Here is a 57671-nt window from a genome sequence, read left to right on the forward strand (position 1 = left end):
AGCACCACCCTCGCCGTCAGGCGTTATTTGTGGATTAACCTGATTAAAAGATTGCGGATAAACTGGTATGCCGTCGGCTGGCCATTGAGCCTGGCCGCTGGCATTTATCCGTTGCGCGTAAATGTTAGGAGGGCCATTTCTCGGATCTTCCCAAGCGATGATTGCCCCTCCTTGCGCATCACTGACAATATTAGCACGAGTCTGATCTCCATTTGCAGTACAAATGGGAAGTCCTCCAAAAGTCCATTGCGGTTGTCCATTCGAATTGATTTTTTGCGCATATAGGTTTCCGGAAGAATTACGCACGTCATACCAAACAGTTATTATTCCGCCATTGCCATCAGTTATAGATTCCAGTTGTCTTGCATTACCGTCAGTGAAATTGCCTAAAATAGTTCCTTCGGCCGCCCAGAGGGCGTTACCATTGTTATCTAATCGTTGGGCACGTATTTCACTTATTCCATCCTGCTGATATTCCCATGTTACAATTGCACCATTGTTTCCGTCGCTCACAATGTTTAGTAAAATTTTGTGATACTCGTCGTTGTTCGTTACCCTTGCACCATTGCTTTGCCACTGACTTACACCGCTTTCATTGATCCGTTGCATATAAACTTCACTAACTTCACCGAAAGCTCTTTCGCCACTCCATGCAATGATCGATCCACCGCTCCCATCACTTATGATCTTTACTTTATTAGCATAAGCGCATGGGTTACAAATATTTTGGCCATCGTTTTGCCACTGCATTTCACCGTTATCGTTAATCTTCTGGACATAGACATGTAATCCATCTCGGTTATCTGACCATGCGATGATAGCATTTCCATTTCCATCACTTGTCGATCCCATTTCCATAATGCTGGCGATCATTTCACCGTTACCCTGCATCGGGCGGACTATATGTCCTTCATTTTCATCCCACTTTGGCGAACCAGCTGTGGTAATGCGTTGTGCATAGATATTCGGGCCGAATGTCCGCCAATCTTCCCAGACAAGGAATGTTCCACCAGTATTATCTGTGTGAAGGGTAAAGTCCTCTATCGCGTTTGTCCCCTGGCGGATTAAATTTCCTTGTGTCGGATCTGTACTCCATTGTGCAAATCCAGTCAAACTGGCTAAAATAAGTCCGAGTATTTGTAATGTTATTTTCATAGTGCGAAAAGTGTTTATTTAAAAATGATCTAATATCACTTGCTATCAGATAGTTAAGGCATAAGTCAATGCTTTTTTACTTATGTCCTAAACGTCAACAATTTACGGGAGTTTGAAAAGATGCCTTTAACGAACGAAATTGGATATACGTGATCAGGGTTTTTCAATATTATTACCTATTTCTTCACAACCAACCGGCTCGTCTCAGTTCCATCTTTCAATCGGATGCGGATGATATAATTTCCCGGTGGAAGTTTCTCAACATTAATCTGCGTTGCTGCACCACTCTTTTCAAACACTTTCAGTCCGGAAATATCGAAAATGGCGATGTTTGCAGCATTGGCACCGTCTGCCAAATGTATTAATCCATCATTGCCGATCGGATTTGGAAATATGGAGGGTTCCATACCGTCGAATCTCAGCGTTTTGATCTTGCTGTAAGCGAATGTGCCATCCGTATCAATCATTTTCAAGCGATAGTAGCCCACTTTAAGATCAATATCCCGATCATAAAATTCATACGCTTCCTTCGCTACACCCACACTTCGCGCCGTCACCTGACCAATTTCGATCCAGTCTTTAACGGACGAACTTCGCTCTATGATGAATTTATCGCTGTTGATTTCTGCTGCTGTCGTCCATGTCAGTAATGCACTCATGCCTTCGGCCGCAGCTTCAAACGAAACCAACCGTACAGGAAGAGGATTGCCAGGATCTTCTTCTGCGAAAAGTGCTGCAAATTCATCAAACATGCCACTGGCTTTGAGCTTGCTGCTTGGAATGAATGTACCGTTTTGCAGTGACGCGTATAAAACCTTGGACGCTTGGTGATAATGTGCAAAGACGGCAAGTGAATCCACAGCCGTGGTCAGTAAGAAATCACCTTCCCAAACATCAGAAGCATCTGCAAACACCAATTGGTCTTCATCCGGCTTCGCAGGAACATTATCGCAATCATAAACCCAGATCGTTGCTGTTGATGTCGCGCTCAAATCTCTGCGGTTTGGATAAGTACGAACACAGGTAACTTCATAATGGTCCGCTTTTTCAGCCTGAAATTTAATCTGGTCGCCCGTGGTTGTAAAATATTGATTGGATGGCAAAACCGTCCAGTTATGCACATACTGCCCATTGGAAGCATTCTTCAAAGAGACCGTAATGTTTGCTGTGTTGTCCTCGGTCGTACGCTTCTTGCCAAATGGATAGCATGTGTTGAAAGGGACGATAACAGGAATTGGCGGAACGGGAAGCGCCGGGCAGGCTGCATTGCCGGATAGCAGGCCTTCGGCAAGACCAATGTCATTCCAATCAACGAATCGTGAGTCAACATGAGGCGTATTATTAGTATTGCCATAAATCGCAGCAAATGGCATTTGTGTGGGGTCAATAGATTCAAGATTTAGCATCTCTCGTTCAACCTGAGTCGCCCTCGGTCCTTGATAATCAATAGAGCTAAATGTTGGAACAAAGCAAAATACAAAATGGGTTTTCTTTCCAATTAACTTATTGGGAACGCCGGATTGTGTGCGTCCACCAGGAAGAAAATCATCGTTTAAAGCACTTAGGTAAGTCCTGTTAACAGCTTTTCTATTCCATAGATGTCCCCACGAAGCGAATTTGAACACACTGCTAGCTTTATTGATATCATTAGTATGAATGTCGATATTGGTGTTTTGCAGGCCTAATGGTGTCCAACTTAGTAGTAATCTGCTGCCATAATTATAGTTATTAAACAATGTACGGTCGCCCGCATCCATACTGCCATGGATTACGGCAATATTGCGGCAACTCTGGGGATAACCGCCATTTCCGAGTGCGGTGAGTTGCGTGCGGAAACTATCAAAGTCGGCGTGCTTCATGCCCGTATTTGGATGCGCTGCCTGATGTATCAATAGTTGCTTTGCAGCGGGTGTCCCCAATGCTTTGTAATAATTTCGCCAGCGCTTGGCAAAAAATTTGAGAATGAAGTTGGTAAGCATGGTTGGGTGCGCCTCATATGCCAGCTGCGTCAGCCCAACTGGCACATTCGCACCCTGATGCGGCGTATCGTAACAAAGCATCAGCTTTACGTGGTGTGCTTGTCCTGCATTTTCCATTTCCCGCAATGCCCACCTGGCAACCAACCCGCTCATGCTTTCACCGATAATGATGGATTCTGAATTGCCGGTCTTTTGCGCGTTTACAAGTTCGATGACCGCTTTTAAGACCTGTGCATTATCCTGAATAGCAGCTCGTCCGTCGTTGTAATCGAGCAGTACCAGATCGTAACCTTCAATCAAAAACTGGTTGAGCGGATCTTTATAATTTGTTTCAATGGCATCGAGATTTACATCCTGCCCCATGTCAAAACCTTCTGCAATAATGATGGGCTTGTCAAATATTTGATCGCATCCTTTAATAATGCGAATGGTGCCTCCTGCCAATGCTGTTCTGGCAGATGAATCCGAAGCGACAGATTGAAACGGCTTTGCAGTCACTTCCATTTCCATGTAAGGTTTTAGGCGTTCCATTTGCCTTACATTCACTTTCGTTTCAAAAAGATAATTAGTATTACCAATGGCAAAACGAATTCTTACTCTATGCTCGCCGATCGAATTAAAACGATGGGGAATTAACTTCTTTGTTACCGGATAATCGGTAAAGCCTCGCCCGTCAATGAAATCAATCTCCACAGAATCGATTTTGTCAGCATGGTTATCAATGTTTAGAGCTTCGTCCAGTAGAAAAGAAACATCGGACTGGTACAAATCTTCTTGCATTACTGCTGCAGATACGATTCTTACCTTTTCATATTTTGCAAAATCTACCGATTTTCCGGCTTTTTTAAGTGCTTCGTTTTTATTAAGCGCACCATCAGATAGATAAATGCCTTCGAGATTGATAAATGCAATCGGGATGATATTGCTTTTTGTAAGTTTTGCGGCATCCGTTTCAACAAGTTTTGCAAGTTCCGGAAGCCGATCCTGAGCGGGCCTCAGGTCTGTATCGACCAGTCTCTCATATAAATTCTGCCATTCCTCCGAAGACACCGGCTCAGGAGTTTTTCCTTGTTGTCTGTTTAAATTTTTGAAGTAATTAATTTCATTTTGATTAGTTAGGCCAGCATTAAGAAATAGCATTTGCCCAAGGCCGGAGAGGTCGAGACTGTTGATTTTTTGTTGCCGTAGCTGCTCGTAATCCTGAGCAAAAGTGATAGAAAAGACAAAAAGAAGGGCTGGAAGAAGACAATAGCGTCCTCTCCTTGCAGCAGCTGCAAAGTGATACATTTTAGTGTATGTTTAAGTGAGTGATTTGGTTATTTAGCGATTAACTGAAAGTCATACCTTGTTTTCCCGCCAATATCAAGGTTGCAGCAGTTCAGTGTTCTTATCTCATTTTTAAAGACCAAGTAGTCTTTAAAGTGTTTTCCAAATTTTGGATTTTTATTCAGTGAAAATGGGATTACCACATTTACCGAATGAGCTTGTCGGGGCACGTCAGCGACTAATTCGTAATGCCCGGTCTCATCTGTAAAAGCTTCATCAAAAATCTCGTACTTCACATGTTTAGACCCTTGGGCAGTCACCAAAATACTATCCACCGGCTCTCCATTCTGATCCGTAATCGTCCCATAAACCGTCGTCGTGCGGTCTTGTTTGAGAAAGCAGCTTTGGAGGTGAGTAATGGCTATCAAATGCATGAAAATGTATAGTACGCGTTTAGATAAGATTGATAAATCTCGCTGTATGTGTTTCATAGCGTGTTATTTAGGAATTAATTGAAAATCGTATTTAGTTTTTTCGCCTATTGATGCTGTGCAGCAGTTATTTGTTCTAACATCATTCTTTGTAGTGTGTTTTCCCTTATAATTATTCTGATACTTGGGATTTTTAGTTGGGTAAAACGGTATGACCAGAGCAAGAGTGCCAAATTTCTTGGGTACATCCATAACCATTTCGAAATAGCCATTCCGGTCGGAATATGTATGATTTAATGTTTCAAAAGTAAGGTAACGTGTGCCTTGCGCAATCACCATAATACTATCAACCGGCTTCCCATTCTGATCCGTAATCGTCCCGTAAACCGTGGTTGTGCGGTCTTGTTTGAGGAAGCAGCTGCTTAATGAGCATGTTACTAGCAGCAGCAAGACTGGTATAAGAGAAGATTTGAAATGAGATAAAAAGTAGTGTTGTTTCATACGCAATTCCGTTTCATGGTGAATGCCATCATTTAGCATTTAATAGAACGGAAGGTAGAAATAATTGCATCGCTTGGAATAAGCGATGATTCTCCGGTTAGGATCAGTAAATTAACGGTAACTAGTTGTAACCGTTGTTAACTCAAATGTGTTGAGGTAAGCATTTCAAAGCCACCTTTAACAAACGAATATACATATACGTGATCGCAATCTTTTATTGTTAATTTTGTTAAAGGTGGCTCCTGGATTTTACAGATCAACCTGGCGCTTGGATGCCGCGGATTCTAGGCCAGCTTCCAGAACCTGGATGATCTTTAAGCCGTCTGAAAAATCAGGCTTGATCGCCGTATCGTTTTCAATGGCTGCTACAAAATCCACGACAGCGTGCACAAATGAATGTTCATATCCTATAATGTGCCCGGCTGGCCACCAGTTTCCGGCATAAGGATGCGCTGCCTCGGTTGCCAGAATGGTCCGGAAACCTTGCTGCCCGCTTTCATCTTCCCGCGAAAAATATTGCAGCTCGTTCATCCTTTCCAGATCGAAACAGAGACTGCCCTTGCTTCCGTAGATCTCGAAAGTCAGCCTGTTTTTCCGGCCTGCGGCAAAACGCGTGGCTTCAAATGAGCCTATTGCACCGTTTTTAAACATCACCATCATCAATGCAGCGTCTTCCACGGTTACTTCACCCATTTCGGTGCCGACTTCGCCTGCCGTTAAGTTTCCGGTTGTTCCGCCACCTTCCACAATCGGGCGACTTTTAATGAAATTCGTGGTTAATGAGGAAACGCTTGCAATGTCGCCCACAAGATAATGTGCGAGGTCAACAGCATGTGAATTCAAGTCCCATTGTGGGCCGGCCTGTGCATATTCTTTTTGTAACTGCCAGGTTAATGGGAAGTTGGGGTCGATGATCCAGTCTTGCTGATAGGCACAGCGCCAATGGAAAATGCGGCCGATTTTGCCATCTTCAATCATCTTTTTGGCAAAAGAAACCGCCGGTGTTCTTCTGTAATTATGGTTGAGATAATGCCTGACATTGTTATCCTCACAGGCTTTCAGCATTTCCTCTGCTTGCTTGCTGTTCATGGAAAGCGGTTTTTCACAAAATATATGCTTGCCTTCCTTAGCAGCAGCGAGAGCGACCTCGTAATGCAGTTGCTGAGGCAGTGCAACGTCGATAATGTCAATATCTGGTCTGGAAACGAGCTTTTTCCAGTCGGTTTCTGTTTCTTCCCAGCCCCATTTTTCGGCAAATTCTTTCAGTGAACCTTCATGTCTGCCACATGCTGCTTTCAACACGGGCGTTGCGGGCATGTCAAAAAATTGCGGTGCTTTCTTCCAGGCGTTGCTGTGCGCGCGGCCCATAAACTTATAACCTACGATTCCAATATTCAGTTTTTTCATGCTTTAATTAAGCTGGATTTGCTTTTTTTACTTGAATTGTAATTATCAAAAATATTAAAATTTTGTTATTGCATTTAACATTGTAATTTCCGGCACTCAATAACACACTATATTTCATGAAGCAGCTTACGCAAAACCTGCGAACGGGGGAAACTTCGTTGCAGGAAGTCCCACCTCCGATTGTCCAGCCGGGTTATGTGCTGATCCAGACGCACAAAAGCCTGATCTCAGCAGGAACCGAGCGCGCATTGATCCGTTTCTCAAAAGCAAATCCATTTCAAAAGGCAAAATTACAGCCTGACAAATTCCTGCTTGCCATCCAGAAAATAAGATCCGATGGCTTGATCTCTGCAATCAAAAGCATATCTAACAGGCTCGCTCAGCCCATTCCATTAGGTTACTGCAATGTGGGACACGTTTTAGAAATAGGCGAAGGCGTGCAGGACATTCAAGTCGGAGACCGGATTGTGAGCAACGGGCCGCATGCAGAAATGGTTTGCATTCCAAGAAATCTACTGGCAAAAATTCCTGCGAATGTTGCTGATGATCAGGCAGTTTTTACTGTAATGACGTCCATTGGACTGAATGCGGTCCGGCTCGTGTCTCCTTCCCTGGGAGAGACTGTTGTTGTGATCGGGATGGGACTTATTGGCTTGCTGACTGCCGAAATGCTGAAAATCAGCGGATGTAATGTAATTGGCATTGAGACGAACGAGGAAAGGCTCAAAGTGTCCGTTTCGAGAGGTTTTGCAGCTATTAACCCAAATTCACTAAGCCCTGAACATTGCATCAAAAGCCTCACAAACGGCTTTGGTGCCGACGCCGTCATCATTGCCACTGCTTCTCAATCTGATCATATTTTATCGCAAGCAGCACGGCTTACGCGAAAACGAGGTAAAATTGTATTGATCGGAACGGCTGATCTTCGGATCAACCGCTCGGATTTTTATGAAAAAGAATTGACATTCCAGGTTTCTTGCTCCTACGGGCCGGGTCGCTATGATGCGGAGTATGAGCAAAATGGTAATGAATATCCGCACGGTTATGTCCGTTGGACAGAGAACCGCAACTTTCAGGCAGTGCTTCATTTGATGTCGAACGGCTCGTTCAATCCTTCCTATTTGATTGGTGGAAATTTCCCGCTAAACAATTTTAAGGCTGCCTATGCAAATCTAGATGCTCAAAAAAGCATCGCGGTGATCCTGGATTATCCTGAAACATGCTCGTCAAAAAGATCAATTCAGTTATTCAGGCAAAGTTTTTCGGGAAATGATGGGGTAATCGGCATCATAGGGGCCGGGCATTACACCTCGGCAACGTTGCTTCCGCTATTGAAAAATGCGTCGATCAAGCACATTGTCAGCGCAAACGGATTATCGGCGGCCAATCTGGCCCGTAAATACAACATTGCATTTTGCGGAACGGATTATCAGGATGTGCTCGGTGATCCGGAAGTTGATCTGGTGATGATTACAACGCGGCATAACCTGCATGCGCAAATGGCTTGTGATGCTGTAAAGGCCGGAAAGCATGTTTTTGTCGAAAAGCCTCTGGCTATTTGCCAAGACGAACTAAGTGCGTTTACCAACGTTTTTCAACACGAAAACCCAGCGAATGTATCGGTTACAGTCGGGTTTAACCGACGCTTCTCACCACATGTACAGCAGATGAAAAGCTTGCTGGGAGATGCTGTGATGAATATTGTTATCAATGTTAATGCGGGTTTTGTCCCGCAAAATGCATGGATACATGATCGACAAACCGGGGGTGGCCGGATCCTGGGAGAAGCTTGCCATTTTATTGATTTGATTGCATTTCTGGCGGGAAGCAGAATTGAGTCGGTTTGCACGAATGCGATGATGCCAAACCCGGCTGCAACGACTGATAATGCTTCGATTTTGCTCAAATGCGAAAATGGCTCAACAGGGGTCGTCAATTATTTTTCAAACGGGCATTCCCATTATCCCAAAGAACGCATTGAGGTCCATGCATCCGGACGCACCTTGATCCTGGATAATTTCAAAACCTTGCATGGTTACGGTTTCAAGCACTTTTCCAGGTTGAAAACCAGCCAGAACAAGGGGCATAGGGAGGCATTCAAAACGCTGCTGGACTTTATCAGAAATGGAGGAAACGCACCGATTCCGTTTGAAGATATCATAAATACAACGGAAGCCACATTAGCAGCATTGGAAAGTCTGAAACTGAAAACCTGGATTAACATATGATCCAGATTTTCAAAAATATGGGCTTTCGATATGTTCTTTGCCGCATTTGGCACGAATTCCAGCGCGGCACAGGATTGCTAATGCTTCGCTTTCCGGTTCACAGAAGGCCTTTGCCGCATTTTTCAAAGGAAGATTGGCTCGATCAAAACATTCACTTTCCACTTGATCCCGCCAGAACAGATTTAATACAAAACACAGCGTCGTCCAGCTTGCAGGAAAGGGTTGAGCACATCCGGCGAAACCGCTTTCTTTTTTTCCACAACCGGTGGTACACAGTTCCCGATTGGCATACAAATCCTGAAAATGGATTTAAATACAATAAAAATACCCATTGGAGCGCAATTCCAACGCTTCCAAAAGAGGCAGGAGACATTAAATATGTCTGGGAAAAATCGCGTTTCTGCTTCCTTTTTGATCTTTTGCGCTATGATTATCATTTTCAAAAAGATCAATCTGAACTCGTCTTTGCATTGATTTTAGACTGGATCGATCAAAATCCTGTCAACCGTGGCCCGAACTGGATTTGCAGCCAGGAAATTTCATTACGCGTTTTCAACTGGACTGCTGCTTTACATTATTATAAAAATTCAGAAACACTTTCGGCCGAGATTTTCAAAAAGATTACGCAAAGCATTTACGACCAGATGAGGCATGTGGCAGACCACATTCATTTTTCAAGGAATGTGGTCAGAAATAATCACGCATTGACCGAGACGTTGGCCTTGTATGTGATAGGATACGCTTTTCCGCAGTTTCCGGAAAGCTTGAAATGGAAAATCAACGGTAAAAAATGGTTTGAAAAAGAAATCGCTTACCAGATTTACCCGGACGGGACATTTCTCCAATTCTCAATGAACTACCACCGCGTGGCCGTGCAATTGCTGACTTTGGCCATACAAGTGGCTGAGTCGGACGGGGAAAAATTCGATGATGTGATTTACGATCGTGCGCGAAAATCGCTTCGGTTTTTGCAGACCTGTCAGGATGATGTGAGCGGATGGCTTCCTAATTATGGCAATAACGATGGCGCATTGTTTTTCCCGCTCGCAGACACCCATTTTCGGGATTTTCGCCCGCAATTAACTGCGCTTAGCAAGGTTATAGGAGATGATCCTGATTTCAAACCTACGTCCATAACAGCTTTTGAAAACGGCGGATATTATATAGTCCGCGATCAAAACGCATTGACCTTCCTACGCTGCGGCACGTACACAAACCGGCCTTTTCAGGCCGATCACCTGCATTTGGACCTTTGGGCAAATGGTAAAAACATCATGCGCGACGCCGGTTCATTTTCTTACAACACAGAAGGTAAATGGACAAAATATTTCAATGGGAGCGCCTCGCACAATACGGTCATGCTGGGAGATTTTGATCAGATGAAAAAAGGCCCGCGTTTTATTTGGTTTGGCTGGATCAAGAAAACGTCAGGGTTTGTAACTGAACGGGTTAATGCATTCGAAATTGAGGCGGAATTTGAGGGCTTTTATCATTTGGGCAAAGGCATCAAACATCACCGCCGCGTTACAAAGTCAAAAAAATGGCATCAATGGATCATTGAAGACCGGATGGAAAATGCTCCAAGACACCTTCCTATGCATCAAATCTGGCATCCTTGCCCGGATTTCTTTGAACATTATGATATGATTTCCTCTGATAAAGAGGGATCTATCATTGAATTTGAGGAAACAGAAGGCTGGTATTCCGGCACTTACGGAAGTAAGGAGTTTTGTCGAAGATTGGTGTTTTCGACGTTTAGCGGATTCATCAGGACGGTGATTTCAGAAAAAGGACTTTATGAGACAAATGCACATTCTTTTGATCCACCAATATTTTCTTGAAGACAATGATGGCGGCGGGTCGCGGTGGAACGAGATGAGCCGGATTTGGGTCGAAGCGGGACATAGGGTGACAGTTCTGGCTGGAACAACGCATTATATGAAAGGCAATTTGTCCTCTCCGGGTCAGAAAAGTTTTGTAATGCAGACAAATCGAAATGGAGTGAAAGTTGTTCGCTGTTATGTTCCTACGTCTACTGGTAATGGCTTCATAGCAAGGCTTTTGGCGCAGTTTTCGTTTGTTTTTTCGGCAATTTGGGGTGGAGCTTTTTATTTAAAGGGAGAATATGATGTGGTGCTTTCTACGTCGCCGCCTTTGTTTGTGGGCATTGCTGGTTTGGTGATTTCCTGGATTAAAAAAGCTAAGTTCATTTTGGAAATCAGGGACTTATGGCCAGAGTCAGCCGTGGAGACGGGTGTTTTGCAAAGTAAGCCATTGATAAAGGCAGCATTTAGGCTTGAAAAGTTTCTGTATCACCATGCAGAAGCCGTTACTGGGGTGACGCCGGCATTCAAAACCATTCTGATACATCAAAAGAATGTTCAGCCCGAAAAAATCTGGCTCATTCCCAATGCGGCTGATTTTACCTTTTCAGATAATCTGGATACAGATTTTGACAGGGTTGCATTCCGAAAGTCGCTTGGGTTGGACCATTGTTTCATCATTATTTACGTTGGTGCGCACGGCATAGCCAATCATTTGATGCAACTCATCGACGCGGCTGAAATTTTGAAGGAGACTGCCACGCATTTTCTGCTCATTGGCGACGGTCCGGATAAAAAGAAGCTGGTGGCCCAGGCAAGGCACAAAAAACTGGGCAATGTTACATTTATCAATACAGTTTCAAAGTCGGACATTTTCAAATACATCCTCGCGGCCGACGCAGGCACTTCTGTTTTGAAACGAACCGAAATTTTTAAAACCATTTACAGCAACAAGACTTTCGATTATTTCGCCTGCCAAAAACCCGTTTTGCTTGCTATCGATGGGATATCGAGACAGCTGATTGAGGATGCGCAAGCGGGACTTTACATTGAACCCGAGAATCCGGGTGATTTTGCAAAAAAGGTTTTACTATATCTCGAAGATCCCGCTCTCGCGGAGCTTCACGGTCGCAATGGCTATGTGTATGCACGCCAATTTTTTGACCGTGCGCATTTGGCTCAGAAATACTTGCAATACATTGAAAATATGCAGGGAACGCAGTCTCAAACCGCGCCATAACAGGAACCGAAAGCGCTTTCAAAGGGTTTTTTAATAAAGAAATCAAATGAAAAACGTAGCAGATCTCTTTCCATTGGCCGTCACTGAAAATGCATATTCCTACGCAGATTATATGCGCTTAATGGAAAAAGTTGTCTTGGAAAAAAGGACAACCGGCGAAAAACAATCCGAAGATCTTAACCATTATACCAGGCTGAACCTGGCCCGGATGCAGCGCCTGAACAAGACAGTGGTGGTGACGGAAGAGTTGAAAGAAACCATTAACAACGTTACGATCCCGCAGACCTGGTATATTCTGACGGAAGCGTGGTGTGGTGATGCTTCACAAAATATCCCGCCCATTGTTGCGGCGACATTAACTAATCCGCTGATCACAGTCAAAATTTTATTGCGTGATGAAAATCCGACGATCATGGACGCTTATCTGACCAACGGCGGAAAATCGATTCCTAAATTGATTGCTGTAGACGAGGATTTTAATGAGCTTTTCACATGGGGACCGCGGCCGGAAGAAGGACAGGAAATGATGAGGGCTTATAAGGCCAATCCGGTAAAAAGTTATCAGGAATTTTCGGAAGAAATGCAGCGCTGGTATATCGCAGACAAGTCGCTGAGCTTGCAGCGGGAATTACGGGTGCTATTGGAAGGTGTTTGGTTGAAAAATGAGTTTTAAAAATCAGTTTAGTCTATATTTGCGATAGGCAGAATAAGCTTAGTAAAATTATACAAAGGGGTTTGTCGACGTATTTTAAAAACATATCGGAAGGAATCAGCACCACAGTGACCGGAATGCGGCTGACGCTGAGGCATTTGTGGAATGCACGGAAGCGCCGTAAAATGGTGGATATCCGTTCAGACGATTTTTTTGGAGGGCAGGAGGGGATGGTTACGATCCAGTATCCGCAGGAAACCATTCCGATCCCCGACAATGGCCGCTATCGTTTGCACAATGAAATCGACGATTGCATTGTCTGCGATAAATGTGTGAAAGTTTGCCCGGTCGATTGTATTGACATTGAGCCGATTAAGGCAATAGAGGAAATTGGAAAAGCATCTGATGGATCGTCGATCCGATTGTATGCCGCGAAGTTCGACATTGATATGGCGAAATGCTGTTACTGCGGACTCTGCACGACAGTTTGCCCGACGGAATGTCTTACCATGACCAAAACGTTCGATTACAGTGAGTTGGACGTTCGGGATATGGTTTACAATTATACCAATCTGACGCCCGAAGAAGCAGATGAGAAACGCCGCCTGCTTGAACAATTCCAGAAAGAAAAAGAAGCATTAAAAGCAGCTCCGAAACCGGCTGTGACGGCTGAAAAACCAGCGGCAAGTCCGGCAAGGCCTGTGTTTAAGCCGGGTATTAAGCCGAAAGTGCAGGATACTGAACCCGAGGCAAAAGAGGAAGCGCCGGTTGCAAAACCACCACGCCCGGCTTTCTTACCAAAGAAACCAGCGCCTGCTGCGGAAAAGACGGAGCCTGTTAATGTTGATCCGGTTAATGCAGAGCCGGTCAATGCAGAGCCGGTTAATGTTAATCCGGTTAATGCCGATCTGGTAATTAATGCCGATCCGGTAATTAAGGAAGAAACGTTCGAAGCGAAAGTTGAGGAGGCGCCAAAGCCGGCACCGAAACTGCCTTTCAGGCCATCCATGAAACCGAAGGTTGCCTCACAAGAAAAGGCCGATGTAGTTCCTGCGGATGTTGTTCCTAGTGAGGAAGTTAGCCCAGCGGAAGCTCCCAAACCAGCAGCACGGCCAGTTTTCAAGCCAACGATGAAACCGAAGTCTAAAGAATAGCATTGATCTACATGGAAATTGCAGCATTTTATGGGTTTTCACTTCTCGCAATCATTGCTGCGCTTTTCATATTATTTTCCAAAAGCCTCATTTATGGTGCATTTGCACTGTTCCTGGCTTTTTTAGGCGTTGCAGCATTATACATTCTGGCCGGCGCGGACTTTCTTGGCGTAACGCAGATCATGATTTACGTTGGCGGGATCCTGGTTTTATTGATCTTCGGGATCATGCTTACGCAGAAAAAGAAAAGCGACGATTCGCAGCATCATAATCGTGTTGAAATCCTGCTCAGTCGTGAAGTTTGGGGGTTTTTGCTCGGTGCAGGCGTTTTCGTGATGCTCGTGAAAATCATTTCGTCCGCAAATTTCAAGATGACTGGCGATCTGATCAGCAGCCGGTCCACCATTAAGACGATTGGCGTGGAACTCATGACCAGCCATCTGCTCCCGTTCGAAATCGCTGCTATTTTATTACTGGTTGCCTTGGTTGGCGCTGCCTATCTCGCTATGAACCGTAATCCTGCGCCATGACCTCCATTCCGTTACATCATTTTCTTATCGTTGCTGCTGCACTTTTTTGCATTGGTCTTGCCATTGCTGTCACAAAACGACATTTTATCGGCATATTGCTGGGGATCGAATTAATGCTGAATGCAGTGAATATCAATCTGGTAGCATTCAGTCAGTATGATCCGGAACGGTTGAGCGGGCAGCTTTTTTCGCTTTTTGTCATTGTGGTGGCTGCGGCCGAAGTGGCTATTGCGCTGGCGATAATCTTACGCGTTTATGGTCATTATCAAACGGTTGACCCGGACGAAGTGGATGAACTGAAGAAGTAAATTTGTATTGAAACATTTGTTGCATGCACTGGATTTTCCTCTTTTTAGCTTTCTTGATTGGCATCAGCAACGCGGTTCAGTCCGGCGTGAATGTGCAATTGCGTGAGTCATTCAACAATCCGATTTTAGCGGCATTGACATCCTTTTTCGTGGGTTTCGTAGTGCTGTTGATTGCATTCGCCTGTTTTAATCAAAACCCCATTCCCAGCATTTCAGATATTAAGCAGGTTTCCTGGACAAGGTTTATGGGAGGCGTTTTGGGCGCTTTTTATGTGCTTACTGTGATTTTTATAGTGAGAAATATTGGTCCCGCTAATATGATCTGCCTGGTTGTGGCCGGCCAGATGATCGCCGCCATTGCTATTGATCATTACGGTTTGCAAGGATTTGCCGTGCATCCGATCACATTACCGCGCATTGCCGGGGCTATTTTGTTAGTTGCTGGCGTTTACCTGATTCTGAAAAACTAAAAAAGCGATCCGTTTCCGAATCGCTTTGAGAAATGTTGTAAATCAGCTAGTTAAGGAACCCTTGTAAACACGAAAAGATCCATAAAAACCCATTTGTTATCCTCCATTTTCCCGCGCTGAATAACCAGCTGGTTCTGCGAGCGTCTTTCGTAAATAATCCGCACAGAAACGTCATCTTTCTCAAATAATGCCTGATTCTTCTTGGCTTCGATGAAATTGTAAGTGTCCGAAACGTTTTTTTCTTCCAATGCAATGAGCCCTGGCTTGAAATGTTTCACGCGTGCGATCGGGCCTTTCTCGCCTGGTTCGAATGCAAATACTTCATACAGAGCAGGTTTATCATCCTTGATCATGCGAATGTAACCCATAATGTTGTTTCCCTCGGGCGCTGTCCAGCCAGCTTCAATAGGGCCGCCGTTGTAAGTGCCTTTCCAATGTCCTTCCAGAAAACTGAGGTCATTAAGGCTGCCGGTGGTGGTTTGTGCGTTTGCAAAATTTGTAAGCACGCAAAGGGCAAAAAGTAGGGAACACGCTTTCAGCAATGTCATTTTAGTAGATTGCATCATTAGGATTTAGGTTTAAATAAATTTCGGATCAGACATTCTCCGGAGGTTCCAATTTCTATAAAAATAGCTGAAATACAAAAAAAGAGCCGTTGCAAATGTGCAGCTGCTCTTCCTACTTCTATATTTTATACTTAATAAGCTCTTTCCAATTTTCCTTCATGTGAATTGGCAAATGCTTTGTTAACCACTTTGTTACCGCCTAATGTTGGATAATTTCCGGTAAAATACCAGTCTCCCAAATGTTGCGGACAAGCCTTATGTAAATTCTCAACAGTCTGGAAAACAACGGAAAGCTCAGCATTCAGATCTTTCGGACGAATGATCTCAGCAATTTTGTTTGAAATCTCCTGATCTGTAAAAGGCTCGTAAAGTGCCTTTACAAAATTGGTATGATATGGATTTTTGGTTGCGATAGAAGTTACACTGTGCATATAAGTATCTTCCAGCAAATATTCCAGATCACGTTCTTCGAGCAATTTGAGCACCGCCCTGAAAGCAACGAAATCCTTCATTTTCGACATATCTATTCCGTAGCAATCCGGGAAACGGATTTGCGGAGCGGATGATGCCACAACAATTTTCTTAGGACTTAACCGGTCCAGCATTGTCAGAATGCTCTTTTCAAGCGTTGTTCCGCGAACAATGGAGTCGTCGATAATCACAACCGTATCCACATTCTTACGAACCACTTCAAATGTGGTGTCGTAAACGCTGGAAACCATATCGTCACGCAAAGCGTCGGCTGTAATAAACGTCCGCGACTTTACATCTTTGGTTACCAGCTTCTCAATTCTCGGTCTGAAAGAAAGCAGTTTTTCAAGGTCGGCTTCGAAAAGAATGCCTTCCATAATGGCTTGCTTACGCTTTTTGGAAAGATATTCTTCCAAACCTTCTATCATTCCCAAAAACGCCGTTTCAGCCGTGTTCGGGATGTAAGAGAAGATTGTATTTTCAAGGTCGTAATTGACCTCTTTCAGTATTTGCGGGATTAAAAGCTTGCCCAATTGCTTGCGCTCGTTGTAAATATCCGGGTCAGTTCCGCGTGAGAAATAAATCCTTTCAAAGCTGCAAGACCGTTTTTCAAGCTGTGGCAAGATTGGGAATTCATTGTATTCACCGTTTTTGTCAACGATTAAAGCTGAGCCCGGTGTAATTTCCTGAATCTGATTATAATCAACATTGAAAGCAGCCTTAATTGCTTGTTTTTCAGAGGCAACGACAACTACTTCATCATCGGCATAGTAGAATGCAGGACGAATTCCGGCTGGATCACGGATCACAAATGAAGCACCGTAACCAGTTAATCCGCACATGGCATAACCTCCGTCAAAGTCCCTGCACGATCTGTAAAGCAGACGCGGCAAGTCGATATTCTCTTCTATAACGTCGGAAAGTGTCGGATTTTCGTAAATTCCTTTGAAGCGTTCGAACACTCTTTGATTCTCTTCATCCAGGAAATGTCCTATTTTCTCCATCACCGTCACAGTATCCACTTTTTCTTTTGGGTGCTGGCCGAGTGAGACAAGTTTTCCAAAGAGCTCGTCCACATTAGTCATGTTGAAATTCCCCGCCATGACCAGGTTGCGGCTTCTCCAGTTGCTCTGGCGCAGCATAGGGTGGCAGTTCTCAACTTCATTGGACCCGTGCGTTCCGTAACGCAAATGACCCAGCCAAACCTCGCCTGTAAAAGCCAGGTTTTCCTGCAACCATTTGCCATCATTGGCGCGGTCTCTATGGTTCTTTAAACCCTTGCGGAATTTCTTGTGGATTTTGGAAAAAATATCCGTAAGTGGTTGAGGCTCTACGGATCTGTATCTGCTGATGTATCGTTTCCCTGGCGGGACATCTATCTTGATATTGGCTACTCCGGCTCCATCCTGTCCCCGGTTTACCTGTTTTTCCATCATTACCGAAAGCTTGTGGACTGCGTATAGCGGTGTCTCGTACTTGTCGATGTAGTATTGATAAGGCTTTCTAAGACGGATAAGTGCTATGCCGCACTCATGCTTAATGGCGTCGCTCATATGAAGAGTTATGCGTTAGAAATATTATTATTTGCTGTATGCAAATTGTATTCCCTGAATAATAACTTAACGAATTAATAATCTAAAATAGTTCGTTATGCGTCGCAAAGGTACAAATCCTTTGGCTTAAAAAACTTCAAATTTCTCCGAATTTTACAAGCCGGTTTTTGTGTGCAATTCTTTAATGGAAAGATAACTATTTTTGACCAAAAGGCCAGCTAATTTATATGTTACATAAAACGCGAGGTGTCGCCCTGAGTTATATCCGTTACCGCGAATCTTCTATCATTGCGAAGATTTATACGGAAGGCTTTGGCATTCAGACATATATAGTGAACGGGGTCAGAAGCAGTAAATCGCGTAACAACCGTATTGCCCTGTTTCAGCCGCTGACATTGCTGGATATGGTGGTTTATCATAAGAATAAGGAGGATACCATGCATCGCATTTCGGAGATGAAATGTTACATGCCGTTTCAGACGCTGCCTTATGATGTTGTGAAGTCAAGCCTTGCGCTTTTTGTCACGGAAATGTTGGGCAAAACATTGAAAGAGGAGGAAAGCAACCCCATGCTTTTTCACTTTATTGAGGAATCTGTCCTGTTTCTGGACGAAGCCGAAAATACATTTGAAAATTTCCACATACAGTTTTTGATCCAGTTTGCTTCATTTCTGGGATTTGGGATAGAAACCGTGGAAGATCTCGAAAGTGAGTTGAAAAACAACCATTTCCCACACATGCCCGACGCCGTCGAGCGAGATGCAACATTGCGTTTAGTAAGCGGTGCGTACGGCGCAAATGTCCCATTAGACCGGAAGCGGCGGATCATGATATTGGAAAAGCTTATCTTTTTCTTCAAAATACATATGGAAGCATTGGGGGAAATCAAATCGCTGGAAGTTTTGCGGGAGGTTTTGAAGTAGGGCAGGGCGCCGGGCCGGGTGGCATAATTTTGATAACGTATATTGCATATCAAAAATCTAAACAACCCATGAAACATTTACTGACAGCCACATTTGTTCTAGCTTCCCTCATCGGATTTGCCCAGGAGCGCCTGCCACAAATTCCGAAAGGCGCATGGAAGTCCCAGGAACCGACCGGGAGCGCATCTACGCTCATTGTCGCTGATAATTACCTCGCGATTGCTTCCTATAGTATTGGTAATAAATACTTTGAAAGAACAGAAGGCGGCCCGTTCACAATGAGTGGCGACCAGATGACTTATACACCTGAGTTCAATTCTGCGGATTCCCTGAAAATTGGCATTCCTATTGTTTTTACGGTGACTGTAAAAGACGATATCCTCACTTTGAAATATGAAGAGGCCATGGTTTGGATGCGCGTGGATGATGCAACATCTGCACCGATGGCTGGCGCATGGCACATTACAGAGAAGGCAGGCGATCAGGGTGCATTGGTGAAAATTCATCAGGAAGGCACACGAAAAACATTGAAATTATTGTCGGCAACCCGTTTTCAATGGTTCGCCATTGATCCGGGTGTGAAAGGCTTTTACGCAACAGGCGGAGGCACTTATACGGTTAAGAATGGTAAATACACTGAAAAAATCCAGTTTTTCTCCAAAGACAACAATCGGGTCGGCTCTTCTCTGACATTTGATCACAAACTTGAAAACGGCCGCTGGGATCATAGCGGCAAAAGCAGCGAAGGGAAGCCTATTCATGAGATTTGGGAAAAGATCCAGTAAGCCACTCCAAAAAGCTATAATTTAGATCTGTTCAAAATAATTTTCGGCTTTTGTTTGAATGATTCTAAATAGCGACTACATTTGCTACACATTAATAGCAAACGATGAGCGCTTTTACATTGAATGATCCTGCGGAATGTGCAGTTGGAGAGGTGACCTGGATGAAATCATTCGGCGAGAATACGGAATGTGTATTTAAGAAGTGCTGCGAGAAATATAAAAAGAAAGGGAAGCACTGTAAAAAGTGTCCTAAAAAATAATAACTGCGGGATCTGAAAAGAGCCCAAACAGTTCATGGTGAATAATTATAAGAGAGGGAATGCCGCGAAGCGTTCCCTTTTCTATGTGTAATGCTTGCTAAATTTTGCGCTTCAACTCGAAGTTCTGTCCCAGGTAAACGCGTCTTACCACTTCGTCCTCTGCCAGTTCCTCGGCACTTCCTTGCTTCAATATTTTTCCCTCAAATAATAAATAAGCCCGGTCCGTGATCGACAGCGTCTCATTTACATTGTGATCGGTGATAAGGATGCCGATGTTTTTGTGTTTCAGTTTGGCCACAATGCTTTGGATATCCTCCACCGCAATGGGGTCAACGCCTGCGAACGGTTCGTCGAGCAGGATAAATTTAGGGTCTACTGCCAGCGCGCGGGCGATTTCGGTCCGGCGGCGTTCTCCTCCCGAAAGCACCATTCCCTTACTTTTCCGCACGTGCGTCAGGTGAAACTCTTCCAGCAGTTCTTCCACTTTCTGTCTTTGATCAGCGCGGGAGAGATCTGTCATTTCCAGCACAGCACGAATGTTTTCCTCAACCGTTAATGACCTGAAAACAGACGCTTCCTGCGCCAGATAGCCCAGGCCGAGGCGCGCACGCTTGTACATAGGAAGGCTCGTAATGTCCTTATCGTCCAGGTAAACTTTTCCGCTGTTGGGTTTAACCAATCCTACGGCCATGTAAAAAGAGGTTGTTTTACCAGCACCATTCGGCCCAAGCAAACCTACAATTTCGCCCTGTTCAACCTGATAGCTTACATTATTGTTGACAAGACGAACCCCGTATTTTTTTACAAGGTTTTCGGTTCTTAATATCATTGTTTTTTATCTGTTTGCTGGCCCAAAGCGCATGCTGAGGGCTTAAAGAAACTTGATGTCTTTTAAAGACAGTTGTAACGTTTTTTTGTCCCGAAAGTTATTCTCTTCCAGGCAATAGGCGATCGAAAACGGCCTTCCGTTAATTAAATCCGGATAAAAGTGCGCCATGCCGAAGCCGATCGCCGTGAATATTCCTGAATCATTCTGCTTTACATCGAATTTAAGATGCTTTTCCTTCATGATCGTTGGCCTTCCCGCCAGTGAAACATTGCGGGATTCAAAGATCGGCGTCATGTTTCCGGGACCAAAGGGGCCCATTTGACGGAGAATGTTATAAAATTTCGGCGTGATCACATCCAGTTCGAGCAACATATCGATATTGATCATTGGGATGAGCTGATCTGGTAAGATACGGCTGCTTACAATGTCATTAAACCGCGTTTTGAATGCTTCCACATTTTGTAAAGGCAATGTAAGCCCGGCTGCGAAAGTATGCCCGCCATATTGTTCCAAAAGGTCCGCACATTCCTCAATGGCTTCATACACATCAAATCCCGGAACCGACCGTGCGGAACCTGCGGCTTTTCCATGTGATTGCGTTAATATAATGGTCGGACGATGGTATTTTTCAATGCACCGGCTCGCCACAATTCCGATCACGCCTTTGTGCCAGTCTTCCTTATATAATACGGTACTTTTTGCAGTCGTAAACCAGTCGTCGTTTTCAATCATGAAAAGCGCCTGTTCCGTGATGCTGGTGTCAAAGGTTCGTCGCTCGCTGTTGTGCTTGTTAATCTCGTGTGCAAAATCAGCGGCTTCTTCGTGTTCTTCGCATAGTAAAAGTCTTACTGCCTCTTTCGCATGCTTGATCCGTCCAGCCGCATTAATTCTGGGCCCGAGACCAAAAACCACATTGGTAATGTCCAGCACACCATTCAATCCGGCGATCTGGATCAATGCTTTCACGCCACATCTTGGTGCAGCATTTAATCTTTGCAAACCATAATATGCCAAAATCCGGTTTTCACCCGTAATAGGCACAATGTCCGAAGCAATGCTGATCACCAGCAGGTCCAGATGATCGAACAAGCCAGCCGGGTCTATTTCATTGTCTACACAAAAGGCTTGCAGCAGTTTAAATCCAACGCCGCAGCCTGTGAGTTCTTTATAAGGATATGCGCAATCATCTCTTTTTGGGTCGAGGACAGCAACTGCCGGCGGCAGCTCAGAACCGGGCCGGTGGTGATCACATATAATGAAGTCGATCCCTCTTTCTTTGGCAGCAGTAACTTTATCAACCGATTTTACACCGCAATCCAGTGTTACAATGAGTGAAAAGCCGTTTTCGTGCGCCCAGTCAATGCTTTGCCAGGAAACGCCGTAGCCTTCTTCGTAACGGTCGGGAATGTAATAGTCGAGATTTGGGTAAATTTTCTTTAAAAAACCGTAGAACAATGCGACGGAAGTGGTGCCGTCGACATCATAATCTCCGTAAACCAATATTTTTTCCCCATTTCTGATCGCATCATTCAGTCTGCTGACGGCCGCGTACATGTCCTGCATTAAAAACGGATCATGCAAATGCGCAAGGTCGGGGCGGAAAAAGTTTCGGGATTGCTCAAAATCAAGGATGCCGCGTTGTACCAAAAGAGTAGCCAGCGACGGGCTTACTTTTAACGATTCGGCCAGTTCCAGGACAATGTGTGTTTGTTCAGAAGTAAATTCAGGGTTGTGTATCCAGCGCTTTTCAATCATGAAACAAAGATAATCGGATTCTGTGATGCGTGTATCAAAATCTATATTGAGCCCGCACTATCAGGAAAAGCTAATTGAAAGGTCTTATCTTTGCAAGCAATTAACATTCTTTAAGATAAATGCCGCGTCTTCTGGCGATTGATTATGGTGCCAAACGCACCGGTATTGCTGTTACAGATCCTTTGCAGATCATTGCCACTGCCCTTGATACGGTCAGGACGCATGACTTAACGGAGTTTTTAAAGAAATACGCAGCCAGTGAGCCAATCGAAGCATTTATAGTAGGAATGCCGAAAAGGCTTGATAATACGGAAAGTGAGAATGCGGCAAGAGTAAACGCATTTATCAAGATCCTGAAAAAAACGTTTCCGGACATTGCTGTACACACACACGACGAAAGGTTCACGTCGTCGATGGCCCTGCAATCCATGATCGCGTCGGGCTCGAAAAAGAGCGACCGACGGGAAAAGGGCAACATTGATAAAATAAGCGCCACGATCATTCTCCAGTCTTATATGGAAAGTAAAAGGTGAGCGGGCATTTACAGGTTACATTATATTACAACGAATAAAGTCGCATTACAATGATTTATCCCATCGTAGCATACGGAGATCCGATCCTGAGAAAACCAACCCAATTCATTGAAAAAGACCAGCTTGATCTGAAAAAGCTTTCAGAAGATATGTTTGAGACCATGCATGGTGCAAATGGGGTAGGGCTGGCAGCGCCGCAGATCGGCATGAATATCCGCGTTTTTGTGGTGGACGCAACGCCGTTCAGTGAAAAGGACGATGACGACGACGATGAACCGGATCTTTCATTGGCTGATTTCAAAAAAACATTCATCAACCCCGAAATCCTGGAAGAAGATGGTAAAGAATGGGCATTTGAAGAAGGCTGTCTGAGCATTCCGGGCATCCGGGGCGATGTATACCGCCCCGAGCGCGTGAAAATCCGTTACCGCGATACGGATTGGAATGAGTATACCGAAGAATATACCGGAATGGCCGCCAGGATCATTCAGCACGAATATGACCATTTGTTAGGTAAACTTTTCGTCGATTACCTGCCAACATTAAAAAAGCAATTGATCAAAAGGAAACTCGCCGACATTACAAAAGGAAATGTAGACTCAGATTACCGCATGCGGTTTCCGGGAAGGAGATAATTTTTAATGAGTGAATGAGTGACCGGGTCGCCGGGCGATGACTGAATAAAACAATAGCAATGAAGTCATTGCCACTCACTTACTCATTCACTCATTCACTCATTCACTCATTGAAGCATCCACCATGATAGCAGAACAGTCTACGGAAACATTGTCGGTCGCTTTAATTCAAACCGACCTGTTTTGGGAAAACACGACTGCTAACCTGGCAACGCTTGAAGAAAAAATAGCGACGCTGTCGGGTCCGGTGGATATTATTGTGCTTCCGGAAATGTTCAACTCGGGTTTCACGATGAACACCGCAGCTGCCGAACCCATGAATTTCACCACCACGCGCTGGATGAAGCAAATGGCTGCACAAGCGAACGCGCTGGTCATCGGGAGCTTTGCTGTAAAGGAAGAAGGGAGGTTCTACAATCGGTTAATGTGCGTTGCTCCCGATGGTTCCTATGTATTTAATGATAAGAAGCATCTTTTCAGTTTTGGAAATGAGCACCTTACCTATACACCCGGGAAATCCAGGCTGATCATTAATTACAAGGGCTGGAAGGTTTGCCCATTGGTTTGCTACGATCTCCGGTTTCCCGTTTGGAGCCGTAACAGTGCTTCCGATCCTTATGACATCCTTATATATGTAGCGAATTGGCCGGCCAGGCGTGCGCATGCCTGGAATACTTTGTTAAAAGCTCGCGCTATTGAAAACCAAAGCTATGTGGTAGGCGTTAACCGCGTTGGCTCGGATGCGAATGGGCTAACTTACCAGGGAGATTCTGTTGCGCTCGATTATCTTGGGGAGCCGCTGAGTATGCTGGCCAATGCAGAAACGGAAAAGATCGTCACTTTCCATAAAGGTGATCTTGATGCGTACCGGGTCGCTTTCCCAGCATTGAATGATGCCGACGATTTTCAGATAAATTGGTGAGCACACGGACAAAGTGTCCTATAAGTTACTCAATCACCTTCGGGACCATTATATAGGAAGCATTTTTTGCCGGTGCATTTGCCAGTGCATCTTCCCTCGTCATTGTGTTCACGCCCACATCTTCACGCCAGTTGTTCACTTCGCTAAGGATATGAGTCAGAGGTTCAACGCCATCAGTATCTACCTCATCCAGCTGCTCCATCCACGTCAATACCGAGTCCATACTCTTTAAAATGCCTTCTTCTTCCTCTGGTTTTATCTCCAAACGGGCCAGGTGGGCTATTTTTTTAAGAGACTCCTTGTCAACTTTCATGATGTTATGAATTTGTTAAGTTACCGTCGGGGACTGAAACGGATGTCAAAATTACCTGATTTTTGCGATTCTGTTTTCCGTGGTGACAAATTATTCGGGAACTGTAAGCATTGACGATGGAAACCGGTGTCTTGCTTCTGTTGTTTTAGTAAAATTTGCCCTAGCACATAAAATAGGGGTTATCCGAAATTTAAAATTGTTGTTTAACTAATAGTAGGAGAAAAATAATATTTGCTTTTCTACGAGAATGTTGAAATATTTTGAAATACAATCGGCAGCTTTGAAAAACATGTTCGCAGCGATCATTGTAAAGAGTACAATTATGTATAAGTTTGAATTTAGATTGCATTTAGTTCTGAATCAGTACAAAATCGAGAATAACTAAGAAAATTAAACGTGCGGGTTTCTTTAAATTATGCAATTTGTACGTGCTATGTCAAAAATTTCGGGAAAAAAACTGACGAAATGCTTGCTTTTTTTTAAAAGGAAAACTCATACTTTTGTAGAAGGCTAATATCTAAAACGCAATCAAAATTTTATTTTACCAAATCCAGTTTTAACCAAAAGTTTTATTTAATTCACAACCAAAATCTCAATTTAACCTTTAAAAGTAAGTCTGATGGAAAAGAAAGCTACAAGTCCGGCACCAGCTCCAAAGCCTGCTGCGGCAGCAACAAAAGGCAAAGGCGGTTTGAACCCGGCATTGGTAATCCCTCTACTATTTGCGATTGCATTGGCAGTTTACATTTTTGTTCTGGGAGCTCCCGAACACTTTAAAGATGGCGATCACGCAAAAGGCCCAATCGATGGTGATTACTACGGAATCGTTTACAAAGGAGGTCCTATCGTACCAATTTTGATGACTTGTTTCCTGATCGTGTTAACATTTACAATCGAGCGTTTGATCACTTTGAACAAAGCTCAAGGTTCTGGAAGCATCGATGCATTCGTTGTGAAGCTGAGAGGTCTTCTTGACAAAAACCAAATCGAAGAAGCAATTAAAGAATGTGACAGACAAAAAGGTTCTGTTGGTAACGTTATCAAAGCAGGTCTTTTGAAATATAAGCAATTGACTACGGAGACTGCACTTGACAAAGAGCAGAAACTGGCAGCGCTTCAGAAAGAAATCGAAGAAGCAACTACGCTTGAACTTCCAATGCTTCAGAAAAACCTTACGATTATCGCAACACTTGCAGGTGCATCTACACTTTTGGCACTTCTTGGAACGGTAATCGGTATGATCAAAGCCTTCGCGGCTCTTGGTACATCAGGTTCTCCTGACTCCGCTGCTCTTGCAACAGGTATCTCTGAGGCCCTTATTAATACGGCACTTGGTATCGGTACTTCTGCGATCGCAACGATCTCATACGCTTACCTGAACAGCCGTGTTGACGACCTTACTTATAGCATTGATGAAATCGGCCTAAGCCTTCAATCAAACTTTGCTACACATTATTAATAGTTTTTTGAACTATTAATATGAAAGTTTCGTTAATATACAAAAAACTTATATATTTGCTATGGGAAAGGTAAGACCTAAGAAGCATGCGCCGCATACAGATATGACAGCGATGACTGACGTAGCGTTCTTACTACTGACGTTCTTTATCATGACGGCAACTTTTAAGTCGAATGAAGCGGAGATTACAACACCCTCTTCCATTTCGCAGATTAAAGTTCCTGATGATGACATTATGGTCATTAGTATTGACAAAGCGGGCAAGGTGTTCTTTGGAGTGGATGCAAAACCGGTAAGAGCAGCAATGCTTGAAAACATTGGTCAATCAAAAGGGATCACGTTCACTGAGACTGAGAAAGCAAAATTTGCATTGCAATCAAGCTTTGGATTTCCATTGAACCAATTGAAACCTTGGTTGAATATGTCGAAGGAGCAAATGCCGAATGTGAAGCAACCAGGTATCCCGGTTGACTCTACTGGGGCAAGTGAACTGGCTGACTGGGTTTATGCAGCTCGTAAGGCTAACAGTCAATTGAGGATCGCTTTGAAAGGTGACAATCTTTCCAAGTTCCCGGTTTTCAAAGACGTGTTGTCTAACTTACAGTCGCAGAACATTAACAAGTTCAACCTGATCACAGGTAGCGAACAAGCGCCTGCCGGCTACACGAACGATTAATTTTAATTAAAGAGATCATTTTAATAAGAAGAGAAAATGGCAGCAATTGAAGAATCCGGTGGTGGTGGGCATGGCAAAGGTGACGGTAAGGTTCGGGGCAAAAAGATGTCTACCCGTGTAGACATGACGCCAATGGTGGACTTGGGATTCTTGCTTATCACGTTTTTCATGCTAGCAACAACTATGTCGAAACCGACATCTATGACGCTGGCTGTGCCTGATAAGACGGATGAAAAAGACCAGGAAAAAACCGAACCGCTAAAAGCGTCAAAAGTGTTGACCCTGTTCATGGGAGCCAACGACGATGTATATTATCTGGATGGAGTAGCTGCGGATGACGACAAAGCAGAAGCATCTTTGAAAACAACCCGCTACGGGTTCGATTTGAGAAGTGTGATTTTCAACTCTGCTAAGCGTATCAATGCTGCAAATCCTAAGGATGAAAAAGGAAACGATCCTTTTGTTGTGGTAATCAAGCCGACGCCGGTTTCAACCTATAAAAACATGGTTGACGTATTGGACGAAATGGCGATTACCAAATCAAAGAGATATGCACTTGTAGAGACTCTGACAGATTCGGAGAAAAAGCTCTTGGGTGACAAAATCGTAGAAAAATAACAATTTAATCAAATCAAATTCAAAGCGCCATGGCAGAAATAGGCCCGAATGCTACACTGGATGATATAGTGTTTGCTGATCGAAATAAGGCGTACGGAGCATTTTCACTTCGTCAGGGCTATCGTGCCGATGTGACGAAGGCTACCATAATCGGAGCGGCTCTCTTTGTTCTTGCAATGTTTACACCGTCAATTATTAATAAACTGTCGGCTGGCGAGGAAGAAGAAGTAGCAATGGTTGAGGTGGATTTAATGAAAATACCACCGCCGCCAATTGATCCGGCAGAACCGCCACCACCGCCACCACCGCCGGTTGAACAACCTAAGGTGAATACGGTGAAGTTCTTGCCTCCTGAGGTTAAAAAGGATGAAGAAGTGCCTGAAGAGGTGCCACCACCAACAGTAGAAGAAATTAAGGAAGCTGTTGTTGCGGATAAAACAGTTGAAGGAGACCCCAACGCGAACGAGATCATTGTTGCTCCCGAAGCAGTTGCGGCACCAAGCAAAGGAACAGTTGTAGAAGCAGCGCCAGAACCGGAAAAGGTTTTTACCGTTGTTGAGCAGCAGCCGGAGTTTCCAGGTGGTACGGCTGAAATGTACAAGTATTTAGGTAAAAATATCAAATACCCAAGTGCAGCTTCACGTGCCAACGTTTCAGGAAGGGTGTTTATGTCATTCGTAGTAAATACGGATGGTAGTATCCAAGATGTGGCTGTATTGAAAGGACTTGGTTTTGGTTGCGACGAAGAAGCTATCCGTGTTGTGAAAGCAATGCCGAAGTGGAAACCAGGTAAGCAATCAGGACGTGCGGTTCGTGTTAAGTACAACTTGCCAATCAATTTCCAGCTGGAGTAACTCATGAGGGAAAAACCATTGCATGAGAAGATCGGTGATCTAACCTCTGTGTTAATGGCTCTGACATACATAGGAGGAGGGGTCTTTTTAGTCCTCTCCTCCTTGTCATTTAGGTTGTTACCTGTTGGCAGTCTGGCAAGGAATGCTTTCGCTGGCACACTTATTTTGTACGGAGCTTACAGAGGTTACAGGGTTTGGAGAAGAAGAAATCAAAAAGAACTATGAAATTTTGGTCAGCCGGAATATTGCTCGGCACATCAGTAGCGTTTCTGAGCTTGCAAGGTTGCGGTGGTTCTAATGGTGATCTTGATAACCCGAGGCAGGGAACAATTACCGTTGCCTCAGACGAATCATTCAAGCCGATTGTTAATGCGCTAACCAATGCATACGAGGGAATTTACCCGAATACGCATTTTGAGTTAGAGTATAAGCCAGAGCAAGAAGCGATTCGTCAATTGCTTAACGATAGTGCCCGGATCATTTTCTCGACCAGGCAGTTAAGCGAGAAGGAGACAGAGCTCATTAAGAAGCAGAAAGGATCCCATAAGTTTCAGCACATTGCAACTGATGGGCTGGCGTTGGTAGTTAGCAAATCCAATACGGACAGCTTAATAACAATGCCCGAGATCAAGGCAATACTGGAAGGGAAAATTACGGACTGGTCTCAGTTGAAGGATGGAAATCAAAAAGGGCCTATAACATTGGTGTTTGACAATGCCAATGCAAGTAACCTGAACTTCATTCTTAATAAATTTGGGATCAAGGACATTCAACGTTTGCGTATTACATCAGCTGGTTCTAACGAGAATGTAATCAAAGATATCAGGTCTAACCCGCTTCATTTGGGTTTTATAGGCGTAAGCTGGATCAGCGAAGGGCATTCATTAGCAACAAGGGAATTGTCAAAAGGAATCAACGTATTGGGTGTTGCTCAAAAGGCTAATCCAGATTCTTTGTCGAACTATATTCAGCCCTTTCAAAGCGGACTTGAATTTAAAAGATATCCCCTCCACCGGGATTTATATATCATCAGCCGTGAAGGATATTCGGGATTGGGAGGCGGACTAATGACCTATATCGCACGGGATGTAGGAGGTTTAATAATTCAAAAAATGGGCTTATTGCCAACTGTACCTTACCCCAGGGAGCTTGAAATAACCACGGGGAAGAATTTTTAAGAAGTGTAATACAATTTAAGATTTGGGACTTGTTATTGGAAAGCCAAATTTTTTATCATTATTTTAACCGGGTAAAAAATGAACAGAAACATGAGAATGAAATTAGTAGCACTGGTAATTGGTTTATTAGCGTTTGTTAATTTACACGCACAAACGACGCAGGACGGCTTAGCATTGATCAACGGAGAACGTTACAATGAAGCAGGCGATTTATTCAAAAAACTCGCAGAAACAACGCCTTCTGCTGATAACCAATATTACCTTGGTTATTATTATATAAAAACCAATCAACTGGACGAAGCGCAAAAAGCCTTTGATAAAGGTCTTACGCTTGATGATAAATCCTATTTGAATAAAGTAGGTCAGGGAACAGTTGCTCTTGCAAAAGGAGAAAAAGCAAAAGCGAAAGAGCTTTTCGACGAAGCAGAGAAGAAAAAGAAAAAAGATGCTGAGGTTCTTTTCAGAATAGGCGAGGCTTACACGCTTTTCGAGAAAAACAACGATCCTGCTGAGGCAATCAGATTGCTGGATGAAGCTGTTAAGAGAGATAAAAATCTTGCTGATGCCTATCTTGCAAAAGGTGATGCATTAATGTTACGTAACGAAGGTGGTGCTGCTGTAACGGCTTACGAATATGCTTTGACAGCAAAACCAAACTACGCAACTGCTCACAACGCGATTGGTCAGATTTACCTTCGTGGTAAAAACTACAACCTGGCGCTTGAAAACTACAAAAAGGCAATTGAAGCAGATCCTAACTTTGCACCGGCATACAAAGATCTTGCGGAGTTGTACTTCCTGGCTCAGAAATACAAACAAGCTGCTGAAAACTTCGATTTGTATATCCAGAAAAGCGGAACTACTGATCCTGAAATGAAATTGCGTGCTGCGCAGTTTGCATTTACAGCTGACGATTACGCGAAATCATTGCAACTACTTGAAGAGATTAAAGGGAAAATCAACAATCCGATCACATTGCGTATGTATGGCTGGTCTAACTTCAAGACTAACAAGCCTGACGAAGCTATCCAGAACTTGACAGAATTCATCAAAATCGCTCCTGATAAAGTAATTGGTGATGACTATAAATATCTGGGTCGTGCATATAACCAGAAAGTAACAGACGGAAAAGGATATGACTCGACCGGTGTTGCTTACATTTTGAAAGGTGCTGATATGGATACGAGCAAAGCAGAAGCTGCAACTGCATACAAAGAAGTTGCTGCCCTGTACTATGCTGCAAAAGATTTCCCTAACGCCGCTGCAACATTTGAAAAAGGTATCGCATTGGATACTGCAAAAGCAAGCGCGAATGACTATTACTACACTGGTTTGTCTAACTTCCAGATGGCAACTGCAAAAGTGCTTCCAACTGCAGCGGATTCAAACTATGCAGACAGTGCGAAGATTTCAATGGAAAGACGTACATTATTCCTGAAAGCAGATTCGATCTTCGCGACTGTTACTCAGAAACTTCCTGACTGGCCATATGGATACTATTGGAGAGCAAGTACTCTTTACAATGCGTATGACAGACAAGAAAACGTTGACAAAGGAATTTCTCAGCCTTACTATTTGAAATTGACTGAACTGGCTGAAAAAGATCCAGATCCAAGCAAATACAAGTCTTATTTGAAATTGGCATATGGCTATCTTGCATTCCACGCTCAAACTACATTGAAAGATGAAGCAAAGGCGAAGGAATATTGGGAGAAACTTCTAAAAGTGGATCCGGATAACATATCTGCAAAAGAAGCACTAGGATTAGCTACGCCAACAGCTGAAACGCAGCCAGCAGCAGGCGCAAAAGCTGGTGCGAAAACAAAAGCAGCAGCAACACCGAAGAAAAAATAATTCGGTTAGGTTATAATGAAAGAAGCCGCTTGGATATCCAAGCGGCTTCTTTCATTATAAAAAATTTAAAAAATGCTAGCCTAATGAAGACAGGCGCGCAAAACAAGTATTGAGTACTGGTAAATGTACCGTTCCGTAATTATCGTAACACCATTGTCTTAATCTTTTCACCTCGGCTGGCATCAACATACGGATTGCTTTTCTAAGTTCTTTTTCAAACAATCTGCGGTCGAAACTAACTTTCTGCAGAATAATTTTTATGTATTCAAGCATGGAGGCCATAGTATTATGTAATTTTGTGGTTTAGGGAAGTGAATAATATGCATCAGAATTAAATTAAAAACGTCTGAGAGCGGCAATTCCTAATAAAGCTAACGAAAATATTTAATGAAATTATATGCGTTATTAAATATTATTTTGTGTTTTTCTGGTACGCTTCTGGCCCAGACTATTAATGACGCCTCTACCATTGAATTAGGATCCAAAAACTTATCATTGGATCAGCCTTTCCTAATATCGGTTGTTCTGCGTGATGCAGAAACGCGGCCGGCGGTTATTTTTCCGGAAATAAACGGGTTGGAAAAAAGAAGCAAGTCAGCAACCAGTGCCATCAGCACGGTGGATGGCAAGAAAGTGGTGATACAAACCATCACACAGGAATACTTCGCAGCTAAGCCAGGGAACTACCTCATTCCCGCGTTCGTAATCACGATCAACAGCCTCAAATTAAAATCAGAAGAGACAATGGTTGTCTTTTCTCAGCAAGCAAGCCCGGGAGACGCTGTTTCCGTAGGCGTAAGCCCTACTTTTGAGGCGGATGTGGAAGATACAGGCGACGGGATCTTCCTGTCCGTCCAGACGGATAAAAAGGCGGTTTTTATTAGGGAAGGATTTGCGTTGCGCATTTCCCTATACATTGCTGAGAATGCGCCGGTACAAATGGAATTTTACCGCTTCAATGAACAATTGCAATCTATCCTCAAACAATTACGGCCGGCAAATTGCTGGGAAGAGAACGTGGGCATTGAGGAAATTGTTAAACGTCGCATAACAATCAGAGGTCGCCGGTATACGGAATATAACATGTACCAGGCCCGGCTTTTCCCCATCACGACCGAAGACATTGTTTTTCCTTCCATCGCGCTGCAAATGCTTGTTATCGATAACAGCAAGGCAGTAAATGTGGAGCGGAAAGTGGTAAGGTCGTTCAGGTCCAACAAGGCGGCTATTGTCGTGCGCCAGTTGCCGGATCATCCGTTAAGGGATCAGGTTGCGGTGGGGCAGTATGCATTAAAGGAAAATCTGTCTAGCACCCTCGTTTATCCCGGCGAGAGCGTGCGTTACATGTTCAAGGTGGAAGGCGTTGGGAACATTGCCGCTATTCCGGCACCGACGATCCAATCCAACTCTACATTTGACATTTATCCGCCGGAAGTAAGTCAAATCATTAAAAGAAGCTACCAAAGTGTGGTAGGGGAGAAAACTTTCGATTACTTTGTTGTTCCCAGAAAGGACGGGGAATTTCCGTTAGGACGGTATTTTCAATGGGTATATTTCAATTCGTCAAAAGCAAAGTATGATACATTGCGGTCCGCAAAAATGCTTTCTGTAAAGGGCGAGGACTATAAGCTTGCCAACTTATCACTGAGCGGCTCTTCCGGGCTGTACGACAACCTGGAAAGCCTTGATAGCAGCAAAGATTCAATAGATTATAAAAAGATTTTAAAAGACACCACCAACGGCATAGTGATTCTGCTATTGATCGCAATGGTTTGGGTATTCAGAAAGTAAATTTTTAATGGGAAGTACGTACGGTAAGATATTCAAAATAGCCACATTCGGCGAGTCGCACGGAGCGGGTATTGGTGTCATCATAGAAGGATGCCCGGCAGGCGTCAATTTCGACTCGGATTTCATTCAAAACGAGCTGACCAGGCGTAAGCCAGGCCAGTCGAGAATTACCACGCAACGCAAAGAAGCGGATGAATTTGAAGTGTTATCGGGAGTGTTTGAGGGCAAAACAACCGGCACACCCATTGCTTTGATCATCCGGAATGAAGATCAGCGCAGCAAAGACTATTCGCACATTGCTGCCCAGTTCCGTCCGTCACATGCGGATTACACGTATCAGGTGAAGTATGGCGTCCGCGATTACAGAGGCGGCGGCAGGAGCTCTGCGAGGGAGACTGCTGCAAGAGTTGCGGCTGGCGCACTGGCAAAGCTGCTCCTGGCTGATCTGGGCGTAAATATTCAATCCTACGTGTCACAGGTCGGGGCATTAAAACTCGAAAAATCGTATCAGGATCTCGATCTTTCAATAACAGAAACAAATGCCGTCCGTTGTCCTGATCCTGAAATGGCGCAGCAAATGTTCGATTACATTGACTCTATAAGAAAGCAGGGAGATTCTGTGGGGGGCGTTGTGAATTGCGTGATTACGGGTGTTCCGGCTGGCTGGGGAGAGCCTGTGTTTGACAAGCTTCATGCGGAAATGGGAAAGGCCATGCTAAGCATTAATGCAGTAAAGGGATTTGAGTACGGCAGCGGCTTTGAAGGCGTAACATTGCTGGGTTCTCAGCATAACGATGCGTTTTTTATTGATGATGAAGACAAAGTCCACACCCGCACCAATCATTCAGGAGGTGTGCAAGGTGGGATTTCAAATGGTGAAGACATTTATTTCCGCGTAGCGTTTAAGCCGGTGGCAACCATTATGCAGGATCAGGAAAGCATTGATCAGCATGGGGATGTGGCTATTGTGCAGGGAAAGGGACGTCATGACCCTTGTGTGGTGCCGCGCGCCGTTCCGATTGTAGAGGCGATGGCAGCATTGGTACTAGCCGATTTTTACCTTCGTAACCGGTCCAGCAAAGTTTAAATCTTGTTGCGTTTGCGCCTTTGGTTCAGGCTCAGAACGAGCCAGATTGTTCCCAGGAATTCAATGGCCAGGGCGGTGAGGATAATGGGATTGCTGAATTTGTTTTGATCCGATCTTAGTGAGGCACCAACCGCAAGCAAAAGCATGCCGGTTAGCAGAATGAGCACAGCGTTTCTCAGGCTAAGTTTCACTGATGATATCGTTGGTACAACATTAGAATTCCATCATATGGACATTCCTACTCCAATTTAGAAATTCTATCACAACTTACAAACAAAAAAGGGCTCCTTGGAGCCCTTTTTTACTGCATATTAACTTAAATAACCTGCGTCTTACCAGGAACCGCAACCGGATAAAGTCCGTCAGGACCCGGAAGGATTTTTGGCGAAGCATCCCAGGCCAGTTTGTCCGGGAATAGATTAATGTCTGAGTTGAATGCCTCATCCCATTTGATCATCTTGCCCGAATAAGTTGCCATACGGCCCATAATGGCTGTCATTGTGCTTTTTGCGCCATTTTCTGCGTCAGCAAATTTGTATTCACCTTTTGCAATGGCAGCAAACAATTCGTCGTGTTCAACCTGATATGGGTTTTTATCACCTTTATCGTCGTGCTGATAAATCACGCCGCCTTTGTAATCTTTCAAAATGGTTTTTTTACCGTCAAAGCTGTCAATGCGGCCTTTTGTTCCTACAAAAGCCTCATCAACCTTGTTCCATGTGCCTTCAAACTGACGGCATTGGCTGGAAATAACGGTTCCGTCGGCGTAAACAAGGTCAAGTGTATGGTGATCGAAAATCTCTCCGTACGCCTTTCCGGTACGCACTTCACGACCGCCAGTTCCCTGGATTGATACTGGATAACCCTTTTTCACCCAGTTAGCGACGTCAATGTTGTGCACGTGCTGCTCCGAAATGTGGTCACCGCAAAGCCAGTTGAAATAATACCAGTTTCTCATTTGGTATTCCATTTCAGTTTGGTTTGGCTGGCGTTCTTTCATCCACGGGCTGCTGCCAACCCAGTAAACCTGCCCGCCTACGATATCACCAATTGCACCGTCATGAATGCGTTTGATCGCAGCCAGATAATTAGCCTGGTAATGGCGTTGCAGACCCACAACCACATTCAACTTCTTTTTCTTCGCTTCTTCGGCAATTTCAAGCACTTTACGAATTCCGGGAGCATCCGTAGCAACCGGCTTTTCCATGAAAATGTGCTTGTTGTTCTTCACCGCTTCTTCAAAATGCGAAGGACGGAAGCCAGGAGGAGTCGCCAGGATGACAACATCCACGTCTTTTAAAGCAATGGCTTTCTTGAATGCATCGAAACCTACAAACTTACGGTCGTCAGGAACATCAACTTTCAATTTCGTATCCACAACCGTTCCTGCTGCATTTTTGTATTTTTTAGCAGTCAGGTTTTTATATGATTCGTCCAGACGGTCCTTAAAAGCATCTGCCATGGCAACGATCTGCACATTTTGCGTTGTGCTTAATGCCTGCGCAGCCGCACCTGTTCCTCTTCCTCCGCAACCGATCAAAGCAACTTTGATCGTCTCATCCACCGCACTGTTAAAGCCATATCCGCGAACCGGATTCAACATTGCACCGCCCGCTGCAAACAGGCCGGTTGCTTTTAGAAAATCACGTCTATTTTGTTCCATTATGTTAAGAGTTTAATATGATCTCAATAATCTTCAATCAATTTTGGGCTGTAATAAGCATTTATCTCTTCCTGAGACGGTTGTTTCAGTGGCCTAACCACCCTGAAACCAACAAATGATGCACTTGTCATCCACCATTCGCTTTTTGGAAGCTGCGGATCCAGGATCTTCCATTCCGGTTTTGAAGCCGTGCGGGCCGCGCTGCGCAAGTCGGCAGGCTCATCGTCCCACGAACCACCGCGAACGGCCGTTGGATAAAGCTCGGTAACCGGAGCGTATTTTTCTCCCGCAGGTTGTTTTGCATAATAATCAGGAATGTACTGATCCAATGTCCACTCCATCACATTGCCATGCATATCATGCAAGCCGAAAGCATTGGGTTTCTTTAACCCGATTTTCTTGTAAGCGGCATCACTGTTTTTACGATGCCATGCATATTCGTCTAATTTAGATTCGTCGGCTCCAAATGAGTAAGCTGTTTTTGAACCTGCGCGGCACGCGTATTCCCATTCAGCCTCAGTCGGTAATCTGTAAAAAACACCTGTTTTTTCATATAGCCATTTGCAAAAATGAATGGCTGCATATTGGGTCATGTTAATCGCCGGATATCCGGATCTTCCCATACCGAACGACATATCTACATAGGGAGGACTTGGGCGAGTGCTGGCATCGGTCTTCTGAACACTTTTGTCGGGATCAGGGTGACGTGCTGCCATTTCCTTTTCCATGTTTTTGAAAGCGTAAAGGTCATATATGTCCCAGTTCACTTCGGTTTTGCCCATCCAGAAGGGCTCGATCTTTACTTTGTGCTGCGGGCCTTCGTCCGGTCTGCGACCTTTTTCGGAATCAGGACTTCCCATCATAAACTCGCCGCCGGGAATCGCGACCATATCGTAGACTTGCGGGCTACCTCCTATTTTTTGCGTATAATTCTTAAAATTGGGGTCTTGTGCTGCTGCGGTGAAACAAATGAAAACGGTTGAGAATAGGAATAAAAATTGCTTGGACATGATTTAAAATGTGTTCTATGGAACCATATAACTAAATATAAAGAGCAATATTATGCTATTTACCCTTTCAAAACGAATTTTTTCTTTGTTGTTTGAGATCTGTCCTACCTTTGTAGGAATTGAATTTTACTTTGGATCATGAATTACCTTTCAGCAGAAAATATAGCAAAGTCATTTGGCGATCAGTGGCTTTTTAAAAACATCAATTTTGGAATCAGCAGGGGCGACAAGGTTGCGCTCATCGGAACGAACGGAACGGGCAAGACCACTTTCCTGAACATTCTGACGGGCAAAATCCCGGCGGATGAGGGAGAAGTGAGCATTAGGAAAGATATTCGGGTTGGCTACCTGGATCAAAGTCCGGCTTTTGATGAGAGCCTTTCGGTGATTGATGTGATTTTTTCTTCAAACAATCCTGTGGCGCAAGTTGTTAAGCGCTACGAGCATGCCATTGAAACCGACAACCACGACGAACTTGCCGAAGTGATGGAGGATATGGACAAGTTTAATGCATGGGATTTTGAATACCGGACCAAGGAAATCCTGGGTCGTCTTGGCATTCACCACACGGAGAATCTTTTCGGAACATTATCCGGCGGGCAGCGCAAGCGTGTGGCTATGGCGAAAGTCTTGCTGGAAGATCCTGATTTACTTATCCTGGATGAGCCTACCAACCATTTGGACCTGGATACGGTGGAATGGTTGGAAAATTATCTTAATACGTCCAATACAACGCTTTTGGTGGTAACCCACGACCGGTATTTCCTGGACACAGTTTGTAATCAAATGCTTGAACTGGATCACGGATCGGCATATCCATATAAAGGGAACTACACTTACTTTCTCGAAAAAAAGGCGGAAAGAGAAGAAATGGAGGCTGCTGGCATCGATAAGGCGCGCAACTTAATGCGGAAGGAACTCGACTGGATCCGCCGTCAGCCCAAAGCACGCGGGACAAAGGCAAAATATCGTGTGGATGCATTTGAGGAATTAAAGGAGAAGGCAAGCCAGAAGAAGTTTGATACACAAATGGAGCTGAATGTCCGCACTTCGAGGCTGGGCAGCAAGATCATCGAGCTCGAAAATGTGAGCAAAGGATTTGGTGAAAGACAATTGATCAAAAACTTCGAATACACATTCAGGAAAGGCGACCGAATTGGTATTGTAGGCCAGAACGGGATGGGCAAGTCGACGCTCCTGAACATGATCACGGGCGAATTAATGCCGGATAAAGGTCAGATTGTTAAAGGGGAAACGGTTCAATTTGGTTACTACAAGCAGTCTGATCTTGTTTTTAATGAAAATCAGCGGGTGATCGACATTGTAAAAGATGTTGCAGAGGTGGTGCAGCTGGGAACCGGTGAGACGGTTACGGTCGGACATTTGTTACAGGCTTTCCTCTTTTCGCCTTCCAAACAATATGATTTTATCTCAAAACTCAGCGGTGGCGAGAAACGCAGGTTGCAGCTGCTTTTAATATTGATCAAACAGCCCAACTTCCTGATCCTGGATGAGCCTACGAACGATCTGGACATTGCGAGTTTGAATGTTTTGGAAGAGTTCTTATTGAATTTCCCAGGCTGCCTGGTAATCGTTTCCCACGACAGATATTTCCTCGACAGGCTTGTACAGCACATTTTTGTTTTTGAAGGAGAAGGGAAGATTAGTGATTTTCCTGGAAATTATACGGAGCTGCGTGAATATCAGGACGAACAGGAAGCGGAGAAAAAGGCTTCGGGAGGCAATGCAAATGCAGGCAAAAGCAATACAACCCACGTAATTCAACCTGTGAAGGAAACGGCAGCGCCCGTAGCGCCAACACCCGTTGCAGCTGCAACGCCAAAGCGCAAGCTAAGCTACAAAGAACAGAAGGAAATGGAGCAGCTGGAAGCTGATATAGCCAAAATGGAAGAGCAGAAAACGGGTTTAGTTGCCAAATTGCACGCTGGTGGATCACACGCAGAATTAGCACAATGGTCTAAGCAAATCGAGGAATTAACCGAAAGTCAGGCTGATAAGGAGATGCGCTGGCTTGAACTATCTGAAAATGCTTAAATTTGGCAGCATTGTGATCCTCTGTTCCGATTAGCCGTTTAAATCCGCATTATGAATTCAATCACCGAATTTTTTCAATATATCCTTAATTCCGAAGAGTTAATCCGCACAGGCGGCCTGCTGGTCATAACTTTCATCGTTTTTGCCGAAAACGGATTGTTCTTCGCCTTCTTCCTGCCTGGTGACTACCTTGTTTTTCTGGCTGGCGTTTTTTGTGGGACGGGCATACTGAGTGTTCCGATTGGAATTTTGCTGCTGTGTTTGTTTGGAGCCGCGGTAATAGGTTCGCTGGTTGGATATATTTTCGGAAAATACTTCGGTGATATGTTCGAAAACCGGCCGGATTCTTTCTTTTTTAAGAAAAAACACATTGAAACAACGCGGAAATATTTTGATAAATATGGAAGCAGAACATTGATTATCAGCCGTTTTCTTCCAATCGTCCGCACTTTTGCACCGATTTTGGCAGGCCTGGTAAAAATGACGGTTCCTGCGTTTATGATCAACAATGTTGCTGGCGGCGCAATCTGGATCGGGACATTAACGGGTGGCGGTTACCTTTTCGGCGAGCGCTTTCCGTGGATCGTTGATTATGTGCAGTACATTATCATTTTCTTCCTCGCGATCACTACATTCACCGTGATCAAAGGATATCTGAATGCAAGAAAGGAAATGGGTTAATGCTCACTTCCCTTCTTCTTCTTCGCGAAACCAGCCTGAATAGGTAATGTAATTATTGGCCGTCCGGTCGATCGCAGCATTCAGCTCCGTGGATACATCTTTCAGATATTTTGCCGGATTGCCCGCGTAAATTGTCCCCGGTGGGACTTTTGTTCCCTGTGTGACAATGGCGCCGGCAGCAACAATGGATCCGGTGCCGATCACCGCCCCGTCCATTACAATGGCGCCCATCCCGATCAGCACGTGGTCCTCAATCGTGCAACCGTGTACAATTGCATTGTGCGCAACCGACACATAACTGCCAATAGTGGTCGCAAAACGCTGATAAGTACAGTGAATCACAGCGCCATCCTGAATATTGGAATAGTCACCAATGCGAATGCTGTTCACATCGCCGCGCACCACAGCATTAAACCAAACCGTGCAATGGCTGCCCATCACCACATCACCTACAACAGTTGCGTTTTCAGCAAGCCAGCACGCTTCCCCGAAAGTGGGATTAAAGCCTCGCACAGATTTTATATACGGCATATTTTTCTTTTTTCGATTTGTGTAAAATAGGTAAACGAATGCTCCTTTTGTTGAATCGGGACAAAATTGTTGCCAAAAATTAAATATATTACGTTTTTGATCTTTAAGTCATGCCCACTATGCCATCAATCATGAAAATTTCAAAAGGAAGTCTGTTAATTGCCAAACCGTTTCTGGGAGATCCCAATTTTGAAAGAGGCGTTATTCTGATGTGCGAACACAACGAGCAAGGCAGCTTCGGCTTTGTACTGAACCAGATTACCGACCTTTTCCTGGGGGATGTTTTGGACGAAACCATTTATCAGGACATTGCTTTGCATCTGGGCGGACCCGTAGAGAAAAACACACTGCATTTCATTCACAGACGTCCCGACCTGGTTGCCGGTGGGGCGGAAATTATGCCGAATGTTTTTTGGGGAGGAGACTTTGATAAGGTAAAAATGCTCTTGAACCTGAACACCTTTCACGCTGACGATATCCGTTTCTTTATCGGCTACTCCGGATGGAGCGGCGGCCAGCTGGATGAGGAATTGAAGCAGGATTCCTGGATTGTTTCAAGCACCGATTCTGAATTTCTTTTTACAACTCCACCAGAAAATTTCTGGCGGGAAATCCTGCGTAATATGGGCGGCGAATACCGGTCTATTGCCCATTATCCCATCGATCCGCGGCTCAATTAAGCCGAAATCCGGTTAGTTAGGCCGGTCCAGCCCGTTGACAGATTCGTAGTCGGATTTGATCCTGCTCACTTCCCTAGTCAGGAATTTTTGTAATTGCTCATTAAAATCCGTCTTATCTTCTTCATTCAGAGAAGCGTAAAGATCTTTTAGTTCCTGGTTGATCTGCGCGCGCTCCTCGTCCGAGCTTGCATTCATCGAACGGATGTGAAATCGCTTAAAATCGAATTCCGGCATATTTTGTTTCATTTGGTTGTTTCAAAATTACGAAATGTCGCCGAACGAGAAAATCCTGCGCGGTGTTACGAGAAATATGACAATAATCACCCCAAATGAACCGGACATTCTTTTTTATATTTTTAACATTCATTCTTTTTGCAATTGATTGGTACGTTTGGCAGGGATTGCGCTTTGCGATCCGGAATCTAACGCCGCTTACACAACGCTGGATAGGAGGAACTTACTGGATTTTCACCGCAGCCACATTGGGAGCCTACATTTCGATGCAGCTTCTTCCGCCGGACTATTTCAAAAGCACGACGCGAACATTTGTTGTCGCATTTATTGCCATTCCTTATTTATCCAAACTGCTGGCCGTTCTCCTTTTGTTCCTGGACGACATTCGTCGTTTTTTACAATGGATAGCCAGCTTTTTCTTTCCATCGGCGGCACCTGTTCCCCCTGCAACCGGTGAGCCGGCCATTCCGCGTTCCCAATTTTTGACGACTACGGCGATGGTGGCGGGAGCTGGCCTGATGGGCACATTTGCTTACGGGATCATCTCCGGGGCGCATGATTACCGCATTCGCCGAGTCCGTATCCCGCTTAAAAATCTTCCCAAAGCATTTGACGGCATTAAGATCGCCCAATTATCGGACATTCATTCAGGAAGCTTTTTCAATAGAACAGCTGTGAAAGGAGGCGTGGAAATGTTGATGAAGGAGAAGCCGGATATCGCATTTTTCACCGGCGATCTTGTGAATGACCGCGCGCTGGAAGTGCGGGAATACATTGATATTTTTAATAAGATAAAGGCTCCGCTGGGTGTGCATTCGGTTTTGGGCAACCACGACTATGGTGATTATTTCCAATGGCCGAGCGTGGAAGCCAAAACGAGCAATCTGGCGGATCTGAGAAAAGCCCATCAGTTGCTGGGCTGGAATTTAATGCTGGACGAAAACCGTGCTATCCGCGTCGATGGAGAGGAAATCGGCTTGATAGGCATTCAAAACTGGGGTGCGGGGAATTTTGCCAAATACGGTAACCTGCAAAAGGCGTATCAGCATACGGAGGATTTTCCTGTCAAAATATTGCTTTCACATGATCCGAGCCATTGGCAAGCGCAGGTTTTGCCCAAATATAAAAATATCGACCTTGCACTGGCAGGTCATACGCATGGAATGCAGTTTGGGGTAGAGATCGCTGGATTAAAATGGAGCCCGGTACAATACAGGTACAAACAATGGGCAGGGCTATACACCGAAAACGACCAGCATTTGTATGTAAATCGTGGTTTTGGCTATTTGGGTTATCCGGGCCGTGTGGGTATTTTGCCTGAAATCGCTATCATTGAGTTGGTTAGGGCGTAACATTTAGGGAACTTGTAATTGGGTTGGATCAGTTATATAGGATAACAGCCTAAATGCGTTGAGTATATGAGGTTCTGTAATCCTAAAAATGAATATGATGACAAAATTTGCTTCCTTATTTCTCGTGCTCGCATTGATCTGCGGAATATCTGGTGTCAGCACAGTTAATGCAAAGCCAGCCAGCGCGAAGACAGAGCTTTTAGTCAAAAAGAAAAAGTATAAGGGTTACAAAAAGCCGAAATCCAAGAAATTCCTGGGAATATTCAAGCGGAAAACGGATTGCGGCTGTCCCAATCATTGACATTCCAATTGCATCAAAAATTGCATATAATCAAGAGTAAGCAGGGCCATCATTCTCTAAAAGATTCGATTGGATTTGCTTACTTTTGTCTTTTAAAAACCATCTAATATTGACGTTGTCAGCCCAAGTTGAATGAAAATTAATCTTCGGAACCAGGATAAATTTGAAAACCGTCACCACGGTAAAGATGCGCAGGAGTTGCAGGAAATGCTGAGCACGATTGGAGCCGCATCTCTGGATGAATTGATTGACCAGACACTTCCTCCGGCCATCAGATTGCAAAAGCCGTTGAACTTGCCAAGACCGAAAACCGAGCAGGAGTTTTTGCAGGGTATCCGGAAGATCGCAAGTAAAAATGCTGTTTTGAAATCATACATCGGAACAGGTTATTACGACACCATTACGCCTAATGTAATTCTGCGGAACATTCTGGAAAATCCAGCCTGGTACACGGCTTACACGCCTTACCAAGCCGAAATCGCACAAGGCAGGCTCGAAATGCTATTGAATTTCCAGACCGTGATTACGGATTTGACAGGAATGGAAATAGCAAATGCTTCACTTCTGGATGAAGCGACGGCGGCTGCGGAGGCAATGACCATGCTGCACAGCCTGCGTCCGGCATCACGTAAAAAAGCAAACACATTTTTCGTGTCGGAACTTTGCCATCCGCAAACCATTGACCTGATTCATACGAGAGCGAAGCCCATTGGCATTGACGTTATCGTAGGAAACCACGCAACCGTGGATCTTACAGACGAGAATTTATACGGTGTGCTGGTTCAATATCCGGCAACCAATGGTGAAGTCATTGACTACACAGACTTTATAGCCTCTGCGCACGAGCAAGGACTTTCCGTTGCTGTGGCTGCTGACTTGCTCGCATTAACATTGCTGAAATCGCCAGGCGAAATGGGAGCGGATGTGGTTGTGGGTTCCTCACAGCGGTTTGGCGTTCCTATGGGTTATGGCGGTCCGCACGCGGCTTATTTCGCAACGAAAGATTCATTCAAAAGACATATACCAGGCCGGATTATCGGTGTTTCTGTGGATACGGAAGGGAATCGTGCGTTGCGCATGGCCTTGCAGACCCGGGAACAACATATCCGTCGGGAAAAGGCAACTTCCAACATTTGTACTGCACAAGTTCTTTTGGCAGTGATTGCAGGTGCTTACTCCGTTTATCACGGACCGGAAGGCATCAAGAACATTGCCGCCCGCGTTCACGGACTCACGAAGCTTTTTGTAGACACCATCAAACAGTTCCATTACGAAGTCGTAACCGAACATTACTTTGATACTGTCACGGTTAAGACTGGTTTGACCAGAAAACTGCGTGAAACGGCGGTGAAGTGGGGCATTAACCTCAAATACAATGGTGAGGAAAGCGTTTCGGTTTCATTTGATGAGGCCAAAACCTTCGACGATGTCATTTCGCTATTGAATGTGTTTGCCGAAGTTTCTGGCTTCCAGGGTGAAATGGTAATTGATGAAGAACTTGAACTGGATCTGCCTGCAAATCTTGCCCGCACATCCGAATATCTGACACATCCCGTTTTCAATACGCACCATACTGAGCACGAAATGCTGCGTTACTTGAAATCACTTGAAAATAAAGATTTATCACTGGTGCATTCCATGATTTCGTTGGGCAGCTGTACCATGAAACTGAATGCAACGGCTGAAATGATCCCGTTGACCTGGCCGGAATTTGGTGCGATCCACCCGTTCGCTCCTACCAATCAGGTTGGCGGTTATGCGCAGCTGGTAAGCGAGCTGAATATCTGGCTTTGCGAAATCACCGGATTTGCAGCAATGTCATTCCAGCCTAATTCGGGCGCACAAGGCGAGTATGCCGGCTTAATGGCGATTCGTGCTTATCATGAAAGTCGTAGCGACGTGCACCGGAATGTTGCATTAATCCCTTCTTCGGCACACGGCACCAACCCTGCATCGGCTGTAATGGCGGGAATGAAAGTGGTGGTTACCAAATGTGACGAAAGAGGAAATATTGATGTAGCGGATTTAAGAGCGAAAGCGGAGCAATATAAAGACGAGCTTTCTTGCTTAATGGTCACTTATCCTTCAACACACGGTGTATATGAGGAGAGTATCATTGAAATTTGCGAAATGATCCATTCATTTGGCGGTCAGGTTTATATGGATGGTGCCAATATGAATGCGCAGGTTGGACTTACCAGTCCGGCAACCATTGGCGCTGACGTTTGCCATCTGAATCTGCATAAAACATTCTGTATCCCTCACGGTGGTGGCGGACCCGGCGTTGGCCCGATTGGTGTCGCTGAGCATTTGATGCCTTTCCTTCCAAGCCACGTTAATTTCAGCACGCAGCCTGAGCATTTGCCAGCAGGCGAAGCAGGAGCCGTTTCTGCCGCACCTTACGGAAGCGCAAGCATTCTGACCATTTCCTACGCATACATTGCCATGATGGGAGAGGCGGGACTAACGAATGCAACCAAATATGCCATTCTGAATGCCAATTATATCAAAGAGCGCCTGAGCGGACATTACGATGTGCTTTATACAGGCACAAACGGTCGCTGCGCACATGAAATGATCCTGGATTGCCGGTCGTTCAAAGCGGCTGGTGTGGAAGCGGAAGATCTGGCGAAACGGTTGATGGATTATGGGTTCCACGCGCCAACATTGTCATTCCCTGTTGCAGGAACATTGATGATCGAGCCGACGGAATCTGAATCGAAGGCTGAACTCGATCGTTTTTGTGACACAATGATTGCGATCAGAAATGAAATTCGGGAAATTCAGGATGGTGTCGCAGATCGCACGGATAATGTGCTTAAAAATGCGCCGCATACTTCCCGGATCCTGTTAAGTGAAAATTGGAACAGATCTTACAGCCGCGAAAAAGCAGCATTCCCATTGCCGCATTTGCGTTTTAATAAGTTCTGGCCAAGTGTAAGCCGCGTTGACAGCGCTTACGGCGATAGAAACTTGATCTGCTCTTGCATCCCTGTTGAAGCTTATGCAGAAGTTGAAGCCAATTGAGAAGCGATAAATATTAATAGCTAGCCCTTTTTCCCAGGATTAAAATCCTGGGTGAAATATGGGTCGCCGGTGACCCGGCTGGCATCTTACAAGCCGCATAGCGGCATTCTATACTTTGCCCCAGGATTTATCCTGGGGATAACAAAAGATCTATTCAGGGATAACAAAAGATTTATAATGGGATTATAAAAATCTATCCTGGAGATCAAAAGATTTATTTTTGATCATAAAAGAAAAAAGGAAATGCTCGGTCGAGCATTTCCTTTTTTCTTTTATTAATGAAGCAGATATTGCTTAGAAATGTCTTTCGCCAATTTCTCTTTTACCCAACATCACCGCACCCACCATCGCTACTAAAAGGAGAATGGAAACCAACTCAAATGGAAGCAGATAATCCCTGAAAAGTAAATGTCCAAGGTTTTCGATCATCCCGATTTGTGAATCAAACTGCTGCGGATCAAATCCTGGGATAATGCTTTTGCGATATGCCCCGAAAAGGATCACAAATACAGTTCCGCCGACAATTGTGGCCGCAATTTTGGTTAAGTTGGTTTTAGACTCTTCATTGTCCTGTTTCATATTCAAGAACATGATCACGAAGAGGAAGAGAACCATGATTGCTCCCGCGTAGACGATTATGTTAACAGCCGCCAGAAACTGCGCATTAAGCAGGATGTAATGTCCTGAGAGCGTAAAGAACGTCAGGATCAGATACAGGACGCTGTGGATCGGGTTGCGCGAAACAACCACCATTACTGCGCTGAGTACAGTCAGGAATGACAGGAAATAGAAAAACGAAATAACTGAATTCATAAAATTAAATAGCTGATATGCTCAATGAATGTGTTCAGGGAATGGCTCTCGGAACAACATTGGTAACTTCACCGCTGGCTTTTCTCAAGTCCAATGCGCGGGCTTCTTCTTTGGTCCAGGCCTCGCGGGTATATCTGTTGTTCATGTCTTCAACCAACAGGTCTTTTCCCCAGATCACCTGGTCGCGCTCCGCGAATACTGGCACGAACTCATCGTGGCGTAAATAAACGGCTTGTTTCGGACAAGCTTCTTCGCAAAGTCCGCAGAAAATGCATCTCAGCATATTCACCTCGTAAACCGCCGCATATTTTTCTTCGCGATACAGCTTTTCTTCTCCTTTTTCACGCTCAGCAGCCACAATTTGAATGGCTTCTGCCGGACAAGCAACGGCGCATAACCCGCAGGCTGTGCAACGTTCCCGGCCATCTTCATCCCTTTTCAAAATGTGCCTTCCCCGGAAAACCGGGCCCAGGTAACGCTTCACTTCAGGATATTGAATGGTTACTTTTTTCGCAAAAAAGTGCTTAATGGTGATCGCTAGTCCTGTTGCAATAGCAGGCAAGTAGGCGCGTTCCATCAGCGTCATTTCTTTATTGCTTACTTGCTTAGAGCGATTTGTCAGTTGCATGGCAATGTGTTTTTATTAATTCAACCACGCAGTTACCAGCGGCTTAAGAAAAAGCACGGCAGCACCGGTGATAATAATATTAAAAATAGCAAGCGGGATCAGTTTCTTCCAGCCCAAATTCATCAGCTGATCGTAGCGGAAACGTGGAATAGTCCAGCGCACCCACATGTAGAAGAAGATGAAAAACAACGCTTTTCCGAAAAATACAGCGGTTCCGATCAATGTAGCAGCATTATGTCCCGTTTCCGGACCGAATGCTTGCGTCAGTTGCGTATAAACCCAGTCCATTCCGGGATAGTTGTATCCGCCAAAATAAAGAACCGAGATAATGGCCGATGAAATGAACATATTAATGTATTCGGCAAAGAGATAAAAGCCAAGTTTCATACTTCCATACTCTGTGTGGTAACCGCCTACAAGCTCTGTTTCGCACTCTGGAAGGTCAAAAGGCACACGGTTACATTCAGCAAATGAGCAGGTGATGAAAATAATGAAGCCCAATGGCTGGTAAAAAATATTCCAGTTGCCGCCGTGCTGCTGCGCCACGATTTCACCCAATGAAAGCGAGCTGCTCATCATCAGGATTGCAATCAGCGAAAGGCCCATAGCCACTTCATAACTAATGTTCTGCGAAGCTGCGCGGATGGCACCAAGCAGCGAAAATTTGTTGTTGGAAGCCCAGCCGCCGACCATAATGCCGTAAACGCCTAACGCCACAACACCAAAAACGTAAAGAATACCAATGTTGGATTCCACGCCTTGCAAAGCAACTTCATGACCATTGATCCGGAAAGTGCTTCCAAAAGGAATTACAGCGCTGGCAAGCAAAGCCGTAAGCATCGCCAAACTTGGTCCTGCGATAAAAAGCCATTTGTTAGCCAGGGCAGGAATAAAATCTTCTTTAAAAAACATTTTACCCGCATCAGCAAGCGGCTGCAGCAAGCCACCCGGTCCTGCCCGGTTCGGGCCCATCCTGTCCTGGATAAAGCCGGCAACTTTGCGTTCGCCCCAGGTTGAATACATGGCAATGACCAGGGTAAGAACAAAAACAACGAATATTGTTGCGGTTTTAATGAGAAACTCCGTTAAATCCATTTTTTTGTAAACAAGGTTAAAAACAGGCTGTCAGGCCGTTGAACTAGTTATTTTTTGCCAACAATGAGCGGTGATTTGCTTTGTCGTTGTTTTCGATGCTTTGGTGACGAATCGTTTCTTCATCCGTAACGAAAGGACGTGTATCGTCAATTTTTTTGTAAGAACTGTCCGCCAGTTTTATAGCGAAATCAGGTTTCTTCACAAGATCAGCGCGGTATTTGTTGGCTGAAATAACAGAACTGCGTTTTACTTTGGTAGGACCTTCAAGCACCCAGTCGCTGGTTTTTTTCTTTTCAAAACGGCAGGTGTTGCAAATGAAATCGTTGACTTCTCCCCAGGTATTTTTGCGGGCAGTAACCCTGATAATTTCGTCTCCTCTGTACCAAACTGTCGTTTTACCGCAGCATTTGTCGCAATCGCGGTGCGCATCCTCGGGTTTGGTAAACCAAACGCGGTTTTTGAAACGGAAAGTTTTGTCGGTCAAAGCGCCTACGGGACAAACGTCGATCACATTCCCGGAGAAATCATTATCGATCGCTTTTTCAATGTAAGTGCTGATTTCAGAAGCATCTCCGCGGTTCATTACACCGTGTACACGCTTGTTTGTGATCTGGTCGGCCGTGTAAACGCAGCGATAGCAAAGAATGCAGCGCGTCATGTGCAGCTGCACATACGGACCAATGTCGATTTTATCAAAAGTCCTCCTATCTTCCTCGTAACGCGTTTTTACAGAGCCATGCTCGAATGCAAAATCCTGCAAATGACATTCTCCCGCCTGATCGCAAATAGGGCAGTCGAGCGGGTGGTTGATCAGCAGGAATTCAACAATGCTTTTTCGCGTGTCAAGTACGGCCGGATTTGTTGTGTTTTCAACAACCATTCCTTCCTGAACTTGGGTAATACAAGATGGGACCAGCTTCGGCATTGGCCTCGGATCTTTTGCTGAACCTTGCGCTACGCGCACAAGGCACGCCCGGCACTTGCCACCGGAGGCAGTCAATGGCTTATAGAAACACATTGCAGGAGGCACAAGCGCTGCCTGACTTTCGTCCGCTTCCGCAATCTTCCGCGCAGCCTGCATGATCGTTGTTCCCGGTTCCACCTCGACTTCAATGCCGTCGAATGTAATTTTTACTAACTGAGGTTTGGTCTCTTCCATGCCAAAAATTATATCATTATGCTATTTGTCGGCCTCGTAAATATCGTATGGGCCCACGGTTGAGCTATATTTTAAAGTGTTTGTAAAATCAACATTGAGAATGTTAACAGGCACAATCCCTTTCAATGAAATTACATATTTAATATCCTTTCTCCTAACCATGCTCTTAAATTTGTCAAAGCTAAAGGTTCCGTTCAGATCTGCCAGATAAACAAGGTCAGGAAATGGTATTAACGCATTATTGACTAAAAAATGATTCAGGAAATAACCTTCCATTTGATTCCCGCCGCAAATATAAACCCACTCCTTCGGTTTCAAGTTTTTCTCTTTATATAAATATTCCGAGACATTACGCTCATCTATATAATGGCGCTCAAAGTTTGAATGGATCACCGATTTGTATTTCATAAAAACAAACAGTGTACAATGCAAAAACGCGAGCACCATATAGAACGACGCTCCCATTTTCAAAAGACTCTGATCAAAACGATATGCATTAGCCGGATGCGTAATGAAAAGTGTAACCTGGATCACTGCCAGCAACAGATAATCCTGATAATAGCCAACGCCCGCACCAATTTTGAATGCTGTTGAAGTCGAGAAAATAAAAGACAAAAAGCAGCAAAGTGTCAGAAACAAAAGGAAATTGGAATACTTGTGATAAACGATATAACCGCTTACAATAATGTTGGCAATAATCAGGGGAGCAAATTGCAAAAGCCAGTGTTGAAACGTCCAGTCGTAAAACCATTCCCAGCTTGCTGAATTGGCAACACCTCCGATAATGTTGGTAAAAAACAGCTCAATCGTGTTGATAGGAAGGATCGCGAGGTAAAAGCCCATTATCAAAATACCAAACGCAGTCAGGCTCACCAGCGTTTTCCACTCCCGCTTTAATATCCAGTAAACCCCCGCTGAAATAGCCAGGATCGCTCCGCTTTGCTTTACAAAAAATGCCGTTACTGCAATGAAAATGGCGGCATAGAACCAAAATTGGTTGCCATCTTCCTTCAATGCATTGTAGCAGAAAAATATAAAGACAGTGGTTAGCAGGATCAGTAAACTGTCAGGTCGTGAAGTGGTTAAAAGCCAGAAGCTCAGGACGTGAAAAATGTATAAAGCTGCAATGATGGCAATGAAGGGCTTTTTGGTAACCCGGTTCAGAAATATTCCAGCCAGTCCAACCGTAGCCAAAACAAAAATATTTGACCATAACCTGCTTGCAAGGTAAATCTTATGCACTTCAAGCGCCGACCAACCCACGACCTTGCAAAAGGTGGCGACAATGGTCGAGTAAATCGGTGCGTATTGGGATAACCTGAATGGTGCATCCTCCGGATCCAGGTAAATCGGGCTGCCCGATACGACAAGTTGGATAGGGACAATCGTGCTGCCCTCGCTTCCTGAAATATCGGGGTGATAGCTGATGGATGCCTGGAATTTGATTATCAATAATATCAATGCGCTGATGAGCCCGAAGAACAAAGCGATCATGAAGGACTTATCCCGGACCCAAATCAGCGATTTATTGATTTCCATTATACTAATGCCATTTCGCCCTGGTATACTGCGCCGGGCTGCGATGCTTCGTGTGGATGGGTAATGTGCCACATGAACTCATCCCTGAAATGCCGGATCGCGCTGGCAACCGGCCAGGCAGCGGCGTCTCCCAATGGACAAATGGTGTTACCTTCTATTTTTTTAGATATATCAACCAACAAATCAATGTCATGCATGCTTCCGTGGCCATGCTCAATGCGGTGAAGCACTTTTTCCATCCAGCCAGTTCCTTCGCGGCAAGGGCTGCATTGTCCGCAGGATTCGTGGTGATAAAAACGGGAGAAATTCCAGGTGTTGCGAACGATACAAGCTGTTTCATCAAAAACAATGAATCCACCCGAACCTAACATGGTTCCCGTCGCAAATCCACCATCCGACAATGATTCATAGCTCATCAGGCGATCTTCGCCATTAGCCGTTTTCATGATCAGATGGGCTGGCAAAATGGGGACAGACGATCCTCCCGCAACTAGTGCTTTCAAATGATGTCCTTTTCTGACACCACCGCAGTATTCGTCGGAATTCAGGAATTCTTCAACACTGACACCCAATTCAATTTCGTAAACCCCGGGCTTATTAATGTGTCCCGAAGCAGAAATCAGCTTCGTTCCTGTGCTGCGGCCTACACCAATGGCTGCATAAGCATCTCCGCCATTGTTAATGATCCAAGGCATATTGGAGATAGACTCCACATTATTCACCACAGTAGGGCTTTGATATAAACCTTTTACTGCCGGGAATGGCGGCTTGTTTCTTGGGTTTCCTCTTTTACCTTCTAATGATTCCAAAAGCGCCGTTTCTTCACCGCAAATGTATGCGCCTCCTCCCGGCTGAACGATCAGTTCGAGATCGTAACCGCTTCCTAATATATTTTTGCCAAGAAAACCCTGTGCTTTTGCTTCTTCAATGGCCTTCTCCAAAATACGGATCACATACATCAGCTCGCCACGCACGTATATAAACGATTTGTTGGCGCCCAATGCAAAGCTGGATATGATCATTCCTTCAATCAGCAAATGCGGAATGCATTTCATCAAATGGTGATCTTTGAATGTTCCCGGCTCGGATTCATCCGCATTGCACACCAGATAACGCGGAACGCCTTCTGGTTTAGCCAAAAAGCCCCATTTCATGCCCATTGGAAAACCTGCACCGCCTCTTCCACGCACACCCGACTTCTTTGCTTCTTCCACAACTTCTTCCGGAGTCATGGATTTTATTGCTTTTTCAACGGCCGTATATCCTCCCTTTTGACGATAAACGTCGAAAGTTTCGATACCCGGTGTATTAATATGTTCCGTTAAGATCTTTATAGCCATTTGAGGATCAATTTCAGCTTACGCTATTTACTCAACTCTTCAATAATTCCGTCCACTTTTTCATTCGTCAAATTCATGTAATATTTCTCACGAATTTGAAAAACAGGTCCCCAGCCACATGCTGCCAGACATTCCACTTCTTTCAATGTGAAGTTGCCGTCCGCAGTTGTTTGTCCGGCCTCGATGCCCAGTTTTTGTTTCAAATGTCCATATACGTCTTCACCGCCCATTAAGCAGCAAGGACCTGTGCGGCAATATTCAATTACATGCTTCCCGACAGGATCCAGGTGATACATGGTGTAAAAAGTCGCAACTTCATAGACTTCAACGGGTTCCAGGCTTAATAAGCTGGCCACATGATCCATTACTTCGCTGCTCAACCAGCCCCACTGTTCCTGGGCTACGTGTAAAACAGGCAAAAGAGCCGATTTTTGACGGCCCTCAGGATAACGCGCTATGATCTCTTTTACTTTTTCCTGTCTTTCCGGTGTAAATGCAACCGGATTTAATGATTCAGTCATTTCTTGAATATTTTTAGGCGTCCAGCTCACCTGCAATTACATTCAGGCTACTCATGGTCAGGATTGCATCGGAAAGCGTGCTTCCTTTGCACATTTCGGGATATGCCTGGTAATAAATAAAGCTTGGTCTACGGAAATGCAGTCTGTAAGGAGTCCGGCCGCCATCGCTGATCAGGTAAAACCCTAATTCGCCATTGCCGCCTTCCACTGCATGGTAAACTTCGCCGATAGGAGCGTCAATTTCTCCCATTACAATTTTAAAATGATAAATAAGGGCTTCCATGCTCCTGTAAACCTCATTTTTGGGAGGTAGATAATATTCGGGCGCATCGGCATAATAAGGGCCTTCCGGAAGGTTATTAATGGCTTGCTCTATAATTTTAAGACTCTGCCACATTTCCTCATTCCGGACCATATAGCGGTCATACGTATCGCCATGCTGGCCAACAGGAATATCAAACTCAAAATCCTGATAAGAAGAGTAAGGATTCATTACCCTTACATCATAATCCAAACCGGCTGCACGAAGATTAGGACCTGTGAAACCGTAAGATAATGCCCGTTCCAGGGAGATACCACCTACATTTATGGTCCTGTCCATGAAAATCCTGTTACGGTTGAGCAATTTTTCAAACTCTTTCAGAACAGGCGGGAATGATTTAATAAACTCATGGATCTTGCGGATCGCTGTGGTAGAAAGATCTCTTTCCATTCCGCCTACACGGCCCATATTGGTCGTAAGACGCGCACCGCAAACTTCCTCGTATATTTCGTAAACTTCCTCACGCTTCTGCATTACATACAGGAACCCGGTAAAAGCGCCCGTATCCACACCCAAAATACTATTGCAGATCAGGTGGTCCGTAATCCGAGCAAGCTCCATCATAATCACCCGGATGTATTGGGCTCTTTTCGGCACTTCCACGCTCAGCAACTTTTCAACCGTCATATGCCATCCCAGATTGTTGATCGGGGAGGAGCAGTAATTCATGCGGTCGGTAAGGGTTGTGATTTGGTAAAATGGCCTTCTTTCGGCTATTTTCTCAAATGCACGGTGTATATATCCAATGGTTTGTTCGCCGGAAACGATCTTTTCACCATCCATTTTCAGGATATTTTGGAAAATACCGTGGGTTGCAGGGTGAGTAGGACCGAGGTTAAGCGTGGTCAGTTCTTCAACCAGCTCAGGTAGATCGGCGTTTGCGGGAACATTATGTGGTAATAATTCAATATCTGCCATATCTTACTCAGTATAGGGTCATCGGCCAAAAAGGGCATCTGTTTTGTCTTCGCGCGTCGCGTCTTCCATCGGAAACTCCCGTCTCATCGGGAAGTAATCCATCTCCTCAATGTTCAGAATGCGCTTTAAATTGGGGTGTCCGTCGAACATGATCCCAAAGAAATCGTACGTCTCCCGCTCCATCCAGTTGGCGGAAGCAAACAAGCCTGTTGCCGTTGGAATGTGAATGTCCGCTTCGGCAAGGCTAACCTTGATGCGAACACGGAAGTTGTGCACAAAACTGTGCATATGATACACAACCATAAACTCCTGCCCTGCATTGTCAGGATAGTGAATTCCGGTAATATCTGTTAAAAAGATAAACTGGTAGGTTTTATGCTTGTGCAAAAATTCTAATAGCGGGATTATTTCCTCACGAGAGGTTGAAAGCGTCAGCAATCCGTAAGGCTCTTCAAAGTCAAAAACCTGATCACCAAATTTTTCCAAAAGCGCTTCGGCTACCTCCTGGTTACTTAGCATAGGGGATTATTGAATATTATATGATGCTAATAATTCAGAATACTCGTCTGTATTTCTGCGGCGAAGCTTTTCATTTTGTGCCAAATGCTGAATGTGCATCAAGCCATCAATGATTTGCTCAGGACGGGGCGGGCAGCCGGGAACATACACGTCAACCGGGATGATCCGGTCGATTCCCTGCAAAACGCTGTAAGTGTCGAAGATACCGCCACTTGAAGCACACGCACCAACGGCCATTACCCAGCGGGGTTCAGACATTTGTAAATAAACCTGCTTCACCACGGGTGCCATTTTCTTGGCGATCGTTCCCATAACCATCAGCAAGTCTGCCTGGCGGGGTGAAAAACTAGGTCTTTCCGATCCAAACCGGGATATATCGTAATGTGCACCCATCGTTGCCATGAATTCAATTCCGCAGCAAGAAGTTGCAAAAGGAAGTGGCCAGAGGGAATAACTTCTTGCCAAACCTATGGCTTCATCAAATGAAGTTGCAAAAAAACCAGATCCGCTATGTCCTTGCGGAGCCTCCACAATCGTTACTTCTTTCATAATTTCCAGTTATTCAAGTTTGTTGATTACTCTTCCCAGTTCAAAACTCCTTTGCGGATCACATAATAGAATCCGGAAAGCAGCAATGCCATGAACAATAACATTTCTACAAACCCAAACATTCCTAAACCCTTAAAATTTACCGCCCAGGGATACATAAATATCACCTCAACATCAAAAAGAACGAATAGGATGGCAACAAGAAAATATTTTACGGATATCGGCGTGCGCGCATCGCCCACGGATTCAATACCACATTCGAACGGATCGTCTTTTAGCTTGCTTTTCCTGCTTGGGCCAATTAAGTGCGTTACAATCATTGTGCCACCAATAAAGCCGGCAGCGAGGATGAATTGTACCAATATCGGCAGGTAATCGGAAGGGAAATATGAATTGTTCATTGAGTCAGTTATTCAGTTACTATCTACGAAATCAACGCGAAAATGTTGTCTGCGGTTACTTTCTTTCTGGTTTCTCAAAATTAGCCTTTGCAAATTTATCAATCAAATTCTTTACTTTATCTTTTGCCTAATTAGTATGATACTAAATAAGCCCCGGATGGCCGGGGCTTATGAACAAAAAATAGGAAGTTTGAACCTTATCGGATCACAATCTGCTTGGTAAGGCTTTGACCCTCGCCCGTTACTCTCAGAATGTATTTACCTGTTGGCAGATATCTTGTATCAATTTCAATGCGGCTGTCCAGAAGTCTTGGTGTCGTTGTTCTGATCACCCTTCCATAAATGTCAAAGATCGTTACGGCTGCATTGCGGATGTTGTCTCTTGACTCGATATAAACATAATTGCCTTCGCTTGGATTCGGGTAGATCACAACTTCGTTTTGCTCATTCGTTTTAAACTCGCGGGAAGCCGTGTCTGAATAGCAAGTCAGCAAATCATCGCCAAGCTGGAAAACCACTTGTGCTCTTGCCGAGTACTCGCCTGTTTTCAAAATTTTGACCAGGTTAGCAGTCGTATCCGAGTCTGTTCCCGGCCTGCGCCACAGAAATTTCGCATCCAGATCTGCCGGTATGGAAGCCATAATGCTGAAAGGGCCTGATGGTTCAATAACCGGTTTAGGAATTTCAGGTCTGATGATGAGTGAGGAAGCAGCTGAATTCTCAGAAACACATCCGAAAATATTTCTTCCCTTCACATAGTAATTACCGCTTTCCGCAATCTGTGCAGTTGCGCCGGTTGCCACCACTGTGTTTGATCCTTGTTTGTACCAGCTGTAAATGTCCGTTCCATCGGCCACGGAGAATTGGAAGGCAGAGTCAAAGCAAGCCTGCTGATCGCCCTGTTGCTGAATCGTTGGCTGAACCGGTTTTGCACCATTGTCCAGCACTACAACAGAAGTTAAAATCGAATTGCCAGCATTGTCTTTTACGGTTGCGCGGTAAGTTCCTGCATCAGAAACCGTAATGCTGTTCCCGGTGGCACCGTTCGTCCATTGGTACGAAGCGAAACCGGTTGGTAAAGTAATGGTAACAGCATTATTTTCAGTTACACAAGCTGCTTCGATATCAGGAATTGGAGCAGGGTTGGTAGGCGTAGCCGTTGAGAAAAAGTTGGCATCAAGGCTTTCATTCCAGGCATTTGCAAGGATCGTAAGTGCCCGGTTCGTGCCCTCAAAATCCGATGGGCTTTCTCCAACAAAGTGCGTGTTATCACCGCGGTTGGGAACTAGTGGGTCCGTTTCAGGTCCAGGATAGGTAGGATTAAAACGTGTATCCAAAACAGCATTCTGAGCAGCAATGATCTCAGGATTTATTGTAGAAGGGATCCTGTCACCCGCCGACGTTCTGGAAGTCCGGGCAATAACCCAGGTAATGCGCTTGTCCCCTGTTTCAGCACCCAACCTGTTCATAATGAATTGAAGATCTTCACGGTAAGACGCCGCAGGAGTTTTAAACAAAGCATCCGTTTCTCCCTGCATCCACAACACCGCTCTCACACCATATTGATTGCCATAATTTCTTGCAGCAATTCTCAGGTTGGCAAATGGCATTTGGGGAGGATAAACGAAACCGCCGTATTTATTTTTTGTAGTTAAACCCTTTGCGCTGCTCGCCCAGTTCTCGATGGAAGTTCCTTCCCAGGCTGCATTGATGAACAATATCGGAACATTCAGTTTCGCAACCAGCAAATCACCCAATACGCCCCAGCACCATGCCGACTGGCCTCTCGGAGACATTATTCCAAGGTCTCTTGAAATTTTAGAAAAAGCGGGTGGGACAGGATCGGTCAAACGATCGACATCGTCATTGTTATAGTTTGAAATATACATAACGCGGTCATCCTGAGCGGATGGTCCCGGATATTTCTTTAATCCTTGTGCATTAGACTGTCCTGCGATGATAAAAACTTCGCCCACGCCTAACCTGGAAAGAATGTCGCGGCCAACAACTTTTCCATCAGAAAGTCCACGGACTTCGAGCGAATACCAGCCACCCATTAATGTAATATTTCCTTTAAAAACGCCACCCTTCGGAGCTTGCTGCAAAGTTTCCCAAGGTGTCGGAAAG

Annotated in this window: 55 protein-coding genes (2 of these 55 running past the window's edge); 27 read left to right on the plus strand and 28 right to left on the minus strand. The window is 44.7% G+C overall.

Annotation, left to right across the window (positions count from 1 at the left end):
* From L0660_RS21105 to L0660_RS21125, 5 genes are all read right to left on the minus strand, one after another.
* Positions 1 to 1155 carry the 5' portion of a T9SS type A sorting domain-containing protein gene (locus tag L0660_RS21105; protein ID WP_235161213.1) on the minus strand. It extends 756 nt beyond the left edge of the window, so the window shows 1155 of its 1911 coding nt (coding positions 1-1155); the start codon lies at positions 1153 to 1155; the stop codon falls past the left edge of the window.
* A gap of 176 nt (positions 1156 to 1331) precedes the next feature.
* On the minus strand, positions 1332 to 4421 hold the full coding sequence (locus L0660_RS21110) for a T9SS type A sorting domain-containing protein (RefSeq protein ID WP_235161214.1): 3090 nt from the start codon (positions 4419 to 4421) through the stop codon (positions 1332 to 1334).
* A 29-nt stretch (positions 4422 to 4450) separates the two neighbouring features.
* A complete protein-coding gene (locus tag L0660_RS21115) occupies positions 4451 to 4891 on the minus strand; it encodes a carboxypeptidase-like regulatory domain-containing protein (RefSeq protein ID WP_235161215.1) in 441 nt (146 codons plus the stop codon).
* A 6-nt stretch (positions 4892 to 4897) separates the two neighbouring features.
* Positions 4898 to 5332: a hypothetical protein gene (locus tag L0660_RS21120; protein WP_235161216.1), complete on the minus strand. Its 435-nt coding sequence runs from the start codon at positions 5330 to 5332 to the stop codon at positions 4898 to 4900.
* A gap of 249 nt (positions 5333 to 5581) precedes the next feature.
* Entirely contained in the window at positions 5582 to 6739 is a 1158-nt protein-coding gene (locus L0660_RS21125) for a Gfo/Idh/MocA family protein (protein ID WP_235161217.1), read from the minus strand.
* Positions 6740 to 6855: 116 nt separating this feature from the next.
* Between L0660_RS21125 and L0660_RS21130 the strand changes: the two genes are divergently transcribed.
* From L0660_RS21130 to L0660_RS21165, 8 genes are all read left to right on the plus strand, one after another.
* Positions 6856 to 8967 (plus strand): bi-domain-containing oxidoreductase, encoded by a 2112-nt coding sequence (locus L0660_RS21130; RefSeq protein WP_235161218.1) that lies wholly within the window; start codon positions 6856 to 6858, stop codon positions 8965 to 8967.
* Positions 8964 to 10808, plus strand: a complete 1845-nt coding sequence (locus L0660_RS21135; RefSeq protein ID WP_235161219.1) for an alginate lyase family protein — start codon at positions 8964 to 8966, stop codon at positions 10806 to 10808. Before L0660_RS21130 ends, L0660_RS21135 begins: the two co-directional genes overlap by 4 nt.
* On the plus strand, positions 10765 to 12030 hold the full coding sequence (locus L0660_RS21140; RefSeq protein ID WP_235161220.1) for a glycosyltransferase family 4 protein: 1266 nt from the start codon (positions 10765 to 10767) through the stop codon (positions 12028 to 12030). The genes L0660_RS21135 and L0660_RS21140 overlap by 44 nt, the downstream gene beginning before the upstream one ends.
* Before the next feature lie 46 nt (positions 12031 to 12076).
* The gene (locus tag L0660_RS21145) at positions 12077 to 12703 is read left to right on the plus strand and encodes a thioredoxin family protein (RefSeq protein WP_235161221.1); all 627 of its coding nucleotides are present in this window, start codon (positions 12077 to 12079) and stop codon (positions 12701 to 12703) included.
* Between the two features lie 62 nt (positions 12704 to 12765).
* A complete protein-coding gene (locus L0660_RS21150; protein WP_235161222.1) occupies positions 12766 to 13836 on the plus strand; it encodes a 4Fe-4S dicluster domain-containing protein in 1071 nt (356 codons plus the stop codon).
* Between the two features lie 11 nt (positions 13837 to 13847).
* Positions 13848 to 14366, plus strand: coding sequence for an NADH-quinone oxidoreductase subunit J (locus L0660_RS21155; protein ID WP_235161223.1), 519 nt, complete (start codon positions 13848 to 13850; stop codon positions 14364 to 14366).
* The gene (gene nuoK / locus L0660_RS21160) at positions 14363 to 14674 is read left to right on the plus strand and encodes an NADH-quinone oxidoreductase subunit NuoK (protein WP_255711310.1); all 312 of its coding nucleotides are present in this window, start codon (positions 14363 to 14365) and stop codon (positions 14672 to 14674) included. Before L0660_RS21155 ends, nuoK begins: the two co-directional genes overlap by 4 nt.
* Positions 14675 to 14697: 23 nt before the next feature.
* Complete coding sequence (locus tag L0660_RS21165; protein WP_233794821.1) at positions 14698 to 15144, plus strand: DMT family transporter; 447 nt, start codon at positions 14698 to 14700, stop codon at positions 15142 to 15144.
* A 50-nt stretch (positions 15145 to 15194) separates the two neighbouring features.
* Here L0660_RS21165 and L0660_RS21170 read toward each other — a convergent pair whose 3' ends face one another.
* Together L0660_RS21170 and L0660_RS21175 are read right to left on the minus strand one after the other, a co-directional pair.
* Positions 15195 to 15710 (minus strand): DUF6265 family protein, encoded by a 516-nt coding sequence (locus L0660_RS21170; RefSeq protein ID WP_235161224.1) that lies wholly within the window; start codon positions 15708 to 15710, stop codon positions 15195 to 15197.
* Between the two features lie 131 nt (positions 15711 to 15841).
* A complete protein-coding gene (locus L0660_RS21175; RefSeq protein ID WP_233794823.1) occupies positions 15842 to 17734 on the minus strand; it encodes an amidophosphoribosyltransferase in 1893 nt (630 codons plus the stop codon).
* Positions 17735 to 17961: 227 nt separating this feature from the next.
* Between L0660_RS21175 and recO the strand changes: the two genes are divergently transcribed.
* Together recO and L0660_RS21185 are read left to right on the plus strand one after the other, a co-directional pair.
* The gene (recO, locus tag L0660_RS21180; RefSeq protein WP_235161225.1) at positions 17962 to 18657 is read left to right on the plus strand and encodes a DNA repair protein RecO; all 696 of its coding nucleotides are present in this window, start codon (positions 17962 to 17964) and stop codon (positions 18655 to 18657) included.
* Between the two features lie 68 nt (positions 18658 to 18725).
* Positions 18726 to 19442 carry a hypothetical protein gene (locus L0660_RS21185; RefSeq protein ID WP_235161226.1) on the plus strand — a complete coding sequence of 239 codons (717 nt, stop codon included), beginning with the start codon at positions 18726 to 18728 and terminating at the stop codon, positions 19440 to 19442.
* A gap of 357 nt (positions 19443 to 19799) precedes the next feature.
* Here the strand turns inward: L0660_RS21185 and lptB are convergent, their stop codons facing one another.
* Together lptB and recJ are read right to left on the minus strand one after the other, a co-directional pair.
* A complete protein-coding gene (gene lptB / locus L0660_RS21190) occupies positions 19800 to 20531 on the minus strand; it encodes an LPS export ABC transporter ATP-binding protein (RefSeq protein ID WP_233794826.1) in 732 nt (243 codons plus the stop codon).
* A gap of 42 nt (positions 20532 to 20573) precedes the next feature.
* The gene (gene recJ, locus L0660_RS21195; RefSeq protein ID WP_235161227.1) at positions 20574 to 22286 is read right to left on the minus strand and encodes a single-stranded-DNA-specific exonuclease RecJ; all 1713 of its coding nucleotides are present in this window, start codon (positions 22284 to 22286) and stop codon (positions 20574 to 20576) included.
* Positions 22287 to 22405: 119 nt separating this feature from the next.
* Between recJ and ruvX the strand changes: the two genes are divergently transcribed.
* The 3 genes from ruvX to L0660_RS21210 all read left to right on the plus strand — a co-directional run bounded on the left by ruvX (position 22406) and on the right by L0660_RS21210 (position 24376).
* Positions 22406 to 22819 carry a Holliday junction resolvase RuvX gene (gene ruvX, locus L0660_RS21200; RefSeq protein WP_235161228.1) on the plus strand — a complete coding sequence of 138 codons (414 nt, stop codon included), beginning with the start codon at positions 22406 to 22408 and terminating at the stop codon, positions 22817 to 22819.
* Between the two features lie 50 nt (positions 22820 to 22869).
* Complete coding sequence (gene def / locus L0660_RS21205; RefSeq protein WP_233794829.1) at positions 22870 to 23454, plus strand: peptide deformylase; 585 nt, start codon at positions 22870 to 22872, stop codon at positions 23452 to 23454.
* A 124-nt stretch (positions 23455 to 23578) separates the two neighbouring features.
* Positions 23579 to 24376 carry an amidohydrolase gene (locus L0660_RS21210; protein ID WP_235161229.1) on the plus strand — a complete coding sequence of 266 codons (798 nt, stop codon included), beginning with the start codon at positions 23579 to 23581 and terminating at the stop codon, positions 24374 to 24376.
* A gap of 25 nt (positions 24377 to 24401) precedes the next feature.
* On the opposite strand, the gene gatC is transcribed toward L0660_RS21210, so the two are convergent.
* A complete protein-coding gene (gene gatC / locus L0660_RS21215) occupies positions 24402 to 24689 on the minus strand; it encodes an Asp-tRNA(Asn)/Glu-tRNA(Gln) amidotransferase subunit GatC (protein ID WP_235161230.1) in 288 nt (95 codons plus the stop codon).
* A gap of 619 nt (positions 24690 to 25308) precedes the next feature.
* Between gatC and L0660_RS21220 the strand changes: the two genes are divergently transcribed.
* The 6 genes from L0660_RS21220 (at position 25309) to L0660_RS21245 (ending at position 31328) form a co-directional block, all read left to right on the plus strand.
* A complete protein-coding gene (locus tag L0660_RS21220) occupies positions 25309 to 26148 on the plus strand; it encodes a MotA/TolQ/ExbB proton channel family protein (RefSeq protein WP_026629396.1) in 840 nt (279 codons plus the stop codon).
* Positions 26149 to 26209: 61 nt separating this feature from the next.
* On the plus strand, positions 26210 to 26824 hold the full coding sequence (locus tag L0660_RS21225) for a biopolymer transporter ExbD (protein ID WP_233794832.1): 615 nt from the start codon (positions 26210 to 26212) through the stop codon (positions 26822 to 26824).
* 36 nt (positions 26825 to 26860) lie between these two features.
* On the plus strand, positions 26861 to 27442 hold the full coding sequence (locus L0660_RS21230; RefSeq protein WP_026629394.1) for a biopolymer transporter ExbD: 582 nt from the start codon (positions 26861 to 26863) through the stop codon (positions 27440 to 27442).
* Between the two features lie 29 nt (positions 27443 to 27471).
* Positions 27472 to 28296 carry an energy transducer TonB gene (locus L0660_RS21235; RefSeq protein ID WP_233794833.1) on the plus strand — a complete coding sequence of 275 codons (825 nt, stop codon included), beginning with the start codon at positions 27472 to 27474 and terminating at the stop codon, positions 28294 to 28296.
* Positions 28297 to 28517: 221 nt separating this feature from the next.
* On the plus strand, positions 28518 to 29474 hold the full coding sequence (locus L0660_RS21240) for a substrate-binding domain-containing protein (protein ID WP_235161231.1): 957 nt from the start codon (positions 28518 to 28520) through the stop codon (positions 29472 to 29474).
* Positions 29475 to 29570: 96 nt separating this feature from the next.
* Positions 29571 to 31328, plus strand: coding sequence for a tetratricopeptide repeat protein (locus tag L0660_RS21245; protein ID WP_235161232.1), 1758 nt, complete (start codon positions 29571 to 29573; stop codon positions 31326 to 31328).
* Between the two features lie 75 nt (positions 31329 to 31403).
* Here L0660_RS21245 and L0660_RS21250 read toward each other — a convergent pair whose 3' ends face one another.
* Positions 31404 to 31610: a hypothetical protein gene (locus tag L0660_RS21250; protein WP_084439472.1), complete on the minus strand. Its 207-nt coding sequence runs from the start codon at positions 31608 to 31610 to the stop codon at positions 31404 to 31406.
* A gap of 105 nt (positions 31611 to 31715) precedes the next feature.
* Between L0660_RS21250 and L0660_RS21255 the strand changes: the two genes are divergently transcribed.
* Together L0660_RS21255 and aroC are read left to right on the plus strand one after the other, a co-directional pair.
* Positions 31716 to 33119 carry a BatD family protein gene (locus L0660_RS21255; protein ID WP_235161233.1) on the plus strand — a complete coding sequence of 468 codons (1404 nt, stop codon included), beginning with the start codon at positions 31716 to 31718 and terminating at the stop codon, positions 33117 to 33119.
* A gap of 7 nt (positions 33120 to 33126) precedes the next feature.
* Positions 33127 to 34206, plus strand: coding sequence for a chorismate synthase (gene aroC, locus L0660_RS21260; protein WP_235161234.1), 1080 nt, complete (start codon positions 33127 to 33129; stop codon positions 34204 to 34206).
* Here aroC and L0660_RS21265 read toward each other — a convergent pair.
* The 3 genes from L0660_RS21265 to L0660_RS21275 form a co-directional block, all read right to left on the minus strand.
* A complete protein-coding gene (locus L0660_RS21265) occupies positions 34203 to 34397 on the minus strand; it encodes a hypothetical protein (RefSeq protein ID WP_235161235.1) in 195 nt (64 codons plus the stop codon). The genes aroC and L0660_RS21265 overlap by 4 nt on opposite strands.
* 125 nt (positions 34398 to 34522) lie before the next feature.
* Entirely contained in the window at positions 34523 to 35869 is a 1347-nt protein-coding gene (locus tag L0660_RS21270) for a Gfo/Idh/MocA family protein (protein WP_233794839.1), read from the minus strand.
* Positions 35870 to 35892: 23 nt separating this feature from the next.
* Entirely contained in the window at positions 35893 to 36879 is a 987-nt protein-coding gene (locus L0660_RS21275) for a formylglycine-generating enzyme family protein (protein ID WP_233794840.1), read from the minus strand.
* Between the two features lie 138 nt (positions 36880 to 37017).
* Here L0660_RS21275 and L0660_RS21280 point away from each other — a divergent pair, with 138 nt between their 5' ends.
* Together L0660_RS21280 and L0660_RS21285 are read left to right on the plus strand one after the other, a co-directional pair.
* Complete coding sequence (locus L0660_RS21280) at positions 37018 to 38934, plus strand: ABC-F family ATP-binding cassette domain-containing protein (protein WP_235161236.1); 1917 nt, start codon at positions 37018 to 37020, stop codon at positions 38932 to 38934.
* 51 nt (positions 38935 to 38985) lie between these two features.
* A complete protein-coding gene (locus tag L0660_RS21285; protein ID WP_233794842.1) occupies positions 38986 to 39615 on the plus strand; it encodes a DedA family protein in 630 nt (209 codons plus the stop codon).
* A gap of 3 nt (positions 39616 to 39618) precedes the next feature.
* Here L0660_RS21285 and L0660_RS21290 read toward each other — a convergent pair whose 3' ends face one another.
* Positions 39619 to 40146 (minus strand): gamma carbonic anhydrase family protein, encoded by a 528-nt coding sequence (locus L0660_RS21290; protein WP_235161237.1) that lies wholly within the window; start codon positions 40144 to 40146, stop codon positions 39619 to 39621.
* A 119-nt stretch (positions 40147 to 40265) separates the two neighbouring features.
* Here L0660_RS21290 and L0660_RS21295 point away from each other — a divergent pair, with 119 nt between their 5' ends.
* A complete protein-coding gene (locus L0660_RS21295) occupies positions 40266 to 40826 on the plus strand; it encodes a YqgE/AlgH family protein (RefSeq protein ID WP_235161238.1) in 561 nt (186 codons plus the stop codon).
* A 12-nt stretch (positions 40827 to 40838) separates the two neighbouring features.
* Here the strand turns inward: L0660_RS21295 and L0660_RS21300 are convergent, their stop codons facing one another.
* A complete protein-coding gene (locus L0660_RS21300) occupies positions 40839 to 41060 on the minus strand; it encodes a hypothetical protein (protein WP_235161332.1) in 222 nt (73 codons plus the stop codon).
* 95 nt (positions 41061 to 41155) lie between these two features.
* On the opposite strand from L0660_RS21300, the gene L0660_RS21305 reads away from it, so the two are divergent.
* From L0660_RS21305 to gcvP, 3 genes are all read left to right on the plus strand, one after another.
* The gene (locus L0660_RS21305) at positions 41156 to 42412 is read left to right on the plus strand and encodes a metallophosphoesterase (protein WP_235161239.1); all 1257 of its coding nucleotides are present in this window, start codon (positions 41156 to 41158) and stop codon (positions 42410 to 42412) included.
* 94 nt (positions 42413 to 42506) lie between these two features.
* Entirely contained in the window at positions 42507 to 42713 is a 207-nt protein-coding gene (locus L0660_RS21310) for a hypothetical protein (RefSeq protein WP_235161240.1), read from the plus strand.
* Between the two features lie 132 nt (positions 42714 to 42845).
* The gene (gene gcvP / locus L0660_RS21315) at positions 42846 to 45740 is read left to right on the plus strand and encodes an aminomethyl-transferring glycine dehydrogenase (RefSeq protein ID WP_235161241.1); all 2895 of its coding nucleotides are present in this window, start codon (positions 42846 to 42848) and stop codon (positions 45738 to 45740) included.
* A gap of 294 nt (positions 45741 to 46034) precedes the next feature.
* On the opposite strand, the gene L0660_RS21320 is transcribed toward gcvP, so the two are convergent.
* From L0660_RS21320 to L0660_RS21375, 12 genes are all read right to left on the minus strand, one after another.
* On the minus strand, positions 46035 to 46553 hold the full coding sequence (locus tag L0660_RS21320) for an NADH-quinone oxidoreductase subunit J (protein ID WP_233794848.1): 519 nt from the start codon (positions 46551 to 46553) through the stop codon (positions 46035 to 46037).
* Between the two features lie 34 nt (positions 46554 to 46587).
* Positions 46588 to 47181, minus strand: a complete 594-nt coding sequence (locus L0660_RS21325) for an NADH-quinone oxidoreductase subunit I (protein ID WP_235161242.1) — start codon at positions 47179 to 47181, stop codon at positions 46588 to 46590.
* Positions 47182 to 47196: 15 nt separating this feature from the next.
* On the minus strand, positions 47197 to 48276 hold the full coding sequence (gene nuoH / locus L0660_RS21330; RefSeq protein ID WP_235161243.1) for an NADH-quinone oxidoreductase subunit NuoH: 1080 nt from the start codon (positions 48274 to 48276) through the stop codon (positions 47197 to 47199).
* 43 nt (positions 48277 to 48319) lie between these two features.
* A complete protein-coding gene (locus tag L0660_RS21335) occupies positions 48320 to 49435 on the minus strand; it encodes a 2Fe-2S iron-sulfur cluster-binding protein (RefSeq protein ID WP_026629374.1) in 1116 nt (371 codons plus the stop codon).
* A 21-nt stretch (positions 49436 to 49456) separates the two neighbouring features.
* The gene (locus L0660_RS21340) at positions 49457 to 50974 is read right to left on the minus strand and encodes a glycosyltransferase family 39 protein (RefSeq protein WP_235161244.1); all 1518 of its coding nucleotides are present in this window, start codon (positions 50972 to 50974) and stop codon (positions 49457 to 49459) included.
* Positions 50974 to 52314 carry an NADH-quinone oxidoreductase subunit NuoF gene (gene nuoF, locus L0660_RS21345; RefSeq protein ID WP_235161245.1) on the minus strand — a complete coding sequence of 447 codons (1341 nt, stop codon included), beginning with the start codon at positions 52312 to 52314 and terminating at the stop codon, positions 50974 to 50976. The genes L0660_RS21340 and nuoF overlap by 1 nt, the downstream gene beginning before the upstream one ends.
* A gap of 23 nt (positions 52315 to 52337) precedes the next feature.
* Positions 52338 to 52835 (minus strand): NADH-quinone oxidoreductase subunit NuoE, encoded by a 498-nt coding sequence (gene nuoE / locus L0660_RS21350; protein WP_233794854.1) that lies wholly within the window; start codon positions 52833 to 52835, stop codon positions 52338 to 52340.
* 13 nt (positions 52836 to 52848) lie between these two features.
* Positions 52849 to 54075 carry an NADH dehydrogenase (quinone) subunit D gene (gene nuoD, locus L0660_RS21355; RefSeq protein ID WP_026629370.1) on the minus strand — a complete coding sequence of 409 codons (1227 nt, stop codon included), beginning with the start codon at positions 54073 to 54075 and terminating at the stop codon, positions 52849 to 52851.
* Between the two features lie 18 nt (positions 54076 to 54093).
* Entirely contained in the window at positions 54094 to 54594 is a 501-nt protein-coding gene (locus L0660_RS21360; protein WP_235161246.1) for an NADH-quinone oxidoreductase subunit C, read from the minus strand.
* Between the two features lie 6 nt (positions 54595 to 54600).
* Positions 54601 to 55143, minus strand: coding sequence for an NADH-quinone oxidoreductase subunit B (locus L0660_RS21365; RefSeq protein ID WP_233794856.1), 543 nt, complete (start codon positions 55141 to 55143; stop codon positions 54601 to 54603).
* 26 nt (positions 55144 to 55169) lie between these two features.
* Positions 55170 to 55544: an NADH-quinone oxidoreductase subunit A gene (locus L0660_RS21370; protein ID WP_026629367.1), complete on the minus strand. Its 375-nt coding sequence runs from the start codon at positions 55542 to 55544 to the stop codon at positions 55170 to 55172.
* Positions 55545 to 55741: 197 nt separating this feature from the next.
* Positions 55742 to 57671, minus strand: the 3' portion of a protein-coding gene (locus L0660_RS21375) for a sialate O-acetylesterase (RefSeq protein ID WP_235161247.1). The gene runs 221 nt beyond the window's last position; the window shows 1930 of its 2151 coding nt (coding positions 222-2151); its start codon lies beyond the right edge, outside the window; it ends in the stop codon at positions 55742 to 55744.

The sequence above is a fragment of the Dyadobacter sp. CY351 genome (assembly GCF_021502625.1).
GTDB classification, from domain to species: Bacteria; Bacteroidota; Bacteroidia; order Cytophagales; family Spirosomataceae; genus Dyadobacter; species Dyadobacter chenhuakuii.

Bases quoted from the DNA above. Each gene is read 5' to 3' on its own strand.
- L0660_RS21110 (WP_235161214.1), bottom strand. From the start codon at position 4,421: ATGTATCACTTTGCAGCTGCTGCAAGGAGAGGACGCTATTGTCTTCTT.
- L0660_RS21115 (WP_235161215.1), bottom strand. From the start codon at position 4,891: ATGAAACACATACAGCGAGATTTATCAATCTTATCTAAACGCGTACTA.
- L0660_RS21120 (WP_235161216.1), bottom strand. From the start codon at position 5,332: ATGAAACAACACTACTTTTTATCTCATTTCAAATCTTCTCTTATACCA.
- L0660_RS21125 (WP_235161217.1), bottom strand. From the start codon at position 6,739: ATGAAAAAACTGAATATTGGAATCGTAGGTTATAAGTTTATGGGCCGC.
- L0660_RS21130 (WP_235161218.1), top strand. From the start codon at position 6,856: ATGAAGCAGCTTACGCAAAACCTGCGAACGGGGGAAACTTCGTTGCAG.
- L0660_RS21135 (WP_235161219.1), top strand. From the start codon at position 8,964: ATGATCCAGATTTTCAAAAATATGGGCTTTCGATATGTTCTTTGCCGC.
- L0660_RS21140 (WP_235161220.1), top strand. From the start codon at position 10,765: ATGAGACAAATGCACATTCTTTTGATCCACCAATATTTTCTTGAAGAC.
- L0660_RS21145 (WP_235161221.1), top strand. From the start codon at position 12,077: ATGAAAAACGTAGCAGATCTCTTTCCATTGGCCGTCACTGAAAATGCA.
- L0660_RS21155 (WP_235161223.1), top strand. From the start codon at position 13,848: ATGGAAATTGCAGCATTTTATGGGTTTTCACTTCTCGCAATCATTGCT.
- nuoK (WP_255711310.1), top strand. From the start codon at position 14,363: ATGACCTCCATTCCGTTACATCATTTTCTTATCGTTGCTGCTGCACTT.
- L0660_RS21165 (WP_233794821.1), top strand. From the start codon at position 14,698: ATGCACTGGATTTTCCTCTTTTTAGCTTTCTTGATTGGCATCAGCAAC.
- L0660_RS21170 (WP_235161224.1), bottom strand. From the start codon at position 15,710: ATGATGCAATCTACTAAAATGACATTGCTGAAAGCGTGTTCCCTACTT.
- L0660_RS21175 (WP_233794823.1), bottom strand. From the start codon at position 17,734: ATGAGCGACGCCATTAAGCATGAGTGCGGCATAGCACTTATCCGTCTT.
- recO (WP_235161225.1), top strand. From the start codon at position 17,962: ATGTTACATAAAACGCGAGGTGTCGCCCTGAGTTATATCCGTTACCGC.
- L0660_RS21185 (WP_235161226.1), top strand. From the start codon at position 18,726: ATGAAACATTTACTGACAGCCACATTTGTTCTAGCTTCCCTCATCGGA.
- lptB (WP_233794826.1), bottom strand. From the start codon at position 20,531: ATGATATTAAGAACCGAAAACCTTGTAAAAAAATACGGGGTTCGTCTT.
- recJ (WP_235161227.1), bottom strand. From the start codon at position 22,286: ATGATTGAAAAGCGCTGGATACACAACCCTGAATTTACTTCTGAACAA.
- ruvX (WP_235161228.1), top strand. From the start codon at position 22,406: ATGCCGCGTCTTCTGGCGATTGATTATGGTGCCAAACGCACCGGTATT.
- def (WP_233794829.1), top strand. From the start codon at position 22,870: ATGATTTATCCCATCGTAGCATACGGAGATCCGATCCTGAGAAAACCA.
- L0660_RS21210 (WP_235161229.1), top strand. From the start codon at position 23,579: ATGATAGCAGAACAGTCTACGGAAACATTGTCGGTCGCTTTAATTCAA.
- gatC (WP_235161230.1), bottom strand. From the start codon at position 24,689: ATGAAAGTTGACAAGGAGTCTCTTAAAAAAATAGCCCACCTGGCCCGT.
- L0660_RS21220 (WP_026629396.1), top strand. From the start codon at position 25,309: ATGGAAAAGAAAGCTACAAGTCCGGCACCAGCTCCAAAGCCTGCTGCG.
- L0660_RS21225 (WP_233794832.1), top strand. From the start codon at position 26,210: ATGGGAAAGGTAAGACCTAAGAAGCATGCGCCGCATACAGATATGACA.
- L0660_RS21230 (WP_026629394.1), top strand. From the start codon at position 26,861: ATGGCAGCAATTGAAGAATCCGGTGGTGGTGGGCATGGCAAAGGTGAC.
- L0660_RS21235 (WP_233794833.1), top strand. From the start codon at position 27,472: ATGGCAGAAATAGGCCCGAATGCTACACTGGATGATATAGTGTTTGCT.
- L0660_RS21240 (WP_235161231.1), top strand. From the start codon at position 28,518: ATGAAATTTTGGTCAGCCGGAATATTGCTCGGCACATCAGTAGCGTTT.
- L0660_RS21245 (WP_235161232.1), top strand. From the start codon at position 29,571: ATGAAATTAGTAGCACTGGTAATTGGTTTATTAGCGTTTGTTAATTTA.
- L0660_RS21250 (WP_084439472.1), bottom strand. From the start codon at position 31,610: ATGGCCTCCATGCTTGAATACATAAAAATTATTCTGCAGAAAGTTAGT.
- L0660_RS21255 (WP_235161233.1), top strand. From the start codon at position 31,716: ATGAAATTATATGCGTTATTAAATATTATTTTGTGTTTTTCTGGTACG.
- aroC (WP_235161234.1), top strand. From the start codon at position 33,127: ATGGGAAGTACGTACGGTAAGATATTCAAAATAGCCACATTCGGCGAG.
- L0660_RS21270 (WP_233794839.1), bottom strand. From the start codon at position 35,869: ATGGAACAAAATAGACGTGATTTTCTAAAAGCAACCGGCCTGTTTGCA.
- L0660_RS21275 (WP_233794840.1), bottom strand. From the start codon at position 36,879: ATGTCCAAGCAATTTTTATTCCTATTCTCAACCGTTTTCATTTGTTTC.
- L0660_RS21280 (WP_235161236.1), top strand. From the start codon at position 37,018: ATGAATTACCTTTCAGCAGAAAATATAGCAAAGTCATTTGGCGATCAG.
- L0660_RS21285 (WP_233794842.1), top strand. From the start codon at position 38,986: ATGAATTCAATCACCGAATTTTTTCAATATATCCTTAATTCCGAAGAG.
- L0660_RS21290 (WP_235161237.1), bottom strand. From the start codon at position 40,146: ATGCCGTATATAAAATCTGTGCGAGGCTTTAATCCCACTTTCGGGGAA.
- L0660_RS21295 (WP_235161238.1), top strand. From the start codon at position 40,266: ATGCCATCAATCATGAAAATTTCAAAAGGAAGTCTGTTAATTGCCAAA.
- L0660_RS21300 (WP_235161332.1), bottom strand. From the start codon at position 41,060: ATGCCGGAATTCGATTTTAAGCGATTTCACATCCGTTCGATGAATGCA.
- L0660_RS21305 (WP_235161239.1), top strand. From the start codon at position 41,156: ATGAACCGGACATTCTTTTTTATATTTTTAACATTCATTCTTTTTGCA.
- L0660_RS21310 (WP_235161240.1), top strand. From the start codon at position 42,507: ATGATGACAAAATTTGCTTCCTTATTTCTCGTGCTCGCATTGATCTGC.
- gcvP (WP_235161241.1), top strand. From the start codon at position 42,846: ATGAAAATTAATCTTCGGAACCAGGATAAATTTGAAAACCGTCACCAC.
- L0660_RS21320 (WP_233794848.1), bottom strand. From the start codon at position 46,553: ATGAATTCAGTTATTTCGTTTTTCTATTTCCTGTCATTCCTGACTGTA.
- L0660_RS21325 (WP_235161242.1), bottom strand. From the start codon at position 47,181: ATGCAACTGACAAATCGCTCTAAGCAAGTAAGCAATAAAGAAATGACG.
- nuoH (WP_235161243.1), bottom strand. From the start codon at position 48,276: ATGGATTTAACGGAGTTTCTCATTAAAACCGCAACAATATTCGTTGTT.
- L0660_RS21335 (WP_026629374.1), bottom strand. From the start codon at position 49,435: ATGGAAGAGACCAAACCTCAGTTAGTAAAAATTACATTCGACGGCATT.
- L0660_RS21340 (WP_235161244.1), bottom strand. From the start codon at position 50,974: ATGGAAATCAATAAATCGCTGATTTGGGTCCGGGATAAGTCCTTCATG.
- nuoF (WP_235161245.1), bottom strand. From the start codon at position 52,314: ATGGCTATAAAGATCTTAACGGAACATATTAATACACCGGGTATCGAA.
- nuoE (WP_233794854.1), bottom strand. From the start codon at position 52,835: ATGACTGAATCATTAAATCCGGTTGCATTTACACCGGAAAGACAGGAA.
- nuoD (WP_026629370.1), bottom strand. From the start codon at position 54,075: ATGGCAGATATTGAATTATTACCACATAATGTTCCCGCAAACGCCGAT.
- L0660_RS21360 (WP_235161246.1), bottom strand. From the start codon at position 54,594: ATGCTAAGTAACCAGGAGGTAGCCGAAGCGCTTTTGGAAAAATTTGGT.
- L0660_RS21365 (WP_233794856.1), bottom strand. From the start codon at position 55,143: ATGAAAGAAGTAACGATTGTGGAGGCTCCGCAAGGACATAGCGGATCT.
- L0660_RS21370 (WP_026629367.1), bottom strand. From the start codon at position 55,544: ATGAACAATTCATATTTCCCTTCCGATTACCTGCCGATATTGGTACAA.